The sequence below is a fragment of the Labilithrix sp. genome (assembly GCA_019637155.1).
Classification (GTDB): domain Bacteria; phylum Myxococcota_A; class Polyangia; order Polyangiales; family Polyangiaceae; genus Labilithrix.
This window is the reverse complement of sequence record JAHBWE010000010.1, coordinates 285,916-342,579: the sequence shown is the minus strand read 5'-3', so window position 1 is coordinate 342,579 and position 56,664 is coordinate 285,916. Positions and strand designations below refer to the sequence as shown.

At 71.1% G+C, this 56,664-nt stretch carries 50 protein-coding genes and 1 other RNA gene (2 of these 51 cut by a window edge); 27 read left to right on the top strand and 24 right to left on the bottom strand.

Features of this window, described 5'->3' with window-relative positions; genetic code table 11:
* Together metH and KF837_22950 are read left to right on the top strand one after the other, a co-directional pair.
* Positions 1-2,081 carry the 3' portion of a methionine synthase gene (gene metH, locus KF837_22955; protein ID MBX3230199.1) on the top strand. Its footprint begins 1,672 nt before the window's first position, so only the last 2,081 of its 3,753 coding nucleotides appear in the window; the start codon falls outside the window, past its left edge; its stop codon occupies positions 2,079-2,081.
* Between the two features lie 96 nt (positions 2,082-2,177).
* Positions 2,178-3,305 (top strand): hypothetical protein, encoded by a 1,128-nt coding sequence (locus KF837_22950; protein ID MBX3230198.1) that lies wholly within the window; start codon positions 2,178-2,180, stop codon positions 3,303-3,305.
* Between the two features lie 13 nt (positions 3,306-3,318).
* Here the strand turns inward: KF837_22950 and KF837_22945 are convergent, their stop codons facing one another.
* Together KF837_22945 and KF837_22940 are read right to left on the bottom strand one after the other, a co-directional pair.
* Positions 3,319-4,617, bottom strand: a complete 1,299-nt coding sequence (locus KF837_22945) for a radical SAM protein (protein ID MBX3230197.1) — start codon at positions 4,615-4,617, stop codon at positions 3,319-3,321.
* A 199-nt stretch (positions 4,618-4,816) separates the two neighbouring features.
* Positions 4,817-5,311 (bottom strand): hypothetical protein, encoded by a 495-nt coding sequence (locus KF837_22940; protein ID MBX3230196.1) that lies wholly within the window; start codon positions 5,309-5,311, stop codon positions 4,817-4,819.
* A 215-nt stretch (positions 5,312-5,526) separates the two neighbouring features.
* Here KF837_22940 and KF837_22935 point away from each other — a divergent pair, with 215 nt between their 5' ends.
* The 5 genes from KF837_22935 to KF837_22915 are packed head-to-tail and all read left to right on the top strand — an operon-like array spanning position 5,527 to position 9,933.
* A complete protein-coding gene (locus KF837_22935; GenBank protein ID MBX3230195.1) occupies positions 5,527-6,264 on the top strand; it encodes a hypothetical protein in 738 nt (245 codons plus the stop codon).
* A gap of 28 nt (positions 6,265-6,292) precedes the next feature.
* A complete protein-coding gene (locus KF837_22930) occupies positions 6,293-7,438 on the top strand; it encodes a hypothetical protein (GenBank protein MBX3230194.1) in 1,146 nt (381 codons plus the stop codon).
* 5 nt (positions 7,439-7,443) lie between these two features.
* Positions 7,444-8,031 carry an RNA polymerase sigma factor gene (locus KF837_22925; GenBank protein MBX3230193.1) on the top strand — a complete coding sequence of 196 codons (588 nt, stop codon included), beginning with the start codon at positions 7,444-7,446 and terminating at the stop codon, positions 8,029-8,031.
* The gene (locus KF837_22920; protein MBX3230192.1) at positions 8,028-8,846 is read left to right on the top strand and encodes a hypothetical protein; all 819 of its coding nucleotides are present in this window, start codon (positions 8,028-8,030) and stop codon (positions 8,844-8,846) included. The genes KF837_22925 and KF837_22920 overlap by 4 nt, the downstream gene beginning before the upstream one ends.
* Before the next feature lie 52 nt (positions 8,847-8,898).
* A complete protein-coding gene (locus KF837_22915; protein MBX3230191.1) occupies positions 8,899-9,933 on the top strand; it encodes a hypothetical protein in 1,035 nt (344 codons plus the stop codon).
* Here the strand turns inward: KF837_22915 and KF837_22910 are convergent.
* Both KF837_22910 and KF837_22905 read right to left on the bottom strand, forming a co-directional pair.
* Positions 9,921-10,997, bottom strand: a complete 1,077-nt coding sequence (locus KF837_22910) for a ferritin-like domain-containing protein (protein ID MBX3230190.1) — start codon at positions 10,995-10,997, stop codon at positions 9,921-9,923. The genes KF837_22915 and KF837_22910 overlap by 13 nt on opposite strands.
* A gap of 18 nt (positions 10,998-11,015) precedes the next feature.
* On the bottom strand, positions 11,016-12,899 hold the full coding sequence (locus KF837_22905) for an alpha amylase C-terminal domain-containing protein (GenBank protein ID MBX3230189.1): 1,884 nt from the start codon (positions 12,897-12,899) through the stop codon (positions 11,016-11,018).
* Positions 12,900-13,092: 193 nt separating this feature from the next.
* On the opposite strand from KF837_22905, the gene KF837_22900 reads away from it, so the two are divergent.
* Complete coding sequence (locus KF837_22900) at positions 13,093-14,439, top strand: hypothetical protein (protein MBX3230188.1); 1,347 nt, start codon at positions 13,093-13,095, stop codon at positions 14,437-14,439.
* 44 nt (positions 14,440-14,483) lie between these two features.
* Here the strand turns inward: KF837_22900 and rnpB are convergent.
* Positions 14,484-14,894, bottom strand: an RNA gene (gene rnpB / locus KF837_22895) — RNase P RNA component class A.
* An 11-nt stretch (positions 14,895-14,905) separates the two neighbouring features.
* Here rnpB and KF837_22890 point away from each other — a divergent pair.
* Complete coding sequence (locus KF837_22890) at positions 14,906-15,301, top strand: hypothetical protein (protein MBX3230187.1); 396 nt, start codon at positions 14,906-14,908, stop codon at positions 15,299-15,301.
* Between the two features lie 100 nt (positions 15,302-15,401).
* The gene (locus KF837_22885) at positions 15,402-15,998 is read left to right on the top strand and encodes a hypothetical protein (GenBank protein ID MBX3230186.1); all 597 of its coding nucleotides are present in this window, start codon (positions 15,402-15,404) and stop codon (positions 15,996-15,998) included.
* A 268-nt stretch (positions 15,999-16,266) separates the two neighbouring features.
* Here the strand turns inward: KF837_22885 and maf are convergent, their stop codons facing one another.
* Positions 16,267-16,947, bottom strand: a complete 681-nt coding sequence (maf, locus tag KF837_22880) for a septum formation protein Maf (protein MBX3230185.1) — start codon at positions 16,945-16,947, stop codon at positions 16,267-16,269.
* A gap of 61 nt (positions 16,948-17,008) precedes the next feature.
* On the opposite strand from maf, the gene KF837_22875 reads away from it, so the two are divergent.
* Both KF837_22875 and KF837_22870 read left to right on the top strand, forming a co-directional pair.
* Entirely contained in the window at positions 17,009-18,172 is a 1,164-nt protein-coding gene (locus KF837_22875; GenBank protein ID MBX3230184.1) for a hypothetical protein, read from the top strand.
* Positions 18,169-18,987: a hypothetical protein gene (locus KF837_22870; protein ID MBX3230183.1), complete on the top strand. Its 819-nt coding sequence runs from the start codon at positions 18,169-18,171 to the stop codon at positions 18,985-18,987. The genes KF837_22875 and KF837_22870 overlap by 4 nt, the downstream gene beginning before the upstream one ends.
* 164 nt (positions 18,988-19,151) lie before the next feature.
* On the opposite strand, the gene KF837_22865 is transcribed toward KF837_22870, so the two are convergent.
* The gene (locus KF837_22865; protein MBX3230182.1) at positions 19,152-19,970 is read right to left on the bottom strand and encodes a hypothetical protein; all 819 of its coding nucleotides are present in this window, start codon (positions 19,968-19,970) and stop codon (positions 19,152-19,154) included.
* 28 nt (positions 19,971-19,998) lie between these two features.
* On the opposite strand from KF837_22865, the gene KF837_22860 reads away from it, so the two are divergent.
* Genes KF837_22860 through KF837_22850 form a run of 3 tightly spaced genes read left to right on the top strand, consistent with a single transcriptional unit; the run spans position 19,999 to position 22,606 of the window.
* Positions 19,999-21,051, top strand: a complete 1,053-nt coding sequence (locus tag KF837_22860) for a sphingosine kinase (protein ID MBX3230181.1) — start codon at positions 19,999-20,001, stop codon at positions 21,049-21,051.
* A gap of 2 nt (positions 21,052-21,053) precedes the next feature.
* A complete protein-coding gene (locus KF837_22855) occupies positions 21,054-21,986 on the top strand; it encodes a hypothetical protein (GenBank protein MBX3230180.1) in 933 nt (310 codons plus the stop codon).
* The gene (locus tag KF837_22850) at positions 21,983-22,606 is read left to right on the top strand and encodes a hypothetical protein (protein MBX3230179.1); all 624 of its coding nucleotides are present in this window, start codon (positions 21,983-21,985) and stop codon (positions 22,604-22,606) included. Before KF837_22855 ends, KF837_22850 begins: the two co-directional genes overlap by 4 nt.
* A gap of 3 nt (positions 22,607-22,609) precedes the next feature.
* Here the strand turns inward: KF837_22850 and KF837_22845 are convergent, their stop codons facing one another.
* The 4 genes from KF837_22845 to KF837_22830 all read right to left on the bottom strand — a co-directional run bounded on the left by KF837_22845 (position 22,610) and on the right by KF837_22830 (position 26,298).
* Entirely contained in the window at positions 22,610-22,837 is a 228-nt protein-coding gene (locus KF837_22845; protein ID MBX3230178.1) for a (2Fe-2S)-binding protein, read from the bottom strand.
* Between the two features lie 142 nt (positions 22,838-22,979).
* Positions 22,980-23,450, bottom strand: a complete 471-nt coding sequence (bfr, locus tag KF837_22840; GenBank protein MBX3230177.1) for a bacterioferritin — start codon at positions 23,448-23,450, stop codon at positions 22,980-22,982.
* An 85-nt stretch (positions 23,451-23,535) separates the two neighbouring features.
* Positions 23,536-25,599, bottom strand: a complete 2,064-nt coding sequence (locus KF837_22835; GenBank protein ID MBX3230176.1) for a hypothetical protein — start codon at positions 25,597-25,599, stop codon at positions 23,536-23,538.
* 33 nt (positions 25,600-25,632) lie between these two features.
* On the bottom strand, positions 25,633-26,298 hold the full coding sequence (locus tag KF837_22830; GenBank protein ID MBX3230175.1) for a hypothetical protein: 666 nt from the start codon (positions 26,296-26,298) through the stop codon (positions 25,633-25,635).
* 117 nt (positions 26,299-26,415) lie between these two features.
* On the opposite strand from KF837_22830, the gene KF837_22825 reads away from it, so the two are divergent.
* Together KF837_22825 and KF837_22820 are read left to right on the top strand one after the other, a co-directional pair.
* Entirely contained in the window at positions 26,416-26,814 is a 399-nt protein-coding gene (locus tag KF837_22825) for a polymer-forming cytoskeletal protein (protein ID MBX3230174.1), read from the top strand.
* Between the two features lie 417 nt (positions 26,815-27,231).
* Positions 27,232-27,720, top strand: coding sequence for a hypothetical protein (locus KF837_22820; GenBank protein MBX3230173.1), 489 nt, complete (start codon positions 27,232-27,234; stop codon positions 27,718-27,720).
* A 136-nt stretch (positions 27,721-27,856) separates the two neighbouring features.
* Here the strand turns inward: KF837_22820 and KF837_22815 are convergent, their stop codons facing one another.
* Together KF837_22815 and KF837_22810 are read right to left on the bottom strand one after the other, a co-directional pair.
* Positions 27,857-28,429: a DNA-3-methyladenine glycosylase gene (locus tag KF837_22815; GenBank protein ID MBX3230172.1), complete on the bottom strand. Its 573-nt coding sequence runs from the start codon at positions 28,427-28,429 to the stop codon at positions 27,857-27,859.
* A 65-nt stretch (positions 28,430-28,494) separates the two neighbouring features.
* A complete protein-coding gene (locus tag KF837_22810) occupies positions 28,495-29,094 on the bottom strand; it encodes an OmpA family protein (GenBank protein ID MBX3230171.1) in 600 nt (199 codons plus the stop codon).
* Positions 29,095-29,159: 65 nt separating this feature from the next.
* Between KF837_22810 and KF837_22805 the strand changes: the two genes are divergently transcribed.
* The 4 genes from KF837_22805 (at position 29,160) to KF837_22790 (ending at position 32,230) form a co-directional block, all read left to right on the top strand.
* The gene (locus KF837_22805) at positions 29,160-29,738 is read left to right on the top strand and encodes a hypothetical protein (GenBank protein MBX3230170.1); all 579 of its coding nucleotides are present in this window, start codon (positions 29,160-29,162) and stop codon (positions 29,736-29,738) included.
* 13 nt (positions 29,739-29,751) lie between these two features.
* Complete coding sequence (locus KF837_22800) at positions 29,752-30,921, top strand: GNAT family N-acetyltransferase (GenBank protein ID MBX3230169.1); 1,170 nt, start codon at positions 29,752-29,754, stop codon at positions 30,919-30,921.
* A gap of 194 nt (positions 30,922-31,115) precedes the next feature.
* Complete coding sequence (locus KF837_22795; GenBank protein MBX3230168.1) at positions 31,116-31,736, top strand: hypothetical protein; 621 nt, start codon at positions 31,116-31,118, stop codon at positions 31,734-31,736.
* Positions 31,737-31,795: 59 nt separating this feature from the next.
* A complete protein-coding gene (locus KF837_22790; protein ID MBX3230167.1) occupies positions 31,796-32,230 on the top strand; it encodes a hypothetical protein in 435 nt (144 codons plus the stop codon).
* A gap of 79 nt (positions 32,231-32,309) precedes the next feature.
* On the opposite strand, the gene gloB is transcribed toward KF837_22790, so the two are convergent.
* Positions 32,310-33,176: a hydroxyacylglutathione hydrolase gene (gene gloB, locus KF837_22785; protein ID MBX3230166.1), complete on the bottom strand. Its 867-nt coding sequence runs from the start codon at positions 33,174-33,176 to the stop codon at positions 32,310-32,312.
* Between the two features lie 22 nt (positions 33,177-33,198).
* Positions 33,199-34,644 (bottom strand): sulfatase, encoded by a 1,446-nt coding sequence (locus tag KF837_22780; GenBank protein MBX3230165.1) that lies wholly within the window; start codon positions 34,642-34,644, stop codon positions 33,199-33,201.
* A 142-nt stretch (positions 34,645-34,786) separates the two neighbouring features.
* Here KF837_22780 and KF837_22775 point away from each other — a divergent pair, with 142 nt between their 5' ends.
* Positions 34,787-35,983 carry a hypothetical protein gene (locus tag KF837_22775; protein MBX3230164.1) on the top strand — a complete coding sequence of 399 codons (1,197 nt, stop codon included), beginning with the start codon at positions 34,787-34,789 and terminating at the stop codon, positions 35,981-35,983.
* Positions 35,984-36,090: 107 nt separating this feature from the next.
* Here KF837_22775 and KF837_22770 read toward each other — a convergent pair whose 3' ends face one another.
* The gene (locus KF837_22770) at positions 36,091-36,795 is read right to left on the bottom strand and encodes a hypothetical protein (protein MBX3230163.1); all 705 of its coding nucleotides are present in this window, start codon (positions 36,793-36,795) and stop codon (positions 36,091-36,093) included.
* A gap of 84 nt (positions 36,796-36,879) precedes the next feature.
* On the opposite strand from KF837_22770, the gene KF837_22765 reads away from it, so the two are divergent.
* Entirely contained in the window at positions 36,880-38,334 is a 1,455-nt protein-coding gene (locus KF837_22765; GenBank protein MBX3230162.1) for an outer membrane protein transport protein, read from the top strand.
* Positions 38,334-38,531: a hypothetical protein gene (locus KF837_22760; protein ID MBX3230161.1), complete on the top strand. Its 198-nt coding sequence runs from the start codon at positions 38,334-38,336 to the stop codon at positions 38,529-38,531. Before KF837_22765 ends, KF837_22760 begins: the two co-directional genes overlap by 1 nt.
* Positions 38,532-38,541: 10 nt before the next feature.
* On the opposite strand, the gene KF837_22755 is transcribed toward KF837_22760, so the two are convergent.
* From KF837_22755 to KF837_22745, 3 genes are all read right to left on the bottom strand, one after another.
* Positions 38,542-41,979, bottom strand: coding sequence for a PQQ-binding-like beta-propeller repeat protein (locus tag KF837_22755; GenBank protein MBX3230160.1), 3,438 nt, complete (start codon positions 41,977-41,979; stop codon positions 38,542-38,544).
* Positions 41,976-47,360, bottom strand: a complete 5,385-nt coding sequence (locus KF837_22750; protein ID MBX3230159.1) for a tetratricopeptide repeat protein — start codon at positions 47,358-47,360, stop codon at positions 41,976-41,978. Before KF837_22750 ends, KF837_22755 begins: the two co-directional genes overlap by 4 nt.
* Before the next feature lie 108 nt (positions 47,361-47,468).
* A complete protein-coding gene (locus tag KF837_22745; protein ID MBX3230158.1) occupies positions 47,469-47,939 on the bottom strand; it encodes a zf-TFIIB domain-containing protein in 471 nt (156 codons plus the stop codon).
* Positions 47,940-48,057: 118 nt separating this feature from the next.
* Here KF837_22745 and KF837_22740 point away from each other — a divergent pair, with 118 nt between their 5' ends.
* Together KF837_22740 and KF837_22735 are read left to right on the top strand one after the other, a co-directional pair.
* Positions 48,058-50,346, top strand: a complete 2,289-nt coding sequence (locus KF837_22740) for a hypothetical protein (GenBank protein ID MBX3230157.1) — start codon at positions 48,058-48,060, stop codon at positions 50,344-50,346.
* A gap of 3 nt (positions 50,347-50,349) precedes the next feature.
* Positions 50,350-51,465, top strand: a complete 1,116-nt coding sequence (locus KF837_22735; GenBank protein ID MBX3230156.1) for a VWA domain-containing protein — start codon at positions 50,350-50,352, stop codon at positions 51,463-51,465.
* Between the two features lie 7 nt (positions 51,466-51,472).
* Here KF837_22735 and KF837_22730 read toward each other — a convergent pair whose 3' ends face one another.
* Entirely contained in the window at positions 51,473-52,024 is a 552-nt protein-coding gene (locus KF837_22730) for a zf-TFIIB domain-containing protein (GenBank protein ID MBX3230155.1), read from the bottom strand.
* 11 nt (positions 52,025-52,035) lie between these two features.
* Positions 52,036-52,695 (bottom strand): NADH-quinone oxidoreductase subunit I, encoded by a 660-nt coding sequence (locus tag KF837_22725; GenBank protein MBX3230154.1) that lies wholly within the window; start codon positions 52,693-52,695, stop codon positions 52,036-52,038.
* 64 nt (positions 52,696-52,759) lie between these two features.
* On the opposite strand from KF837_22725, the gene KF837_22720 reads away from it, so the two are divergent.
* Positions 52,760-53,347 (top strand): hypothetical protein, encoded by a 588-nt coding sequence (locus tag KF837_22720; GenBank protein ID MBX3230153.1) that lies wholly within the window; start codon positions 52,760-52,762, stop codon positions 53,345-53,347.
* On the opposite strand, the gene KF837_22715 is transcribed toward KF837_22720, so the two are convergent.
* The 3 genes in view from KF837_22715 to KF837_22705 are tightly spaced (at most 47 nt apart) and all read right to left on the bottom strand, a layout consistent with a single transcriptional unit that may run on beyond the window.
* Positions 53,344-54,870 carry a trypsin-like peptidase domain-containing protein gene (locus KF837_22715; GenBank protein MBX3230152.1) on the bottom strand — a complete coding sequence of 509 codons (1,527 nt, stop codon included), beginning with the start codon at positions 54,868-54,870 and terminating at the stop codon, positions 53,344-53,346. The two genes, KF837_22720 and KF837_22715, sit on opposite strands and share 4 nt — an antisense overlap.
* Before the next feature lie 4 nt (positions 54,871-54,874).
* Entirely contained in the window at positions 54,875-56,251 is a 1,377-nt protein-coding gene (locus tag KF837_22710) for an NADH-quinone oxidoreductase subunit H (protein ID MBX3230151.1), read from the bottom strand.
* Positions 56,252-56,298: 47 nt separating this feature from the next.
* Positions 56,299-56,664 carry the 3' end of a (2Fe-2S)-binding protein gene (locus KF837_22705; protein MBX3230150.1) on the bottom strand. 1,236 nt of this gene lie beyond the right edge of the window, so only the last 366 of its 1,602 coding nucleotides appear in the window; the start codon falls outside the window, past its right edge; the stop codon is at positions 56,299-56,301.

The following is a 56,664-nucleotide window of genomic DNA, read 5'->3' as shown; positions in this document are numbered from 1 at the left end:
CCGGGATCGCGGAGCACGACAACTACGCCGTCGACTTCATCGAGGCGACGCGGTGGATCAAGCAGAACCTCCCCCACGCGAAGGTGTCGGGCGGCATCTCGAACGTCTCGTTCAGCTTCCGCGGCAACAACGTCGTGCGCGAGGCGATGCACTCCGCGTTCCTCTTCCACGCGATCGCGGCCGGCCTCGACATGGGGATCGTGAACGCGGGCATGCTCGAGGTCTACGAGGAGATCCAGGAGCCGCTGAAGACGCTGGTCGAGGACGTGCTCCTGAACCGCCGCCCCGACGCGACCGAGCGCCTCGTCGACCACGGAGAGAAGATCAAGGCGGCGGGTGAGGGCGGCGCCGCGACGAAGCGCGAAGAGGAGGAGTGGCGCAAGGGCACCGTCGAGGCGCGCCTCTCCCACGCGCTCGTCAAAGGGATCGACACGTACATCGACGCGGACACGGAGGAGGCGCGCGCGAAGCTCGGGCGTCCGCTCGCGGTGATCGAAGGGCCGCTCATGGACGGCATGAGCGTCGTCGGCGATCTCTTCGGCGCGGGCAAGATGTTCCTCCCCCAGGTCGTGAAGTCCGCGCGCGTGATGAAGAAGGCGGTCGCCTACCTCACGCCGTTCATGGAGGCGGAGAAGGAGGCCGCGGCGAAGGCGGGCGCGGCGGTGCGGACGCAAGGAAAGATCGTCCTCGCCACGGTGAAGGGCGACGTCCACGACATCGGCAAGAACATCGTTGGCGTCGTGCTCGCGTGCAACAACTACGAGGTCATCGACATGGGCGTCATGGTCCCGTGCGAGAAGATCCTGCAGAAGGCGCGCGACACCCAGGCCGACGTCATCGGCCTCTCCGGCCTCATCACGCCGTCGCTCGACGAGATGGTGCACGTCGCGCGCGAGATGGAGCGGCAGGGCATGGACCTCCCCCTCCTCATCGGCGGGGCGACGACGTCGCGCGCGCACACCGCGGTGAAGATCGCGCCGGCGTACAAGAACCCGGTCGTCCACGTGCTCGACGCGTCGCGCGCGGTGCCGGTGACGACGTCGCTCCTCTCCGCCGAGGGCAAGGCGGGCTTCGTCGCGGAGCTCGGCGCCGACTACGAGAAGCTGCGCCGCATCCACGCCGGTCCGAAGAAGGAGGTCGTCCCGCTCGCCGCCGCGCGCGCGAACCGGCCTCGCCTCGCCTACGGCGCGGCGGAGGTCCCGACCCCGAGCTTCACCGGCGTCCGCGTGTGGGGCGACGTCCCGCTCGCGACGCTGCGCGAGTACATCGACTGGACGCCGTTCTTCCACACGTGGGAGCTGAAGGGCGTCTTCCCGCGGATCCTCGAGCACGAGGTCTACGGCGAGCAGGCGCGGAAGGTCCACGCCGAGGCGAACGAGCTCCTCGATCGCGTCGTGAAGGAGAAGCTCCTCACCGCGAAGGCGGTCTACGGCTTGTTCCCCGCGTACGCGGAGGGCGACGACGTCGTGCTCGAAGGCGGCGCGCGCTTTCACTTCCTGCGCCAGCAGACCGAGCACAAGAACGGCGAGCCCCATCGCTGCCTCGCCGACTTCATCGGCCCGAGCGGCGATCACGTCGGCGCGTTCGCGGTGACGGCGGGCCTCGGCCTCGACGTGCTCAAGGACGGCTTCCGCAAGCAACACGACGACTACAACGCGATCATGGCGGAGGCGCTCGCGGACCGCCTCGCCGAGGCGGCGGCGGAGTACCTCCACGAGCGCGTGCGCGCGGAGTGGGGTCACGCCGACGCGCTCTCGAAGGTGGACCTCATCGCGGAGAAGTACCGCGGCATCCGTCCCGCCGCGGGCTACCCCGCGTGCCCCGACCACACCGAGAAGGCCACGCTGTGGAAGCTCCTCGACGTCGAGGCGAAGACGGGCATGAAGCTCACCGAGAGCTACGCGATGTGGCCGGGCGCGAGCGTGAGCGGCCTCTACTTCGCGCACCCGGAGTCGCGCTACTTCACGCTCGGCAAGATCGGGAAGGACCAGGCCGAGGACTACGCGAAGCGGAAGGGCATGACGCTGTCGCAGGTCGAGCGCTGGCTCGGTCCGAACCTCGGCTACGAACCGGCGAGCTGACGGCTCGCCAGAGTGTGACGTCGTCCCGAAGGGTGACGCACACGCTCGAAACTCCACCGCTTCGCAGGCGTCTGCAGCGGACAAGGAGTTTCGAACATGAACCGTCTTCGTACCTGTCTTGTCGTCCCTGCCCTCTTCGCTTCGCTCGTCGTCGGGTGTGCGAACGTCACTCCGAGCGACGCATCGCAGCCGCCGGAGCCCGTCACGCGCGCGTGGAGCGCGGAGGAGAGCAACGCCGCGCGCGCGGCGATGGCGCGCGCTTACGCGAACGATCCCGTGGAGTACTGGGCCGTCCACGGCCTCCCTGCCCTCGCGCGCGGCGCGGACCTCCGCGCGAACGACGGCGTCGCGAACCCGAACGCGGTGTTCGACGAGGTGATGAAGGGCTTCGAGCCCGACCGCTTCACGGCCGCGTGCGGGCGCGGCGAGGTGCACCCGATGATCTGCGGCCGGGCGACGGCGAACGGCGACGCCGCGCTCGGATTGCCCGACGCGATCGGCGAGTGGCTGCTCGAAGGCGGCGACCTCACGACGCGCGGCCTCCGCGAGCTCGTCACGACCTCGTTCACGATGTCGAAGCTTTCCGCGCTCGAGCCCGTGGCGTCGAAGGAGGCCGATGAGCTCCCGCCGGTCGAGAACGTCGTCTGCGTGACGCCGGACGCGCCGGAGGAGGCGACCGACGCGCTCACGTGGTCGAAGGTCGCGGGGACCGCGGAGCTCGCGGGCGACGGGCCCAACGGCAAGTGCGTGACGCAAGCGGTCGGCATCTGCTCGCAGCGGCTCGGACTCCACGGCGCGACGGTGACGCCGGAGGCGTGGCAGAAGCTCTCCACCGAGCTCGGCGTGACCGCCACCAGCGGCGGCTCGATCGCCGGCATGAAGACGTACTTCGAGGGCAAGGGCTACGCCTTCAGTGAGGCGTGGACCGGTCCGCGCGAGTCGGCGACGACGGAGGCGCAGCGCGCGCTCGCCCGCGGCTGCGACGTGTTCCTCTGGTACAACTCCGGCGACGCGGCGACGCACATCGAGGTCGTGAACGGCATCGACACGACGAACCGTCCCGACGGCGAGGCGCTCGTCACCACGAACTCGTGGGGCCGGACCGCGACGACGAAGGTGTCGAACGGCACCTACTCGGAGAAGAGCGACCGCGATCGCTACGGCGACACGTCACGCTTCGCCGCGTCGGAGAAGGCGACCTTCTATTACGCCTGCGCGAGGTAAGGGACGCGGCGGGCTAATCGCTGAGCCAGCCGTTCGCCGTCTTCACGATCTCTTCGGCGCGGACCTTCAGATCGTCGGGCCAGTCCTCGACCACGACCTCGAACTTGCCGTGGTCGAAGGGTTGCCCCGACGCCTCGCTCACCTTCACGATGCGCTCGCGCTTGCCCTCGCGCAAAAGCTCGAGCGCGCGATGGTGGCAGTAGGGGTTATTGCCAGGCTTGCCGAAGAGGACGTGCGTCGTCCACGAGCAACCCGCGCGGCACGTGTCGTTGTAGTAGCAGTCGCGGCAGAAGCCGAAGAGGTCCTCGACCGTGCGGTCGCGCGTGAAGCGGAGCGGCTTCGACTGCTCCCAGATCGTGCGCAGCGAGTAGTCGCGGATGTTGCCGCCGACGTAGTCCGCGGTCGGGAGCGAGGGGCAGCCCTTGATGTCGCCGTTCGCTTCGATGCCGAGGGTCGCGCGCCCGGCGCCGCACGACGCCATGTGCCCGCGCGGCATGTTCCCCTTGAGGAGCGTCTCGTACGGGCCGAAGTAACCGATGTTGTTGCCGGGCCAGAGGAGGATCTTGTTCGCGTCGGCCTTCGGCTTGAGGCGCGCGAGGACGGCCATGACCTCGATCACCTGGTACGGCTCGAGGAGGAGCGCGGGCTCGTCGACCGCGCGGCCCATCGCGACCGTGAGCTGCACCTGCCACGCGCGGATCTTCTTCTCGATGAGGAGATCGAAGAGCTCGGGGATCTCCTTCAGGCTCGCCTTGTTGAACTGCGTGTTGGAGCTGACGGCGATGCCGGCTTCACGGAGGTTCGTGATCGCGTTCATCGCGGACTCCCAGCTCCCCTGGAGGCCGCGCAGCTTGTCGTGGGTCTCGCGGAGCCCGTCGACGGAGACGGACACGGCGCGGATCCCCGCCTCGTAGGCGGCCTTCGCGCGCTCGGCGGTGAAGCCGCGGCCGCCGGTGGTGATGCCGCACTGCATGCCGTGCCCGACGATGCGCTTCGCGATCTCGGTCCAGTCGTCGCGGAGGTACGCCTCGCCGCCGATCATCGTGACCTCGCGGACGCCGAGCTCCGCCATCTGGTCGACGAGGTCGAAGCACTGCTCGGTCGTCAGCTCGTCGGGGCGCTCGCGTCCGGCGCGCGACCCGCAGTGACGGCACGCGAGATCGCACGCGAGCGTGATCTCCCAGACGGCGTAGACGGGCTTCCACTTCCGATCGACGTCGCGCGCGTCGCCGGCGAGCGGCAGGTTGCGACGCGCGGGGTTCGCAGTGGGGGCGATGGGGAGGAAGCGCGGACGCGGCCCAATATCGGACATCGCCCTCGATGCTACGGCACGAACCCCGACGGCGCGAATGCGAAGGATCCGCCTCCAACGCAGGGGCTTCGCTCGCAGCCGTCGGGCGCCTCCTCCTCCGTCCGTCGCCGCTCGCTTGAACGCGGGGACGTTCCCAAATGCGCGAAGGCGCCGGAGCTGGCAGCTCGGGCGCCTCGCGTCGTGCGGTTCGCTGTCGTGGTCAGTCGCGCGGGGCCGGCGGCATGCCGTACATCGCGTGGAAGCCGCCGCCGTCGAAGGTCGGAGGGGGCGGCGGCGCGCCGGCGTCTTCCGTCGGGCAGGGCGGCGGGAGCGACGGCGGGAAGGAGGGCATGCCGTAGAGGGCCGCGAAGCCGCCGTGATCCTCGTCATCGTTGTCGGTGGTGCACGGCGCCGGGCCGGCGTCTTCGGCCGGGGGCGGGCCGGCGTCGACCGGGGGCGGCGGCATGCCGTACATCGCGTGGATGCCGCCGATCTCCTGCTCCGACTTGTCCGTGTCGGACTCGTCACCCGCGACCGCGCAGCCGGTGACCGCGAGCGTGGCGGCGAACGTGAAGGCCGCGAGACGCTCGAGCCGGCGCTGGGCCGACGGGGTGCGCTTCATCATCGCGCCGGAGAGGGCGGAGCTGCAGAACGGGCAGGCCGACTCCGAGGACTTGACGTGACGGGCGCAGGAGGGACAGGGAACGAGTTGCATCGGAAGAGCTCCAGGAAGGTTGAGTTACTTTTGCCCACATCGCGCGACATGCAACCCAGAATCGACCTCGAGCCTCATTTTTCGGGTGGGGCTCCCCCACCCACCGCTGCTACGACCATGAATTCTCGAGCTTTCCGGACGGAGACCCATCGATGCTCACCCTGAAGCGACATGCGGCAAATTGGCACATTCTGGCCGTCACCGAAAAGCTGAGCTTGCGCGCGGGGCTTCCCGGCGCGTTCGCCTACGACGCGGTCGCGCGGGGGGTGGCTCGCGCGCGGGAGGCGGGGGTCGCGATGCAGGATCTCCTCGCGGGGGCGTTCTCGGCGAGCTGGCTCGTGAACGGCGGGACCCCTTCCCCGATCTTCCGGCGCTGGCTGACGCCGCCGCTCGTCGAGGTCTGGACCGAGATCGCCGAGACGCTCGCGAACGAGTCGTGGTCGTCGCTCGAGGCGGCGGACCGGACCACGATCGGCTCCGCCCTCGGCGCGCTCATGATCGAGGGACAGGGCGTGGGGCCGGTGAGCAAGGCGCTCGCGGTCCTCGCTCCCGCGGCGGTGCCGCTCATGCCCGACGCGGCGCTCTCGTTCGCGACCGCCGGCGCGACCCGCGTGCAGAACGCCGACGCCCAGACCGCCGGCGCCGCCGCGTTCGCGCCGATGATGGACTGGTTCTCCGCGCAGGTCGCGGCGGGAGAGAAGGAGCTCGCCGAGGTCGCGGCCGGCTCGCGGTCGCTCCTCCCCGCGCAGGTCCTCGATCGCGCGCTGTGGTTCGATAGTGCAGGATACATGTATTTCAAGGGTTGGTACTGGCTGAAGGACGGCGACCGCGAGGGTGTCGCGAAGATCGCCGCCGCGTACGAAGGCGCGACGCGGAGCAACGCGATCGACCTCGCGTCGGACGCGGTCCCCGCGGCGTTCCGCGACGAGGCCCTCCGCGCGCTGGACGGCTAGTCCCGCTTTCGGGCTATCGTGCGACGCGATGCGGTGGCAGCACACGGCGGCGACGGGCCCTGCCGCGGCGACGCTCGCGCTCATGCTCACGCTCGCGCCGGACGCACGAGCCCAGCCGGATGCGCGTGCCCAGCCGGATGCGGAGCCGCTCACGCTCGCGTACGAAGCGCCTGCGGGATGCCCGGATGCGACGGCGTTCTTCGGTCAGGTCACGGCGCGCACCACGCGCGTGCGCGCGCCGTCGCGCGGCGAGAGCGCGCGGGCCGTGCACGTGCGGGTCACGAAGAACAGCGGCGGCTTCCTCGGCCATCTCCACTTCGAGGCCGGCGGTCAGAAGAGCAGCCCACGCGCGGTCGAGGGAGCCACCTGCCACGAGGTCGTCGAGGCCCTCGGCCTCGTCGCGGCGCTCGCGGTCGATCCGTCGGCATCGACGGCGCCCGTCGCTCCGGCGTCGCCCTCCTCGCCGTCGAGCGAGCCCGCACCGGCCGAGCCCATTCCGACGCCGGAGCCCGCGTCCGTTCCGACGCCGGCGAAGTCGGCGGAGTCGGCGGAGTCGGTGGAGTCGGTGGAGTCGGTGGAGCGCGGGCCCGTTCCGGCGCCGGCGGGCGCTGCGCCGGCGCCGCGCGCACCGCAACGGGGCACCAGCGGAGCGACGCGGCTCGGCGTCGGGGTCGCGCTCGAAGGCTCCAGCCTCGCGGGCTTCGTGCCGGCGTGGCGCATTCACGGCGAGCTCGTCCTGTGGGACGGCGCGCTCCTGTCGCCGTCGTTTCGCGCGGCGGTCGGGAGGAGCTTCCTCGTCACGCGCGAAGCCGCGATCGGGAGCGCCGACATCGACTGGACGGTCGGCGCGGTCGAAGGTTGTCCCGTCCGGTTCGCGCTCACCTCCTCCGGCAGGCTCGAGCTTCGTCCGTGCGCGGCGTTCACGGTCGGCGCGATCCACGCCGAGCCGTTCGGCGTCGTCGCGCGGAGGGCCCGTTCGCGGGCATGGCTCGCCGCCGAAGCGCTCGCGCGCCTGGCGATCCGTCCCGTCCAGATCCTGTCGATCGAGCTCGACGCCGGGCTCTCGGTGCCGTTCACGCGCGAGACCTTCTTCTTCGAGCCCGGGATCGACGTGTACCAGGCTCCGTCCGCCGCGATTTTCGGGAGGCTCGGCGTAGGGGTACGTTTTCGGTGATCAGAATGGGCGCCGGCTCCCATCACGCACCGTTGGCTCCCGCTGCGATGATCTCCGGACCCGCGCTCGTGGCCTCGAGCCGCGACGAGCGCGTCCGCGCGATGCTCGCGCAGCACTTCGACTTCATCTGGCGCTCGCTCCGCCGGCTCGGCCTCAGCGCCGATCGCGCCGACGACGCCGCGCAGCAGGTCTTCCTCGTCGCGGCGGGCAGGATCGACGACGTCCCGCCCGCGAGCGAGCGGAGCTTCCTCTTCGGGACCGCGCTGCGCGTGGCGTCCGACATCCGCCGGAGCGCCGCGTATCGGCGCGAGATCCCCCACGCCGACGCCGGCGACGACCTCCCCGGCGGACCCCGCCCCGACGAGATCATCGAGCAGAAGGACGCCCGCGCCGTCCTCGACCGGATCCTCGACGCGATGGAGCTCGACCTCCGCACCGTGTTCGTCCTCTACGAGATCGAGGAGATGACGACGTCCGAGATCGCGACGCTGCTCGAGATCCCGAGCGGGACCGTCGCTTCGCGCCTCCGTCGAGCGCGCGAGGAGTTCAAGGCACGCCTCGAGAAGCTGCGCGCGAAAGGAGCCGTGACGTGACCGATCCGAAGCGCCTCTTCGAAGACGACGACCTCGCCGAGAAGCTCCTCGGCTCGGCGCGCGCCGACGCGCCGACGAAGCACTCCCGCGAGCGCACCGCCGCGGCGCTCGGCCTCGCGGTCGGCGCCGCCGCCGCGACGACCGCGGTCACCACGAAGGCCGCCGCGACGACGGCGAAGCTCGCCGGCGCGGGTCTCTGGACGAAGGTCGTCGCGGTGAGCGCGGTCACCGTCGCAGTAGCGGGCGGCGGCGCGATCGTCGCACAGCGCACGGCCTCACCGGAGGAGCCGGTGACGGAAACGGAAACGGTGATGGTACCCGTCACACCGTCCGCCGCCCCCGCCGTGCGCGCGGGCGGACCGACGGCGCGCCCCGTGGAGCCCGCCCCCGCCCCGACGGCGGCCGGCGCACGCGCCGGCGTAGGGCAGAGCGCGACCGCCCCGACAGCCGTCGTCACGACGGCGAGCCCGGCGTCTCGTCCCTCGCCGGCGCGTGCTGCGCCGTCGCCGACGCTCGCTGGCGCGGAGCCGACGCTCGCGGCGGCGACCGAGTCGCCGCTCGCGCGTGAGACGCGACTGATCGACGACGCGCGCCGCGCCCTCGGCGCCGGCGACACCGCGCTCGCGCTCTCGCTCCTCGATCGTCACGACGCGACGTTCGCGAACGGCCCCCTCCGCACCGAAGCGAGCGTCCTCCGTGTGGAGGCCCTCGTCGCGCGCGGAGACAAGCCCGCGGCGAAGAAGCTGGCGGACGAGCTCCTCGCCCGCGATCCGTCGGGACCGCACGCGAAGCGCCTCCGCTCGCTCACGGAGTGACGACGATTTCGTGATCGAACCGGGCCGGTAGCCCCATGACAGGACGGAGGCGATGACGATGCTTCGAAACATGCTTGGATTTGCCGCGTTCGCGTTCGTCGCGGCTTGCACCGGTGGCGTCAACCTCGGGGCCACGAGCGGAAACCTCGGCGCGGGCGCGGGGCAGGACGCCGGCGGGGGCGGCGGCAGCACGCCGACCGGGCCCTACGACATCGAGTGCACGTTCTATCACCGGCTCACCGCGAGCTCGGAGTTCGAGGAGCAGAAGGTCAAGGTCCGGAGCGACGGCACGGTCGCGCAGACCGTCGACTTCCCGAACGGCGAGTTCCCCTACAAGCTCGAGGTCGCGTTCGGGCCGGCGGCGGACGCGGCGAGCGATTCGCTCCTCACGATCACGACGCCGCAGAGCGACGTCGTCCAGCAGTACCGCGTCGCGAAGAACGAGCGGCCGAGCGCGCCGTTCTTCGGCGACCACGGCTTCACGGGGCTCGTCTATCTGCAGCAGGAGATGCAGTACACCTGCGGCGTGGCCGGCGCAGAGGCGCGGCCGTCCGGCGGGCAGGCGGTGCCCTTCGACGTCGCGTGTCAGGTCGAGCTCCGCACCACGCCCGGCGGCGCGATCGAGAAGAGCGCCATCCTCGAGGTGAAGTCGGGCGGCGTTCAGGCCTTCGAGGAAGGCGACTACAAGGTCATCGCGAACATGCTCGACGGCGAGTTCGAAGGCCGCGCGCTCGTCATGGACATCTTCCACGGCACGAAGAACCCGTCGCACCAGCTCCTTCAGCTCGATCGCAACAACACGATCGTGAACCAGCTCGCCGGCACGACCTTCACCGGCCGCTTCGCGTACGGCACCGGACCGAACAAGGAGCTCAGCTACGCGTGCAGCTCCCGCGACACCGGCGGGCTCGGTCCCGAGTGCGACGGGAACCGTCCCTGCGCGGAGGGCTACACGTGCGCCTTCATGCGGTCCCTCGAACCGTCGGGGCCGGCGCGCTGCTGGAGAGGCGACCTCTGCCAGAACGCGGGGTGCCCCTCGCAATGCAACATCGCCGAATCGTACCCGGTGCAGGTCTACTGCCCCTGAACGACGCGGTCGACGGCGGACGTCTGGACACGGGCCCGCGCGGCGCGCCACGCGCGCTCGTCGATGCGACCGTGCGCGGCGAGCGCGTCGCGAGCGGAGGCGGAGACCGCGGGCGCCTCCGCGCGGGCGGCGAGCGCTTGCTCGACCGCGGCGCGGAGCTCCTCGTCGCCCACGGCGAGGCACCACGCGAGGACGTCCCACGCGAAGTCGGCGTGTCGTTGCTCCTCGCGGGCGATGCGCGCGAGCACGTCGCGGACGACCGGATCGGTCGCGACCGCCGCCGCGGAGCGCGCGACCGCCGCCGCGGCGCCCTCGCCGACGCAGCCGTCGACCGCGGTCTCGATCGCCACGCGCCGCCGCCGCTCGCGCGCCGATTCGCGAGCGCGCGGCGCGACGACCTCCGGGAACGGCGCGGCGGTCAGCGACCTCCCCGCGTACGCGCTCGCGAGCGCGAAGCAGAGCCGCGCGTGCTCGATCTCGTCGATCGCGGCCTCGTGCGCGCGCCGCACGAGCGCCGGCGGCGCGCCGAGCGCGACGAGGTCCAGCGCGAGCGCGCCGAACGCCGCGACCGACGCGTGCTCGAGCGACGCGTCCGCGAGCCAGCCCTCCGCGAGCTCCGCGCGGACCTCGGGCGCGAGACCTTCCACGCGCGGCCGCGGACCGTCCGCCGACCACGCGTCGCCGCGCTCCGTCGGTGTGCGGAGCGCCTCCTTCCCCTTCCGGAACGGGCGACCGTGCACGCCGCTGCTCGCGAAGAGGAACGCGAAGCCCGCGGCGATGATGCCGGCGGGGATGCTGAGGACGTCGAGCGCGAGCGCGACGATCGGCATCGCCTTCCCTGCCCCGCGCGCGAGCGCGACGATCGCGAGGACGCCCGACACGAGGACCGCGACGGCGCCGAGGCCGATCGCGACGAAGCTCGCCGTGACGCCGGCGTCGCCGCGGAGGAAGAGCCCGCAGCCGACCGCGACGAGCGGGAACACGACGCAGCCCGCGATCGCGAGCAGCAGCGCGACGAGAGCGGTGGCCGGCGACCTCGGCGCCGGCGGGGACCCCACGTTCATCGGGCGAGGATACGCGCGTTACTGCGAGAAGATCGCGACCGAATACGGGCCGAGCTGGAAGCTCGCGCTGTTCGGCATGCCGTCCTGGCCGCCGCCGACGGCGTCGGTGTCGAGCGTCGGCGTGTTGCCGAAGTCGCTCGAGTAGCCGTTCCAGTCGCTGTTGAAGCGGACGCGCCACATGCCGAAGCGCGGGAAGCCGACGCGGTAGTCGGAGAGCCACTGCCCCGAGAAGTTCGCGACCACGACGACGTCGTCGCCCGGACCGCCCTGGTCCCAGCGGTGGTACGCGATGACCTTCTGGCCGTTGTTCACGTGGAACACGTTCACGTGATCGCCGCGGAGGCCGCGCGTGTTGTCGTGCCAGTTGCGACGGAGGTGCGCGAGGTCGCGATAGAGCTGCGTGATCGGGTGATAGTTGTGGGCCTTCGCCCAGTCGAGCGGGTCCTCGGCGCTGAACCAGCCGTCCTCGAGGAACTCCTGCCCCATGAACATGAGCGGGATGCCCGGGCTCGTGAACATGATCGCCGCGCCGAGCGTGGAGCGCTTGCGCGATGCCCAGCTGTTCGCGTTGCCCGGCCAGATGCGCTCCGGCAGACGCGCCTCGCCGTTCGCGACCTCGTCGTGGCTCTCGGTGTAGATGATGCGCTGCGTGGCCTGGCCGTTGAAGCTGTGCTCGATCGCACCCTTCACGCGGTACATGTCGCGCCAGCCGTCTTCCTGCTTGATGAGCGCTTCGCGCACGGGGTGCACGAACTCGCCGTCCCACTGCGAGTCGAAGCCGGCGCCGCCCCAGCTCGTCTGCTTCGTGAGCCAGTCGTGCCCGCCGAAGTCCTCCGCCGACTTGAGCTTCCACGGCTGCTGGCTCGCGACGCTCTCGTTGATCCACTTGAGCATGTCGAGGCCGGCGTTGCCGAGGTCGTCGGTGCCGTCGCCGCTCGCGGTGCGCATCCACTTCGTGCCGTCCCAGCGGAGGCCGTCCGCGTGGTACTCGTGGAGCCACATCTGGGCCATGTCCTTGATGTAGTCCCGGACCTGGGGGCGGCCGTAGTCGGGGCGGGTGTGGCCCCACGGGGTCTGGGCGCGCCAGTCGGTGTAGAAGTACGGGCCGCCGTTGCCGAGGCACTCGCCGCTGATGCACCACATCGGCAAGTCGTTCGGGCCCCAGTGGTTGGCGACGACGTCGATGATGACGCCCATCCCCTTCTGGTGCGCGGCGTCGACGAACGCCTTCATCTCCTCCGGCGTGCCGTACGCGCTCTCGGGCGCCATCGGGAACGACGGGTTGTAGCCCCACGATCGATCGCCCGGGAACTCGGCCACGGGCATGACCTGGATCATGTTCACGCCGAGCTCGGCGAGGTACTGGAGCTTCTCGGTCGCGCTCTTCCATCCGCCGACGCCGCCGAACGGCGAGGTGAACGTGCCGACGTGCATCTCGTAGATGATCTGGTCGCGGAAGCTCGGCGTGTGGAAGCCGCCGTCGTGCCACCAGTACGCGCCGGGGTCGTGGATGATGCTCGACCCGTTCGAGTTCTCGACGCGGCCCGCGCGCGGATCCGACTTCCAGAAGCGGGAGCCGTCGGGCCCCTCGATCACGTACTTGTACTTCTGCCAGCGGTGCGCGCCCGCCACGTCACCCGAGAAGTTCCCGTTGAACTCGTTGCCGAGCTCGTTCGCCTCCGGGTACCAGCCGTTGAAGTCGCCCACGACCCAGACGCGCCGCGCGTTCGGCGCCCAAAGCCGGAAGCTGACGCCGCCGTCGTAGATGCTCGCGCCCATGCCGGGCCGCTGGCTCGACCAGAGGTCCGCCTCGCTCGACCCGACCTTCTCGCCCTCCCCCGCGGAGCACGCGGCGACGGCCCCGATCATCAGAACGGCGGAGAGAGCGGTGAGGCGCGTCATCGGCGCGGGGTTCTTACGTCGCGGATCCTGAAAGCTCCCGTCTCAATTACTGAACAGCTCGTTTTGACGCAGGAGCGTTTTGCAACGTGAAAATCATTGCGAAATTCGGTGTCCGTTCCGCGAAAATCCGTGAGGACCCCAGTCAGTGGTTCCCACGCGATCCAGCCAAAGCCATGTGGTAGGGGAAATTTGGATGCGTGGATGGCTGCTCGCGCTCGCGATCGGTTTCGCCGGATTTGCCGGCTGCAAGTCGCCCGGCGCTTCGACGGGAGACGCTGGCCCCGCGGCGTCCAACAGCGGGCCGGCCTACTTCGCGACGGACGCGGGGATCGTCATCGTCCAGGACGGGACGCTGAAAGAGCTCCCGGTGAACGTCCACATCAAGTTGAAGCTGCAGCTCGCGCCGGACGGCACGCTCTACGGCGCGAGCGGCGTGCGCAAGCCCGGCGTGCGCGTGCGCGACGGCCACATGACGGAGCTCCCCGTAACGTGGAGCTCTGCTGCGGTCGCCCCCGACGGCAAGGTCTGGATGCTCGACGAGGGCCTTCAGATCCTCGACGGCGAGAAGGTGACGAAGCTGGAGAGCCCCGAGGCCAACGACGTCGGCGTCGCGCCGGACGGCACCGTCTTCCTCGCGCGCTGGCTCGACGAGCCCCGACGCGTCTACCGTCGTGAAGGCGACACGTGGAAGGTCGTCGAGGAGCTCACGGCTCTCCTGGCGAACGACCAGATCCGCGGCTTCGTGGCCGGACGAGGCGGCGAGTTCTATGTCGTGATGAGCGCCTCCGTCACCAGACGCGACGGAGGCGCGTGGCGGAAGGTCGAGCTCCCTCCGACCGCGTTCGTGCTCGCTGCTGGTGGTGTCTCCCCGAAGGGATCCCTGCCGCTCGTCACCCGTGACGCGATCGTCGTCGTCGACGCCGACGGCACCGTCGACGTCCTCGACACCTCGGTCCGACCGGAGGACGTAACGGCCATCGCGTTCGACGGACAGGAGCGCCTGTGGCTCGGGGGCGAAAGCGGCGTCTTCGTCCTTTCGCGAAAGGGCCAGGTGCTCCAGCGCTGGCCCGTCGGCGTGCTGCCCGCCGCGCCCTCGAGCATCGCCGTCCATCAAGGAGGGCCGGCCCTGCCCGACGTCCCGCCCGTGGGCGTCCGCGGGACGATTCGCGGGAAATTGATCGTCGACGGGAAGGCGGGCGCCCACACGAAGGTCGAGCTCTGCGCGTCCCAGGCGTACGAGCCGCGGCCTCGCTCCGGCGCGAAGGCCTCGGAGCGATTGGAGTGGACGATGAAGCGGGACACGAGAGGACCGAGCCCGCCTTGCGAGTTCGCTCCGCTCCGCTTCGCGACCGTCACGGACAGCGACGGCGCCTTCGAGCTCTTCGACGTCCCGCGGCAAGAGTACATCCTCACCACGAAGCCGAGCGAGCGCTGGGAGGTCAAGTCGTTGGCAGCGCGAGGGAGGCTCTGCTGCCGTGACCTCACGCAGGGCGAGACGCTCGAGCTCGGCGACGTACGCGTCCAAGCTCGGACCGAGTGACGAGCCGCCCGCACAAAGCGCGAGAGCCCCTCGCGGGGCCCTCGTGGTCGACGTCGTCCGTAAGCCGAGTTCTGTTCCGTGGCGGGGTCGCCCCCGCCGCGGCGGCGTATCATTCCTCTAGGGTCGTCATTGCTGCCGACCTCGAGCAGCCTACCCGCGGGCTCGAACGAGCCGTCCTCCACCCTCACCTTGCGGATCGGGCATGCCCGCCTACGTGGCCTTGCTCCCGATGGGGTCTGCCCTGCCGTCCCCGTTACCGTGGACGCGGTGGGCTCTTACCCCGCCGTTTCACCCTTACCCGACGTGCCGAAGCAGGCCGGGCGGTCTCTCTCTGTTGCACTTTCCTTGGCGTTCCCGCCACCGGGCGTTACCCGGCATCGCGCTCTGTGGAGCTCGGACTTTCCTCCCGTCCTCGGCCGTGAGGCTCCGGACCGGCGATCGCCTGTACGGCGTCGACCGCCCCAGCATGCGTCGGCCCCTCGCCCGCCGCAAGGTCTGCCTTGCGCACGAACGCGAGCGCCGTGACGAACGGCACGACCACGAGCCCGTAGCGCCCCGCCCCGAAGAAGACCGCGTGCGTCGCCGCGGTCGCGAGCAGCACCGCACCCGAATAAGGAAGCAGCAGCGGTCCGCGCCACCGCGCGAGCGCGAGCGCGCCGAGCACGAGGTACGCCGGCCACGCGTGCACGGTGAACGCCGACGCCGCGCCGAGGAGCGCGACGACCTGGACCGCCCGCGCCGGCGCGCGCCCGATCGCGCCGAGCCGCGCCATCGCGACGAGCGCGGCGACGAGGAGCACGCGCGACACGACCGTCTCGACCGTGCCGAGGCGCACCTTCGCGTCGTAGGTGAACTCGGATGAATTTGCAGTATGCAAGTACCACGGCGCCGCGCCGAAGTAGTCGAACGTCGCGTGGAGCTTCGCCGGCACGTGCGCGAGCCAGCGCCCCGGGGCCGCGACGATGGCGCGGCGCGCGGCGGCGCCGAAGCACTCGTCCTTCGCCGCCTCCTGGAAGACCTCCTTGCACTCGTCCGGCACGACGATCTCGCGCCACGCGCCGTCTTCGGTCTGCGTCCCGATCGCGAGGTTCCAGCCGCCGTTCACGCTGACGAGCGCGCACCGCTCCATCCGCGCGCAGTTCCGCGCCGTCCACGGCAAGCAGCACGCGAGCACGATCGACGAGACGAGCGCCGCGCTCACGAGCCGCTTCCGCCACGGCAGCTCCCACGCCGCGAGCGCGCCGAGCACCGGCGCGAACACGAGCGACTGCGGGCGCACGAGCACCGCGACGCCGAGGACGATCCCCGTCGGCACGAGCCGCCCCGACGCCGCGAGCGCGCCCGCGATGACGAGGAGCGCCGCGGTCGGCCCCTCCGTCATGACCGCCGGCGTGTACGGCACGAGCGCGGGGTGGAGCGCGACCGCGAGCCCGGCCGCGAGCGCGAGCCGCGCCGCCGTCGCCCGCCGCGCGAGGGACCACGCCGCGACGCCCGACCCCGCGCCGAGCAGCGCGTTGAGGACCATCGCGACGACCGGCTTCGCGCCGAAGAGGAAATAGCCGAGCGCGACGAGCGCGGGGTATCCGACCGGGTAGTGCGCGGCGTACGTCACGACGCCGTCGGGCCAGAGCCACGTGTAGCCGTGCCCCTCCGCGATGCGCGTCGCGACCTTGTCGTAGTACACGCCGTCCGCGGCGGCGGGGATGCGCGCCGCGGCCCACGCGACGACCGCGAGCCGGACCGCGAGCGCGACCACGAAGACGCGGAGCGCGTCGCGCCGCGCCCCCCGGTTTCCAGCGAAACGGGTTCGCTGGAGGACGGAGGGCATCAGATCCAGAGGCCGAGGCGCTCGAGCGCGACGACGACCTCGCAGGCGGGGAGGCCGACGACGTTGGAGTACGAGCCGTCGATGCGGGACACGAGCGCCGCGCCGCGCCCCTGCACCGCGTAGGCGCCGGCTTTGTCCTTCCCCTCGCCGCTCGCGACGTAGGCCCGGACCTGTTCCGATGAAAGCGCGCGAAACGTCACCTTCGTTTTTACCGTCTCTTCGTGGAGCGCGCGCGCAGGAGACTCCGGCGCCCCGATCGCGAAGCGCGTCCAGACCTCGTGCGTCTTCCCCGCGAGCCGCGCGATCATCGCCTCGGCCTCGGCGTCGTCGGCGGGCTTGCCGAGGATCGCGCCGTCGTCGATGACGGACGTGTCCGCGACGAGGACCGCGCCCGCCGCGGAGGCGATGTTCACCGCCTGGAGCGTGTCTCCGCGCTTCACCCCTCCGCCCTGCGCGAACGGCTTGCTCGCGGCCGCGAGCTTCGCGAGGACGATCCGGACGAGGTACGCGTCGGGCGACTCGCCCGCGCGCACGTCCTCGTCGACGTCGATCTTCGAGACGAGGGACGGGATCCCGATCTGGTTCATGATCTCGCGCCGCCGCGGCGACGCGCTCGCGAGGAGGAGCGGCTCGCCCTCGGAGAGGGGTGCACGGATCGCGGGGTCGGGAGGAGGCGCCATGGAAGGACGGTCTTTTCCCAATGAGGCCGCGGAGTCAACTCTGCTATGGTGCGCCCCGCTCATGCCGTCCTCCTTCTCGCGCGCCGCCGCGATCACAGGAGCGCTCTTCGTCGTGACGGAGGTCGTGAGCGAAAACGCGGCCTCTGCGCAGCAGTGCTCGAACCCCACGATGAGCACGTGCATCAACTCCGACACGCTATGGCCGCACGCCGGTCCGCAGCGCTTCGTCGCGGTGGGCGGCACCGAGACGGTCACGAGCGGACAGGTCGGCTTCGGCCTCGTCGCGACCTACCTCTCGCGCCCGATCCTCCTCAACGCGCCGACGCCCGGCGTCACCGGGGTCACGCCGGACGGCACGCTCCAGGTCGGCACGAGCCAGTACGCGGTCGACGACCAGGTCAACGCGAATTTCCTCTTCGCCTACGGCATCACCGACCAGCTCGAGCTCGACGTCGCCGCGCCGGTCACGCTCGTGCAGAACGGCGCCGGCACGAGCTCCATCACCGGCGGTCGTTCGCTCCGCGACACCGCCGTCCGCGACATGCGCTTCGGCCTCGCGTACGCGATCGTCCCGCGCGCGCGCGTCGCGCCGGACGTCGCGGTGGAGGAGGGCGGCAAGGGCCGGAGCTGGTCGCTCGCGGCGCGCATGATCATGACCGCGCCGATCGGCGACAACCGAGACTTCGCCGGCGAGCGCACCGTCGTGTACGCCCCGAGCATCTCCGCCGATTACCGCGTGTCGCGCCTGTTCTTCGGGACCGAGGTCGGCGCGCGCATCCGGCCGATCGCCGAGCTCGCGGGCGCGCGCGTCGGCACGCAGGTCACCGCCGCGCTCGGCGCCGGGGTCGACATCCTCCCGCAGGAGCTCCTCTCGTTCCTCGCGGAGGGCCGCGTCTACTCGAACCTCCCCGAGCAGCGCGCGACGAGCTTCACCCCGTCGCGCACGATCGCCCCCGCGGAGTGGCTCGCCGGCCTCCGGAGCGCGCCCTTCCTCGCGGGCGACATCTCCTTCTACGCCGGCGGCGGCGGGCCGATCCCGATCACGGACGATCCGATCACGGTGCCGCGCTTCCGCTTCGTCCTCGGCGTGTCGTACGCGCCGCTGCGCCGCGACAGCGATCGCGACACGATCCCCGACCGCAACGATCCCTGCCCGCGAACGAAAGGTGTGCCCGGCTACGAACGGCCTGGCTGCGCGCCGCTTCCCGGAGAATCGACGAAATGACGACGGTGACGACATCGAACGCCCGCCATCTCCTCTTCCGGCTCGAGGCCGGCGCCCGCCTCCCCGACGACCTCCTCGCGAAGCTGCGCGACGAGGTCGTCCTCGCGGGCTGGCTCCGCGCGAGCGCCGTCCTCGAGGACGTCGAGCTCCGCGCCGGCGCCGGCCCGGCGCGCAAGCTCACCGGCACGCTCCACGCGATCGCGATCGAAGGGAGCATCGGCCTCGCCGGCGGCGACGTCTCGTGCGCGCTCCGCGCGGTGCTCGCGCGCGAGACCGACAACGGCCTCGAGACGCTCGCGGGCGAGATCGTCTCCGCGCGCGTGAAGGCAGCGGACGGCCTCGCGATCGCGCTCGACGACGTGACCGCCACGCGCGAAGGCGGCTACCTCGGCTCGCTCGCCGTCAACGCGCCGTCGTCCCCCGCGCTCCCCGCCCCCGCCCCGTCCGCGCCGGCGCCCGTCGCCGCGCCGCCGCCTGTCGCTGCGCCGCCTCCGCCTCCTCCAGTGCCGCCGAGCGAGCCGGACGTCGCGAAGCCCAAGCCGTCGCCGACGTTCAGCGCGCCCGCGCTCCCGCTGAAGCCCGTTCGTCCGCCGGTCGAAGAGGACGAGCAGGTCTACCCCGACGCCGGAGACGTGGTGGAGCACTTCGCGTTCGGTCGCTGCGAGGTCGTGAAGAGCGACGGCGATCGCCTCCACATCCGCCTCGGCAAGGACGGACGCATCAAGGAAGTGGCCCTCGAGATGCTGAAGGTCACGCCCCTCGCACCGGTCGAAGGCGCCACCGGCAACCACTTCAGGCTCGACCGCAAGCTTTGAGGGTTCTCAACGTCAGGGGCTTCGCCCCCGACACCCCCACCCCAGACACGGCCCTCGCGCGGAGCGCTCGGGGCGCTTCGCGCCCGCATTCGCGGCCGCTTCTGGGGCCCGTTCTCGTTGGGGCGGAGTGGGCGCAGAGCTGCTGGGGCCTTCTCGGTGTTGGGTTATCCGCGGACGCGGGCGGGGTGGGGGCCTATCCGGAGCTCGGTGCCGGGTTTTGATTGGGACCATTTGACCATCGCGATGGCGACGGGCTTGCCGGAGGTGGGGCCGATGGCGGCGCTCTTGACGTCGCCGACGGCGGCGCCTTCCGGGGTCGTCACCGCGTCGCCCTTCGCGGGGAGGTCGCCTTCGATGTCGAGCGGCACGAGCTTCTTCTTCACGTGGCCGCGGTTCTCGAGCATGTAGACGACCTCCTGCCCGAGGTAACAGCCCTTGTCGAAGGAGACCGCGAGCTTCTCGAGCGAGGCCTCCTGCGGGTAGAGCGTGGTGTCGAACTCGACCCCGAAGCGCGGGAGGCCGTGCTCGATGCGCCGCGCGTCCCACGTCGCCTCGTCGTCGAGCGCGAGCTTCGCCGCGAGCGCGTCGGCCTCGGCGAAGGGCACCGCGAGCGCGCGGCCGGGCTGGCCGAGCACCTCGAGGCTCCCGGCGAACGGCGCGGCCGCGTCCGGCGCGCCTTGCACGAGGAACAGCGTGAGCTCCTCCGCGGTGAGCTCGACGTCTTCCATGATCAGGTAGTGATCGAGCGTCGTCATCAGCTCGTCGCGCAGCGCGGCCGGGACGAGGAGCGCGAGCGCGTCCGGGCCGGGCACGGCGTAGAAATCGGCCTGGATGCGGCCCTTCTTCTCGACGACGAGGCCGTAGGCGGCCTGATCGGGCGCGAGCTTCGCGAGGTCGCAGGTGACGAGGCCGTTGAGCCAGGCCACGCGGTCCTTGCCGCGTAGGACGATTCCCGTGCGATCCGTCGTTCTCACTCCGCTCATGGGTACGAGTCATAGGAGCGCCGTTCGCTTGACGGAAGCCCCACCGGCGGTCACCCTGGCGGCGGTGCCCGGAATCGGCGTCATCTTCAACCCCAAGAGCGGCCGGAACCTGCGCGATCCGCGGGCGGCGCGGCGGCTCGCGAAGACGCTCGGCGACCAGGGCGTCATCCGCGAAGCGGGCTCGATCGACGAGCTCTACCGCGTGGCGGAGGACTTCCGGAAGCTCGACATCGACGTCCTCGGCATCAGCGGGGGCGACGGCACGAACGGCACCACCATCACCGGGTTCCTCGACGTCTACGCGGGCAACGCGCTCCCGCGCATCGCGTTCCTCCGCGGCGGGACGATGAACACCGTCGCGAACGCGTGCGGCGTCCCGCGCGGAAAGCCGGAGGGGCTCCTCGAGCGCTTGTGCCGCGCCTACGTGCGCCGCGCGGCGGAGCCGCTCGCGGGGGTGGAGCGCCACGTGATGTGCCTCGAGGCCGAGCGCGGCACGAACCGCGGGAGCGATCGGCCGCCCGCCTCGATGCGCGCGCCCGCGCTCGCGAAGAAGTACGGCTTCAACTTCGGCACCGGCGTCGTCCCCGGCTACCTCGCGGAGTACTACGCGTACGGCAAGGGCCAGCCCCCGAACCCGCTCATCGCGGCGAAGACGCTCGCGCGCGGCATCGCGAGCGCGGCGGTCGGCGGCGAGATGATCAAGCGCATGGCCGCGCCCTTCGACGGGTGGGTCGAGCTCGAGGACGGCACGGTCTGGAGCGAGCGGAGCTACCTCGCGATCGCGGGCGGCACGATCGACCAGATCGGCCTGAATTTCCGGCCGTTCTACCGCTACGCCGAGACGCCGAACACGTTCCACGTCCTCGGCATCCACACGTCGCCGCTCGGCTTCGTGTCGCAGCTCCCGCGCATCTGGCGCGCCCAGCCCATGCGGCCGGGGCACACCTTCGAGGCCGTCACGAGCCACCTCGTCATCCGCTCGCGCACGCCGATCCGCTACATGGTCGACGGCGATCTGCACGCGTGCGACGGGGCGCTCCACGTCTCGATCGGTCCCCGCGTACGCATCGTTTTGACGTGAGCATGCTCGGACGCGTCTTCGCCATCGCGATGAACACCTACCGAGAGGCGGTGCGCGCGCGCGTCCTCTTCGGGCTCCTCGCCGCCGCGCTCGCGGTGAGCGCCTACTCGCTCGTCATCGCGACGATGTCGATCCGCGACGAGATGCGCATCGTCGCCGACCTCGGCGCGGCCGGGATCTCGGCGTTCTCCGTCCTCGTCGCGGTCATCCTCGGCGCGACCTCGCTCTACCGCGAGCTCGAGCTGAAGACGGTGTTCCCGATCCTCACGCGGCGCCTGCGCCGGCACGAGTACGTCGTCGGCAAGTACCTCGGCATCCTCTCCGTCCTCCTCGCGTTCGTCGCGATCGACGGCGCGTCGGTCCTCGGGATCCTCGCGGTGCAATCGGGCGCGCACGTCGGCGCGACGCTCGGCGCGGCGGGCGGCCTCCTCGTCCTCCTCGGCGTCGGCCTGTGGCGCGCGAAGCGGACGCGCGTGTACCTCGTCCTGCCCTGGGCGCTCGTGGCGTTCGTGGTGATGGCCTTCCTCGCGAGCGGAGCGGGCGGCGAGCGGCAGCTCCTCGTCGTCTCGTCGCTCCTCACCCTCGCGGAGGTCGTCATCGTCGCCGCGATCGCGACGCTGTTCTCGTCGTTCTCGTCGCCGTTCCTCACCGCGATCTTCACGGTGATGGTCTTCCTCATCGGCCGGAGCGCCGACACGCTCGGCAACTTGCCGGCGCGCGTCTTCGGCGAGACGGTGCGCGCGATCGGCATCGTCCTCGCGAAGGTCTTCCCCAACCTGAACCTCTACGTCCCGCCGCGGCCGGTCCTCCTCGGGCAGGTCCCCACGATCCATCTCCCGACCTACGTCGCGAGCGCCTGGCTCAACGCGGCGCTCTACGCGGTCGTGCTCCTCGTCCTCAGCGCGATCGTGTTCCGGCGCCGGGACTTCCAGTGACGCGTCCGCTCGCGACGGTGCTCGGTGCGCTCGTCCTCGCGCTCGTGGTCCTCGCGACGGCGTGGTGGAGCCGCGCGCGCGACGGCCGTCGCTCGCTCGCGGAGTCGAGCGCCGCGCTCGTCCGCGGCGATCGCGTCGAGGCGATCGTCCATGCCCGCGCCGCCGCCCAGGCGCGCTGCCCGTGGTGCGAGGCGCCGGAGCTCGGGTACGCGAAGCTCTACGCCATCGCGCGCGACGCGGAGTCGAAGGCGGACCCGGCCACCGCGGTCCTCGCGTGGCAAGCCGTTCGCGCCGCGACCCTCACCGCGGCGTGGCTCGACACGAACGACTCACGCCGCGAGCGCGCGGACCAGGAGATCGCGCGGCTCCAGCATCGCATCGACGCGATGAGCGCGGCGGCGGGCACGACCTCGCCGGCCGCGACGGAGGAGCGGCTGCGGAGCGTCCTCGCCCCGAGCCCGGTCCCGTCGACGACGTTCTTCGCCGTCGTCGCGACGGGCGCGCTCCTCTTCGCCCTCGGCGCCGCGCGCTCGATCCGCGCGAAGCTCCTCCGCGCGCAAGACGTCGCGCTCGCGCTCACGGGCGGGGCGCTCGCGGTCGTCGGGGTGCTGAGCTTCTGACGGTCAGGCCGCGCGGGTGCGGACGAGCGCGGTCTCGGGGAGGAGCTGCGCGTGGGCGACGAGCTGCGGGCCGGACGCGTCGGCGGCCTCGAGGTGGTCCTCGATCAGGTCTTCGATCATGCCGTGGCAGGCGCCGCAGTCACCGCCGGCGCCGCAGGCGCGCGTCACCGCGTGGCGCGTGTGGCAACCTTGTCCGATCGCTTCACGGACGGCAGTGTCGGAGACGGCCAAGCAAACGCAGACGTACATCGATAGGTGAGAAGCATAATGAAAGTCGTTTTCAAATCAAGGCCGGACGTGAGCGACGACGCGCAGGTGAGCCGTCGTCGCAAGCAATTTCAATAAGTTAGGCAGCGTCGCATAATGTGCGTTTTTAGGCGCGAATCTGCTGGGAGAGGTAGAGGGCCTCGCCGAGCTGCTTCACCTGATCGAGCTGCGCCTCGAGCCAGTCGACGTGCTCCTCCTCGCTGACGAGGATGCGCTTCAGGAGGTCCTCGCTCCCGTTGTCGCCGACCTGGCGGCACTGCTCGATGCCTTTGTTGAGGAGCGGGATCGCGACGCGCTCGATCGCGAGATCGTTGTTGAGCATCTCGACGACGGTCTGCCCGATGTTGAGCTTCCCGAGCTTCTGGAGGTTCGGGAGACCCTCGAGGAAGAGGATCCGCTCGATGAGCATGTCGGCGTGCTTCATCTCGTCGATCGACTCGTGTCGGATCTTCGCGTGGAGCCGCTCGTACCCCCAGTTCTGGCACATCTTCGCGTGCAAGAAGTACTGGTTGATCGCGGTGAGCTCGCCGAGCAGGACCTCGTTGAGCAGGTCGATGACCTTTTGATCGCCTTTCATCCTCTGTGAATCGCACCGTGACCAGGTGCCCGCAAGGACAAGACGTGAAGCCGAAAGTCGCTTGCAACAAAAGTTGTGAGCGCGACTACGGCGCCGCGAAATCGAGCGTGATCCACACGTCGACGCCGTCGCGTCCGACGCGGTGCGATCCGTTCGCGTGGAGGGTCACGCATCCGCAGCGATCGCGCAGATCGAAGCCGCCGCGCACGGCGACGAGCTCACGCGTCGTCGCGTCGGCGTCCGCGCCGATGGAGGTCGTGAGCGCGTGCATCCACGGGATCACCGCGGTCGCGCCGCCGGTGGTGCCGCGCCGCGCGAGGAAGCCCGCGGCAGGCTCGAGCGGCGCGTCGGTGAGAGCGCGAGCGAGGACGGGGTCGAGACCGGTTCGGGTCGCGACGTTCGCGACGAAGCGCACGCCGTCGGCGCGGCCGACGCGGGCGCGGCCGACCACCGCGCTGCCGTCGGTCGTGAGACCGCTCTCGGCGTCGATCCCGGCGTACGTGCTCGTCGCGGCGGCGCGCGCGCGGACGAGCGCGGTCGGGCGAGCGCCGTACGCGACGCCGCCGGACGCGCTGACGGTGAGCGCGTCGCGCGTCGCCCAGCGACCGAGAGAGGAAGAGATGCCGGCGTCGGTGATCGGCGCGGTGCCGCGGACGACGGCGCCGCCGCGACCCGGCCGCGTGCCGAGGAGCGCGGCGCCGCGCGCGTCGAGGACGGCGGCCTCGGCGAAGGGCTCGATGACGTGGAGCACCGGATCGTTCCGGTCGTGCGGATCGTGATCGGGCGGCGTGAAAGCGCGCGCGAACGGGACGCCGAAGCGAAGACGCGCGGAGGCGGTCCGGTCGCTCCCCGTGCGCGCGTTCTCCGCGACCACGTCGCCGGCCCCGCGCGCGGAGAGCGACGCCGCGATCGGTCCGAGCGTCTTCGCCACGAGCGCGCCGAGCTCCGCGCGCGCATAGCTCACGGTGTCGGGTGTGCTCGCGGCGGCGCCGGTGCTCGCGGCGGTGCTCGCGGTAGGGGCGGCGGGGCCGGTGCTCGCGGTGGGGTCGGCCGCGGCGCCGGCGACGCGGAGCGCGCCGCCTTCGACGGTGGCGTCCCACGCGATCGCGTCGAGCGCGGCGCCGCTGGAGCGGAGCGCCGCGAACGGCCCGACCGCCTCCACCGCGGTGAGGTCGCCGCCGCGGCGCGTGACGGCGCGCATGCCGCTCTCGACCGCGATCGCCGACGAACGCAGCGCCGCGGACGCGACCGCGCGGTCCCAGGGCTTCGCCGCGGTGTCGAGGTCCGTCGTCGCGACGACGCCGCGGCGACCGCGGAGGACGTCGGCGTCCCACGCCACCGTCGCGAGCTCGGAGGTGCTCGCGCCGCGGGAATCGACGACGAGGCCGTCGTCGGCGCGGCGGTCGCGGCTCGATCCGGGCACGTCGAGGACGGGGGCGTTCGCGCCGACGAGGCGATCCCAGCGCACCTTCGTGTGGCCGAGCGGCGTGCGCAGCCGGACGTCGACGACGACGCCGGGCCCGACGTTCCCGGGCACGTACGTGCCCGCGCGGAGATCGAGCGCCTCGCTCGCGCCGCCGCGCTCGCGCCACGGCAGGTGCACGCCGCCGCCGAGGAAGAGGCCGTCCTGTCCGCGGTAAGCGACGTCGGGCGGGAGGAGGCCGACCTTCTCGCTCCCGCGCATCCAGAACCACGGGAGGTACATCACGGGGACGCCGTAGACCTCGAGCTTGGGGCTCTTGAGGAACAGCTCGCCGGGCGGCGCGACGATCGCCTTCTCGAACTCGATCGTGAGCGGCGTCCCGAGGCAGGGACAGAACGCGAGCCGTCCGCGGCCGTCGGCCTCGATGCCCCATTTCGTGCGCGCGAGCCGGATGCGATCGCTGCGGAGGTGGAAGGGCGCGGCGTCGATGCGGACGTCGCCGTAGAGCTCGATGCTGCGCTCCTTCGCGTCGAAGCTGACGGACTCCGCGCGCGTGCGGACGAGGCCGTGGGTGCCGAACGCCTCCTGCTCGAGGTCGAGCTCGCTCGGCTCGGTCCCGTCGTGTGTCTCGTCTTCGCCGACCTTCGCGTCGCGCGCGAGGGCCGCGCGCGGAAGTGACGAGAGCGCAGAGATGACGAGGGTGAAGGCAAGCGCACGCGTGCGCACGGGCGCTCTTATAGGGCGCCCGTTACGTCGCGGTCACTTCTTCTTACGACCCGTCCGCACGGCCCTCTTCTCCGGCTCGATCGCGGGCGCGTTGAACCAGTCGCCCTTCGGGAACTCGATCGTGAGCTGGGCGCCTTTGTCCGCGGTCTCCGTCACCTTGTAGGTCGGCGACGCGGCGGCGCGGAGGTCGAGCACGAAGAGGAGGTCCTTGCCGGCGGGGACGAGCCGCGCGCGCGAGACGGGCGTGCTGAAGTGCACGGTGACGAGGGCGTTCGTGTTGTTGTAGACGCGCGGGCTCGCGCCCTTGAGCACGTACGTGACGCTGCCCTGCGCGCGTCGCTCCTCGACCGCCACGCTCTGGGAGAGCTGCACGAAGAAGCGGGACGCGCCGTCCGAGGTCTGCTCGAAGCCGGGCATCGCGACGGTGGGCCCGCTCGACTTGTACCGCACGCGCGGCGCGGCGCCGGCGGCTGGTTTGTCGCTGTAGCCGTAGCCGCCGACGTTGTTCGTCGACTTCGCGGGGGCCTCCGCTTTCTTCTCGGTGCCCTCGTCGGTCGCGGGTCCGTTGCCGCCGGTCTGGCCCTGGCTGTCGCCGGAGGGCAGCACGTCGGGCGTCGTCTGCTGCGCCGCGCCGGGCACCGTGAACGCGAGGATGCCGAGGACGCCGAGGATGGAGGGAACGACGAATCGCGGCTTCATACGGGGAGTAGAGCACGCGGCCCCAGCGGTCCACAAACCGACCGCGCGACTCGACCCGTACTTCGATAAGCGGACGTGGTTGCCAGCCAGGGGCGGCGCTGCTACGCGGAGCGGCGCATGGACGCTCTCCCCGCCACGGAAATCACGGCACTCCTCGGTCGCGGCACCCGCTTCGAGGGGAAGCTCTACTTCGAAGGCCGAGTCCGCATCGACGGCGCGTTCAAGGGCGAGATCAAGAGCGACGACACGCTCATCATCGGCGACGGCGCGGAGATCCACGCCGAGATCGACGTCGCGACGGTCATCATCCGCGGCGGCATCGTCCACGGCAACGTGCGCGCGAGCGAGTCGATCGAGATCCACGCGCCGGGCAAGCTGATCGGCAACATCCACTCGCCTTCCCTCTTCATCGAGCGCGGCGTCGAGTTCCAGGGCTCCTGCCGCATGGACGCCGAGCCCGCCGCCGCGGCCCCCGAGCCGCGCGCCACGCGCAGCGCCCCCCAACCCCGCGCGTGAGGCTCGCGGCGCCCCCCGACGCCGCAGCGCCCCCCGACGCCGCGGCCCCCGACGCCGCAGCGCCCCCCGACGCCGCAGCGCCCCCGACGCCGCGGCGCCCCAACGCCGCGGCGCCCCCGACGCCGCGGCGCTTCAACGCCGCAGCGCCCCCGACCGCAGCGCCCCCGACGCCGCGGCGCCCCCGACGCCGCGGCGCCCAGCGCCGCGGCGCCCACGGCGGCGTCGCCGCGCGTGCCGGCCCGCGCCTCCAGCGCCACCGCGCTCGGGCTCCGACTCGGGCTCGGGCCTGCGAAGAACACAACCAAGGTTGGGCAAAAGCACAACCTTGGTTGTGCTTTTGCGCGGTCGCGAGCGTTCGCGCTCGCTGCATTCGTCGTTCTCGTGGCCGCGTGCGCGCGGGCGCCTGCGCGGAGGCCGATGCCGGGGCCGGTCGCGCAGCCGTCCGTCCGCGTGGATGCGGGGGTCGTCGACATGACGCCGGCTCCAGGCGCCGACGTGCCGTCGCTCGACGAGCTCGCGGCGCGCGGCGCGACCGATGCGCCGCTCATGCGCGAGGCGAAGCGGATCGACGACGCGTCGACGCCGGTGGAGCTCGACACGTCCGCGGCGGACACGTGCTTCCGCGCGCTCGTCGCCTCGAGCCGCCCAGTGAAGGCGTGGTTCGCGGACGCGACCAACGCCCCACGCGGCGAAGTCGCCGACGCGGCCGGCCTCGTCCCCCCGCGCGGCCCCGCCTGCGCGAAGAAGGGCGAAGCTCTGCGCCTCGTCATCGACGCGACCACGCCGGGAACGCTCACGCGCGCCGTCGTCTGGCAAGGGTATTCTTCAACGTCGGGGGCGTTGCCCCCGACACCCCCACCCCAGACACGGCCCGGCGAAGACGCCGGGGCGCTTCGCGCCCGCTGAAGCGGCCGCTTCTGGGGCCCCTTCGCGGTGGGCCGAGGCCGATCGAGCGGGACAGGGACCGAGATGCCGGAGCGCCGGAGCGCCGGAGCGCTCAGACACGGCGATGGGCTCCTGGATGCGTGGCGCCTAGCCGCGCCTAGCCGAGGCCGATCGAGCGGGCGGGAGGGCGTGAGACGTGGGGGGTGTCGGCGTCGAGGAAGCGCCAGGGGCGGGTGGCCCATTCGCCGGCGTAGGCGACGCCGACGCGGGGCGTGATGCGGAGGCGCGGGCGCCGTGTCCGCGCGGCGATGTAGATGCGGGAGGTCGAGTCGGCGAGGTCCGCGGTGTCGTCCTTGCGCGTGATCCCCAGCGCGCGCGTCAGACGACCCGGGCCCGCGGTCGAGACGCCGGGCGGCATGCCCGTCACGGGCTCGACCGCGCGCACGAGGACCGCGTGGCCCCTCCCCTCCGCGTCGCCGACCACGTTGAAGCAGTCGTACATGCCGTAGATGAGGAACACGTACGCGTGGCCCGGTGGACCGAAGAGCGTCCGCGTCCGGCGCGTGAGGCCCGCGCGAGCGTGGCACGCCAGGTCCTTCGGGCCGCGGTAGGCCTCCGTCTCCGTGATGCGTGCAATCTGCACGTGATCCGCGGACCGCACGACGAGACGGGTGCCGATGAGCGCGCGCGCCAGCACCAGCGCGTCGCGCGCGAAGAAGGCGCGCGGCAACGGCTCGGGAACGAAGTCGGAGCCGGGGGTGGATTCAGCGTCGGAGGGGAGCACGCATCGCGACGTTACAGCGCGAGCTCGATGTCGACACGGCGGTCGTGCGCCCAGCCCTCCTCGTCGGTGCCGGTGGCGTCGATCTCGCCGCGGCTCGTCGCGCGGAGGCGGTCCTTGCCGACGCCGAGGTCGACGAGGTAGCGCTGCACCGCGCTCGCGCGCGAGTCGCCGAGGCCCATGTTGTACTCGGGCTCGCCGCGCGCGTCGGTCCGGCCGATGAGCGCGACGTTCTTGTCCTTCAGCGCGCCCTCGGTCAGGCACTTCGCCACCTCCGCGAGCATGTCGCGATCCGCCGGCGCGAGCGCGGTCGAGTCGAAGTCGAAGGTCGGCACCGTTTGGTTCGAGGCCTCGCGCGGCTGGATCCCGCACTCGCGCGCCACGACGTCCGAGACCGAGAGGCCCGGCGAGAACACCGTCGGCGTCTGCACGGCCGGCAACGCCGCGGCGGGCTTCGCCATCGTCGCGCCCGTGAGCTGGGTCGTGCCGACCGGGCCGGACTTCGCGACCGCGTTCGGCGCCTTGGCGTTCTTCGATGTGAGGCCCGGCGCATCGCAGCCCGCGAGAGCGGCGAGCGACACGGCGGCGACGAGGAGCATTCGCGGGTAGGTCATGGTGCGCATCGAAGCAACCACCTTCGTGTCCGGCCAAGTTTGCTGGTAGTGATCGCGCGCGAGCCATGGACGTCCAAAAGTTCCTCGAGCCGACCGTCAACGTGGAGCGCCTCGTCGAGATCCTCGACGGCCTCGGACACGAAGGCCGCATCCACACGACGCGCACGTGGTCGAAGAAGGAGATGTCCCGCATCTTCGACGCGGTGAAAGGCCACCGCCCCATCGACGTCGACTACGTCGTGCCGATCTCGGAGCCGCTCGTCGAGGTCCAGCACGACCTCCACAACGCGCTCGGGCTCCCCGGGAAGTTCCAGAAGCGCTTCGCGAAGATCGCCGGCGATCCCTCCGTCGTCGTCGGCTTCAACGTGCAGCCGTACACCGCGTTCGCCGGCCCCGGCTACTTCACCGCGTCGAAGGGCGAAGGCGAGCACGAGGGCGAGCTCGTCATCGAATACACGAAGATCCCGAAGGAGAAGCCGGAGGGCTGGCCGAAGATCGTGGAGAACGCCGGCCTCATCCCCGGCATCGTCTACGGAGGAATGACCGACTACCTGCGCGGGATCTCCACCCACGTCTCGATCGGCAAGGCCTTCAAAGGCGGCAAGCCGCGCGGCGAATGGTTCGCGCTCGTCCGGCGCGACTGACGCGCCGTTCGTCGTGAGCCGCAGCGAGCTGATGAGAGAGCTCCGCATCGTCGACAAGATCGCCGACGTGCCCGCGGCGGCGTGGGACGCGCTCGTGCGCGACGACGCTTCGCCGTTCGTCGAGCACGCGTGGCTCGCCGCGCTCGAGGAGGCGGGGTGCGTGGGCGAGCGCGCCGGCTGGATCCCCTACCACCTGGTCCTCTACGAGGGCGGCGACCTCGTCGCCGCCGCGCCCGCGTACATCAAGACCAACAGCGAGGGCGAGTTCGTCTTCGACTGGAGCTGGGCCGATCTCGCGAGCCGCATGGGCCTCTCCTACTACCCGAAGCTGATCCTCGCGGTCCCCTTCACCCCGGCGAGCGGCCACCGCGTGCTGTGGCATCCGTCGAAGGACCGCGCGGAGATGGTCGCCGTCTTCGCCCACGCGCTCCGCACCATCACGAAGGAGCTCGAGCTCTCGAGCGCGCACGTCCTCTTCCCCGAGCCCGCCGAAGCCGAGCTCTGGGAGCAGGCCGGGATGATGATGCGCTGCGGGGTCCAGTACCACTGGTCCAACCGCGCCGGCGCGCCCTTCGCCGACTACGAGGACTTCCTCAAGACGCTCCCGCAGAAGAAGCGGACGCAGATCCGCCGCGAGCGGAAACAGCCCTCACTGGATGGAATGACGATCCAGACGATCCGGGCAGAAGAGCTCCGCGGCGCGGGCGGCGCCGCCATCGCGGCGACGATGTACGACCTCTACACCTCGACCGTCGACAAGTACTTCTACGGCCGCCGCTACCTCAATCGGCGCTTCTTCGAGCTCGTGCGACAGCGCTTCGCCGAGCGACTCGCGTGGACCGTCGCGCGCGACGCCGACGGCGACATCGTCGCGGGCGCCTTCAACGTGAAGAAGGCCGGCGTCCTCTATGGCCGCTACTGGGGGACGAAGGTCGACCGCCCCTTCCTCCACTTCAACGTCTGCTACTACCACGGCGTCGACGAGGCGATCCGCGAGCGGCTCACCACGTTCAACCCCGGCGCGGGCGGCGAGCACAAACGGGTGCGCGGCTTCGTCCCCACCGTCACGTGGTCGGCGCATCACGTCGAAGACGCGCGCTTCCGCAACGTTCTCTCCGCGCACCTCGCGCGCGAACGCGCCGCGATCGAAGCCTACGTCAGCGCCGGCGGCGACGACGAGTAGGCGCGCCTGCGCATGATGCTCACATGTCGGGATCGCGCTGGAATTCCCGCCTCTTGCACCATGCTCTGAAATGCATGGAGCCAGATCATCCCTCGGTTTTCCTGCGTTTTTCGAGGTTCCGGCCTGCGCGCGGCTTGGTTCGGGAGCTGCAGTAAGTCCCCGTGAGTCGAGCGAAGTCCCAAAGGAGCCCTCAGATGAAGATCGCGACCGTCCTCTCCCTCTCCGCCGTGTTTGCCCTCACGACCCTCGTCGCGTCCGTCGGTTGTTCGGCTCCTCCCCCCGACGGCAAGGACGGCAAGTCCTCGGCGCAGCAGAAGGAAGGCGACGACGACAACGACGACGGCGACAGCGCCGACAAGAAGCAGAGCCCGGCGAGCACGACCACGAAGCCGAGCAACGGCGAGACGCCCTCGGCGACCGGCAGCGAGGAGGCGTGCGACACCTGCCTCGCGGGCACGCCGAAGATGGGCCTCGTCCTCCAGTGCGAGAAGGACGCGAAGGACGACGCGGCGGCGGAGAAGTGCTTCACCGACGTCTGCGGCACCGACGAGGAGACCAGCGTCTGCAACGCCGACTTCGACACGTGCAAGGCGCAGTGCGCGGGCGTCGACGGCGAGGACGGCGACGACGGCGAGCTCACGCCCGATGAGGAGGCGGCGCTCGTCGCGTGCCTCGCCAAGATCCCGAAGGCGAAGGCCGCCGACGAGTGCGAGCAGAAGTGCAACAACGAAGCGTGCGCCGACAAGTGCTGGGAGGCCTGCGACAACGACCAGGCGTGCAGCGACGCCGCCGACAAGTGCTTCGGCGACGACTGAGGTCCCGAGACGATCACGATCCACCCGGCGCTGGCGCGCGAGGTGCAGGACCGACCGGCATGACCCGCGCGTGCCTCCTGGTGTCGATGGTCCTCGCCCTTGCGGCCGCGGTCGGGTGCAGCACCCCCGACGTGGAGTCGTTCGAGGGCGCCGCGAAGTCCACGAAGGACAAGAACAAGGGCGGCGACGACGACGCGGACCCGGCCGAGAAGCCGACGAAGTCGAAGTCGACGCCGGTGACGGAGACGGACCCGGAGACCGAGACCGAGACCGAGACGACGCCGACCGAGACGACGCCGGCGACGCCGAAGGAGACGCCGCAGCAGTGCTTCACGAAGTGCGTCGCGCCGAACCCGAGCGCGGCCGCGGTCGACACCTGCTCGAACGCGTGCGCCGACGGCGACGCCAACTGCCTCGGCGACTGCGCGCTCGACTGCGACGACGCGTGCGTCGCGCTCATCAATCAGTGCAGCGGGCAGTGCCCCGGCGGCTGACCGAGCATCGAACACCGATCGAACACCGATCAGCGTGCATCGGCGAGCAGCGGAGGATGCGCGCGTCTTCGCGCGCGTCCTACGGCTGCGAGCGGGGTGCAGGGGCCGCAGGCCCCTGCGTTGAAGCGTCCTTCGCCGCGCGGATGGCGCCGAGCGCGTCGGCGGCCGAGGCGCTCGCGGCGATCCCGAGCACGCTCCGGATCTCGCCCGAGTCCGTGCGGAGGAACGGGTTGTACGTGAGCTCCTCCGCGATCGTCGCGCCCATCGTCGGCCGCCCCTCCTTGCGGAGCTGAGCGGCGCGCGCCTTCGCCTGCGCGACGGCGGCGTTCGAGGGCTCTACGTGCGCGGCGAAGCGGAGGTTCGCCTCCGTGTACTCGTGTCCGCAGAAGACGCGCGTGCGCGGGTCGAGCGCGGCGAGCTTCGAGAGCGACGCGTGCATCATCGGCGGATCGCCCTCGAAGAGGCGACCGCAGCCGCCGACGAAGAGCGTGTCGCCGGTGAAGACGACGGGGTCCTCGGGCTCCTTCGTCACGACGTACGCGACGGCGCCGCGCGTGTGACCCGGGATGTGGAGCGCGCGCACGGAGAGGCGGCCGATCTCGAACGTGTCCCCTTCCTGCAGGTACTGCGTCTGACCGGGGATGCGTCCGCGATCGCTCGTGTGTCCGTAGACGCGATCGATCCCGAGCTTCGAGCGCACCTCTTCGTTGCCGCCGACGTGATCGTGATGATGGTGCGTGCTCAGGATCGCGACGATGCGGACGTCCTCGCGCGTCGCCACCGAGCTCACGTCCTTGCGCGAGTCCTGCGTGCCCGCGCCGCGATCGATCGCGTCGAGCACCGGCCCCGCCTCCGAGACGTCGACGATCGCAGCCTCCTTCGTCTCGCGGCAGACGAGCAGGTACGCGTAGTTGTCGGAGAGGCACGGGATCGGGACGATGCGCATCGCGGGCGCGAAGCATACCCCGCTACTTCTTCTTCGTCGCGTAGGCCCGGTTGAGGCAGCCGACGTTGCACTGGTACGGCGGCACCTCTTTGATCGTCTTCGCGATTTCGCGGTAACGCTTCGCCATCGTGTCGAAGGTCTCACCCTTCGTGATCGGCTTCTTCTCCTCGGGATCGGCCGCGACGTCATAGAGCCGCAGCGCCGCCTGCTCGCCGAACGCGATGATCTTGTCCTTGCCGCGGACGAGGGCGCGACGCTTGTCGCTGTCGCTCGTCATCGGGAGATCGAGGATCACGTCGCGCTCGGTGGCCTCCTCTTTCCCGGTCATCTCGCCGACGAGGCTCTTGCCTTCGAGGCTCAGCTCCGCGGGCGCGGAGACGCCGAGGAGCTCGAGGATCGTGGGCGCGAGGTCGATCGCGCTTCGCGGGGTGTCGATGCGCTTCGGCGCCACGCCGGGCACGACGAGGAACATCGGGACGCGGACGAGGTTCTCCCAGAGCTCGAAGCCGTGCGACGTCTGCCCGTGCTCGCCGAAGGCTTCGCCGTGATCGGCGGTGACGATGATCGCGGTGCGCTTGCCCCACGGCTTTCCGTCGATGAAGTCGAGGAGCTTGCCGAGGTAGCGATCGGTGTAGAGCACCTCGGCGTCGTAGCGATCGCGCAGCGTCTTGCCGAACGGCGGGATGCCGTCCGCTTCGTGCGACAAGTACTGATCGTGCGGATCGAGGAAGTGGTACCAGGCGAAGAAGCGCTTGCCGTCGAGGGCGGGATCGCCGAGCTGCTTCTCCGCGATCGCCTCGTGCTGCGGGCTCGTGACGTTTCGATCGGTCGTGTTGTCGAAGCTGATGCCGGCGACGACCTCGTACGCGTCGAAGCCCTGATCGAACCCCGCGCCGTTGAAGTAGCCGTGCGCGTGCCCCGCCATCGTGCGGACGCCGGCGCTCTGGAGCACCTCGGGGAACATGAGGTTGTCCTGCGAGTACTTCCCGAAGAAGTAGCCGCTCCGCTTCATGCCGCTCGGGAGCTTTCCGCCGAGGAGGCCGCCGAGGCTCATCGAGGTGTACGACGAGATCGCGTACGCGTGGGTGTACGAGACGGCGCGCTTCTCGAGCGCGGTGAGGCGCGGCGCGATCGGGCGCGGGTAACCGTTCCACGGCATGTCGGCGCGCAGGCTGTCGACGGAGAGGACGATGACGTTGAGGTCCTTCGGGATGCCGGCCGCCGACGCCACGGCCACGGCGGCGTCGCCGGCTCCGCCTCCGGCGTCGCTCGCGGCGGGAGCCGCGACGCTCGCGGAGGGCGTCGCGACCGGCGCGGGCGCGCTATCGATCGCTTGGGCCGTCGGCCGCACGCCACCTCTGTCGCAGGCGACGACGAACGCGAGCGTAGCGACGGCGCACGCGACACCGCGCCTATGACATTCGAGTCGTGGTGCGATACAGCGTTTGCGTAGGCCAGATATCCGCATTGTCTTTCCTCGTTCTGTGCTTGCGAGAAGGGGCCGACTTCTCTAAGTTTCCGAGCTGGTTCGGGCTTATTTCCTGGCCTGACTTCGCCTCAAGGAGACACGGATGCGCAACAGTCAATGGCTTCGTTATGGTCTGGCGTCTATGACGATCTTCGGCGCTGGTCTCAGCGCCTTCGTCGTCGCTTGCGGCGACGACGATTCGCCGCCGCCGGGCAGCAGCACGTCCTCGACGTCGAGCAGCACGTCGTCGTCGTCGACCTCGACGTCGTCGAGCTCGTCGAGCACCGGCGGCACCGATCAGGACGCAGAGCCGGATCCGATCCCGGCGAAGCTGCAGCTCGTGAACGCGATCACCGACCTTGGTCCGGGGGCGGCGAACGCGAGCGGGGCGCTCCGCATCTGCTACCAGATCACGAGCGGAGCAACGAAGATCTTCGCGCCGGGTCTGCCGCCTCTCCCGAACCGCGTTCGGGGCGCGCAGCCGTTCCCCGGCCTCTTCCTCGGCACGGGCGGTCCGGTCGACACGACGGGCGCCGACCTCTCCACCCTCGAGGTCACGCCGTACATCATCAGCGCCGGCAAGCTCGAAGCGATCGGCCTCGGCAAAGACGTCAAGGCGAACCAGGACAAGACCTGCGCGGACATCTTCAACGACGACGCGGGCGGCACGCTCGAGCCGAACGTGGACTACTGGGTGCTCCCGCCCGTCCCCGCCGGCCAGCTCGAGCAGAAGAAGAGCTACCTTCTCATCCTCACCGGCTGCCCCGGCGACTCGACCCTCGGCGACAAGTGCGGAGCCGGCTTCACGGCGGGCACCCCCGGCCTCGGCAACCTGAAGATCACGAAGCTCGAGCTCGACAACACGACCGCGGTCGCGGCGAACAGCATCGGCGTTCAGTTCGCGCACGCTTCGCCGAACGGCTCGGCGGTCATCCAGAACATCGTCGGCGAAGGCGTTCGTCCGGCGATCGTCTCGGAGGACGCGGACGCGGCCTCGGCCAAGCCGCTCGGCGCCGACGCCAACACCAACCTCGACTTCCAGGCCATCACCGCGCTCAAGCAGGTCGAGGGCGTGGCGTTCGCGACGGACAAGCTCACGGCGAACCCGAAGGCGCCGAACCTCGCGGTCGGCTTCGGCCAGATCGAGTCGCTCACCACCGGCGCGGTGCCGCCGACGGGCAACCTCTACGCGAACGGCAAGGCGTACACGTTCATCGCGCTCGGCGATCCGACGGCCTCACCGACCGCGGGCGATCCGCCCTCCTTCAACTTCCGCTTCTTCCACTACCTCGGCCTGCCGAACGATCCGACGATCTCGAAGTTCGACCCGGACAAGTGATCCCGACCTGATCGGGCCGGCTCCTCGCGGGCCGGCTCGACGGGCCCACAACGCAAACGGCGCCTCCTCTCGCGAGGGGCGCCGTTCGTCTTTGTGCGCTCAGCTCGTCAGAGCGGGCAGTTCGCGGGGGTGAACTCTTCCCGCGTGACCGTGGGGGCCGGGTCGCCCTCGGTGATCTTGTTGAAGATGCAGAAGTTCTGGTCCGGGTTCAGGTTGCGGCGTGCGGCGGCGGGCTGGTTGATGCGGCCGGTGAGGCGCGCGCAGAACTTCTCCTCGACGTAGCGTCCGGAGAGGCCGACCTGGACGCCGTTTCCCGTGATCAGCTCGACGTCGCTGCCCGAGATCGGGTTCGCCGCGCCGGGGAAGGTCGCCTTCTGTCCCTCCGCGAGCGTCGCGACGAAGCTGCCCTCCGCGTTGGTGTTCCCCGTGATCTCGGGGAGCGGCGCGCCGACGATGCCGCTGCGCGCCGAGCTCGTCGGCGGCTTCCCGTCGACGAGCGCCAGCGCCTCGAGCGTGATCTTGAGCTCGCCGCCGGAGTCGTTCGGGGTGAAGGACGTCGCCACGAGGAAGCTGAACGCCTTGTTCACGTTGGAGCGATCGAGCTCGGTGAGGCACGTTGCGAAATACGTCCCCTCGACCGCCTCCGTCGGCGGCGGGCCGGTCTCGATGGGCGGGCCCGAGTCCACGACCTCTTCCTGCTGGAAGGGCACGATCCGCTTCTGGTAATCCTCGAAGTCCGTCTCGGGATGGGGGATGCACGCCGCTGCGATCCCGAGCGCGGCCAAGGATCCGAAGAGGAAGCGAACACGCATCCCCTTGTCTTACCGGCCGGTAGAGACGGCTGCAAGCGCGTTCCGGTGCGAGACGCGCACGCGCCGTCATGGTACTCGTAGGCGATGAACCGCTCGCGCTCGAGCCGCGCTGCAGCACTTGGATTCCTCGCCTCCGTCGCCGTCTTCGCGTTCCCGAAGGACGCCGAAGCCGGCGGTTATCTCGTCGCGAGGTACGGAGCCGATCACGGAACGCCGGCGATGCCGAACGCGTTCGCGATCTACTTCAACCCGGCCGCGCTCGGGGCGACGGAGGGGACGACGATCACGGGCGACCTCTCGACCGTCCTCCGCTTCGTCCGCTACACGCGCACGACCGACGCGCTCTCGCCCTCCGATCCGGCGCTCCTCCAGGACCCGCGCTACGTCGAGGCGAACACCGGCACCGCGAACCTCACGAACCTCCTCGCGCTCCCGTTCCTCGGGGTCAACACCGACTTTGGCGGCTCGAAGTACTTCCACGCCGGCTACGCCGCGTACATTCCGTTCGGCGGCATGGCCACGTGGACGCGGCGTCAGGGCGTTCCCGGCGTGCCCGGCACCACCGACGGTCCGCAGCGCTGGCACAACATCAGCGGCCAGATCCTCTCCATCTACAACACCTTCGCGGCCTCGGTGACGATCCCGTCGACGCGGCTCTCGTTCGGCGCGAGCTTCAGCCCGATCTTCCACACGGTCGCGACCGCGCGCGCGCGCAACGCGAACGGCAGCGACGACACGGTCACGAACGGCACCCTCATCGAAGGCCGCTCGTTCATCCACGCGTCCGGCCTGAACTTCGGCTTCTCCGGCGGCCTCTACTGGGAGCCGACCGACGAGCTCCACCTCGGCCTCTCGTACGTCTCGCAGCCGGGCCTCGGCGAGTCGCGCCTCAGCGGCCAGCTCCGCACCCAGCTCGGCGCCGGCGTCGAGTCGAAGGCGGACATCGACTTCCTGCAGACGCTCCCGGACATCATCCGCTTCGGCGCGACGTACCGCGCGACGGAGAAGCTGGAGCTCCGCGGCGACTTCGAGTTCCAGCGCTGGAGCGTGTTCGAGCGGCAATGCGTCGTCGAGAAGGGCGCGAGCTGCGCCGTCGACAAGACCGGCCGCCGCGCCGCCGGCGACGCCGGCAACCTCGTGCAGCTCAACGTGCCGCGAAACTGGCGCGACTCGATCGCCGTCCGCGTCGGTCCGGGCTTCTTCGTCACCAACGAGCTCGAGGCGTTCGGCTCCGTCGCGGTCGCGACGGCCGCGGTGCCGAAGGAGACGATCGACGTCGCGACGATCGACTCGACGCAGCTCTTCGCCACCGCCGGCGTCCGCTACGTGCTCAGCAAGCACCTCGCGCTCGCCGGAAGCTACAACCACATCTACTTCGTGCCGGTGAACACCGCGGGAAGGAACACCCAAAACCTCCGGGACAACCCGGCGTCGGGGCCCGACGGCGGCGAATACAACGTGTCGCGCTCCCCGAGCGCCGACGGCAAGTACCGATCGCAGATCGGCTTCGTCAACATCAACGTCGCCTACACGTTCTGATGCGACTGTTCGCGTTCACGTTCGTCATGGTCACCGCTTGCGGAGGGCAGGAGCCTGCGGCGCCCTCGACGCCGAGTGAGAGCGCGAAGCCCGTCGAGTGTCCGGAGAAGGTGCCGGATGGTGGGACGTGCCCGGAGGGGTGCACCACCGTCGAGGACCGCTGCCTCACGCAGAAGGGCATCATCGCCCCGCACTGAGCCGCGTCGATCACGGCGGCAGGAGCTCGGGCAGCGCCTTTCCGGCCAGCGCCGCGAGCGCGCGGTCGCAGCGCGCGAGCACGGCGGGGAGCGCGTGTCCGGCGCGACATACCACGAGGCGAGGGCGGCCGGTGTCGTCGGGCTGCGCGGCCACGACGCCGGCTTCGATCGCGTGCGCGACGCGTGGATCGCGCGCGACGAAGCGCGCGCCCTCCCATTCGAGCATGAGCTTCTCCTTCGTCGCGGAGGCCTCGAGGCTCCTCCGCGCCGCGGCGAGGAGGTCCTTCTCCGTGGAGGTGGAGCGCTCCGAGGGACCGAACGTCAGGAGCGAGAGGTGGCCGCAGCTGTAGCCGTCGCCGTCCCGGTCCTTCCGGCAGGTGTCCTCCGGCGTCGCGGCGGGGCGCGGCGCGTTCGGGGTGAGGTCGAAGTCGGCGTCGAGGTTCTCGCGGCGCGTGGTCGGCGTCTGATGGCCCGCGGTCAGGTCGAGGACCGCCTTCGTCACGTAGGCCCGCAGCGCCGAGACGCGGATCGGTCCCGCGCCGTCCGGATCCGCCTCGCGATCGCGGAGGCCGGTCAGGAACGCATGCGTGAAGATGCTGTTCTGGAAGGTCGCGTCCTCGAGCGAATATTCGACGCCGCTCGACGACGCGAGCACGTGCGTCCCCGTCCCGCGCCGCAGGTCGGCGAAGAGGTCGCGCGTCGCCTTCGCGCGCGCCGACGCGAGGCCGAGCCTCCCGCTCGGCGCGGCCGCCCTCACCTTCCCTCCCGCCGCGATCGCGCGAGCCTCGTCCGGATCGAGCTCCCCCGCGTGACACGTGTCCATCACGAGGAGCTTGTGCCGCGCGGGGATCCCGTCGAGCAGGCCCTCGAGCTCGGCGTACGGGATGCCCGTCCGCTCGAGGTCGCGCGCGTCGATGTCGTGCGGCGCGAACAGGTAGCCGCCGCGTCGATCGAGCACGCCGTGCCCCGACACGTAGACGATCGCGGTGTCCTCGACGTTGGTGCGCGCGAGCGGGCCGCGCCACGCCGCGATCGCGCTCCTCGTCGCCTGCGCGTCGACGAGGACGTTCGGCGCGCACTGCCCGTCCGCGCACAGCGCCGCGCCGACGTCGCGCGCGTCCTTCGCCGGGAACGCGAGGTCGAGCGAGCGGTCGCGGTAGCGCGAGACGCCCGCCGCGAAGACGTGGACCTTCGGCCGCGGCGCGGGACCTATGTACGTCGTCACCGCCGTCGCCTCGAGCGAGAGGATCCCGTCCTCGTTCTCGACCGCCGCCTGCAGCTTGTTCGGGCCCGGCGCGAGCTCGACCTCGACCTCCGTCTCGATCCGCGCGCTCGGCGCGAGCTCCTTGCCGCGCTCGCCGAAGACGGGGACGCCGTTCGCGAAGACGTGGAGCCGTCGCAGGCGGCGCGCGGGGTCGGCGCCGACCACGTGGAGCGTGACGCGCTTCGCGTTCGACACCGGCGGGACGTCGGGGAGCCCGATCGTCGGCACCGCGCCGCCGCGCGTCGCCGCGGCGGTGACGAGCCCGAGCCGCTCGAGCCGGCGCGCGCGCGCGGCCGCGAACGCGTCGATCGCCGCCGGCGCCGCGGACCCCAGCGCCCGGAGCGCGGTCGCGGGATCATTGTAAACTGCATCGAATTGCTCGAACGGGTACGCGCGATCGCCCCAGCGGAACGCGAACGCGCCGGAGGCGTCGCGCGGCGCGAGGTACTCGCCGCCGGGCGCGACGGCGACGATCGCCCCGCTCGTCGCCGCGGCGAAGGTGGAGACCGCGCCGGTCGCGAGGTCGACCGCGCGGCCGGAGCCGTCCTTGCCGCTCCACACCAGCGTGCGCCCCGCGACGACGAGCCCGGCCGGCGCGCCGGCGTGGAGGTCGATGCGACGCCGCACCTTCCACGCGCGATCGAGCAGCACGAGCGCGCCGGTCGCGTCGGCGAGCGCCGCGCCGTCTGGCAGCGCCGCGACGCGGGCGGCGCCGCGCACGCCCTCGAGCCGCGCCACCACCTTCCCGCTCGTGACGTCGGCGACGAGCATCGCGCCCTCGGCGATCCCCGTCACCGCGACGAGCCGACGATCGACGAACGCGATCGAGGCGCGCTCGCGGAGCTCCTCGGAGCCAGGGATCGACATGACGCGCCGCCCGGTCTGCGCGTCGAGGACCTCGACGTGCCCGCCGCCGCGGCCGATCGCGATCGCCGCGAGCGCGCCGTCGGGGCTCACCGCGAGCGCGGCGGGGAAGCCGAGCTCCTTCGGCGTCGCCCAGCGCTCGGTCCCCGTCCGCGCGTCGAACGCCCGCAGCGCGTGGTCCTCCGGCAGCGACGCGATGTGGCCGGAGCCGTACGCGAGGAAGGTGTCTTCCGAGACGAACGCGACGTGCTCGAAGTGGACCTTCCGGACCTGCGTGCGCCAGACCTCCTTACCGCCGCGCGTCCCGACCAGCGTGTCGAAGCGCGAGGCGACGCGGAGCTCTCCGTCGGGGGAGAACGCGACCGCGTCGGGCGCCTCCTCGATCGCGCGCGGCGCCGCCCCGCCGTCGCGGAGGTCCCAGACCGTCTCGTGCACCGCGTCGATCTTCCCGCCCGCGGCGACGTAGACGCGCGGCGCGCGCGGATCCGCCGCCAGGGTGAGGATCGGAGACGTGCGCGTCCGCAGCGTGCGAACGCGCTCCCACGAACGCGTGTCCCACAGTTCGATCTCGCCGATCGCGTTGCCGGTCGCGAGGAGCGAGCCGTCGGCGTTGAACGCCGCCGATCGCGCGAGCCGCGCCTCGAGCCGGCGCGCCGCGCCGGTGTCGGCCTCGTAGGCCCAGAGCCCCGCCGTCCCGGCCGCGACGAGGAGCGGCTTCGTCGGATGGAAGACGAGATCGGTCACGAACGCGGCCGTCTCGTACGGCCGTGGATGATGGACGGTGTGTTTGTCCGTCGCGCGATCGACGACGACCACCGCGCCGTCGCCCGTGCACGCGAGGAGCCCGCCGTCCGACGACAGCGCGATCGCGCCGAGCGCCCGCGCGAGACAGCGGACCTCGCCGCGCGGCTCCGCGTCCGACCAGAGATGGACGCGCCCGAAGTCCTCCTCCGGGATCTGGTACTTCTTCATCGACCGCGTCGTCCGCGCGCCCGCGACGAGACCCGCCGCCGCGACGTACTCGACCGTGTCGCGCGCCGCCCAGTGCGTCCGCGGCTCGAACGGCCCCGCCTCGCCCTTCTTGGCGCGCGCCGTCAGCGTGCCGGTGACGACGTCGAAGAACAGCGTCTCGTCCTCGAGCGGCGCGGCGAGCATGGTGCCGGTCGCGTCGAAGGCGAGCGCGCGGATCTCGGCCTCCGGCCAGCCCTGGATGAGGACCTCCGGCGCGGGGCCGACCGCCGCGCGGGCCGCGGGGCCGGCCGGACGCGCCGGCCTCGCGCATCCGGCGAGGAGGACGAGCGCGACGAAGAGCCGTCTCACCCGCCGACGGTGACGCCGAGCCGCTCGCGAAGCTGGAAGTACTCGTCGCTCACCGAGAAGAGCACGACGTCCTTCATCCGCTCCTTCACCGGGACGCTGCCCGCGTCGTCGCCGGAGCGGATGACCTCGGTCGCGACCTGGAGATCGTGCGCGAGGAGGAGGCCGACGCGATCGCCGGTGAGGTCGATCGAAGCGACCCACTTCTTGAGGTCGAGCGCGCCGCCGCCCTGGAGCAGCTTCGAGACGGCGCTCGCGAGCCGCTCCTTGTCCGCGCCGCTGAAGTCGCCCGCCATCGTCTGCATCGCCTCCGCGACCTGGCCCTGGAGATCGGGCGAGACCGGGAACTGCGGGACGCAGAGCTTGATCGCGGCGAAGAGCCAGGCCTTGAGGCCGGTGCCGGTCGGCACGAGGTGACGCACGTAGAAGCCGGGGCGGAACGAGGTGAGGTGCCGCCCGGCGAGGAACGCGAGCGCCTGGTTCGAGACGCCGGTGTCGAACGCGGCCGCGCCGAGCACGATCGCGGGCGTCCGCGCGTGGACGATGCCGAGCCCGCCCGGATCGTTCTGGTTCTGGAAGACGAGCGGCGGCGCCATCCCGAGGACGCCCTGCGTGTAATAGAGCGTCTGCGAGACGGGGTACGGGTGCTTCGACGTGTCGACCGCGTAACGCGGATCGTAGCCGAGCGACTCGATCGGCTGCGTGCGCGCCTTGATGATCGTCGGCTGGATGATCGCGAAGATGCGCGTCAGGAGCGGATCGAGGTCCCAGTGCTGGAGGAGCGCCCAGCCGTCGTCGTCGAGGGTCGCCTGCGCCGGCGCCGCGTTCTCGGAGCGGTGCTTCCTGTAGAAGCGCTCCTCCTCCGGCTCCGCGAGCTTGAGGAGCGAGAGCGCCTGGCAGAGGCACCACGCCGGGTCGGCCTTCTTCTCGCTCGTGTAGAGCGCGCGGAGCAGCTTGTAGCTCTCGACCCGGTACGGGTTCTTGCGGAGGATCTGCGCCTGCGCAAGGACGGCCTTGTCGAGGTACTGCTTGGGATCGGCGGCGTAGATCTCGGCGAGCTTCTCCGCGCGCGCGCGGTCCTCGGGATCGAAGGCCTGCGCCGCTTCGAAGGCGTCGACCGCGAGGTCGGGCTCGTTCAGGAAGCGCTGGTAGAGATCGCCGAGGCGATCGAGGACGCGGACGATGCGGTCGCGGTCCTGCGCGACCTTCGCCTCGTCGAGCTGCGCCTTCAGGATGTCCTCGACCTCGTCGTTGCGCCCGCGCTGGCGGAGGAGCTCCACCACCTCGTTGAGCGCCTTCTCGTTCGACGGATCGAACATGAGCGCGCGCTGGTAGAAGTCGATCGCGGTGTCGGGATCGCCGGTGTGCTTCGCCGCGATCGTGGCCGCGGTGTGCATGTACTTCGCACGTTGCCGGCGGTCCTCGACCCCGTCGGAGAGGCGGAGGACGACGTCGAGGAGCTTCCCCCAGTCCTGCGTCTCGGAGTAGAGCTGCATCAGCTTCGTGAGGAGCTTGCGATCGTCGGGGCGCTCCTGGAGCGCCTCGGTGTAAGCGCGCGAGGCGCCGCTCCGATCGTCCTGCTTCGCGAAGAGGACGTCGCCGAGATCGAGCAGGAGCTCGAACCGCTCCGCGCCGGTCGCGACCTGGAGGCGCGAGCGACGCACCGCGATCCCCTGATTCCACTCGCCGCGCTCGTCGTAGACGCGGGCGAGCGCGCGGTAGGGCCGCGGGTTCGACGGATCGATGTGCATCGACTCGCGCAGCGGTTGGACCGCGGCGTCGAGCTCGCCCGAGCGGCGCGCGCTCTCGCCGAGGTGGTAGAGCGCCTCCGCCCGCTCCGCCCCCGCGAGCTGGTTGCCGTACTTCTTGAAGAGGTCCTGGTGCATGCGGTACGCGCTCTGCGGATCGCCGAACTCGAAGAGCGCGTTCGCCGCGCGCGCGAGGGCGTCGACGTCCTGCGGCGCGAGCTGCATGAGCGCCTCGACCGCCTGCGCGACCTTCGGGTTCGTCACCGGCGGCGGCGGCACGCTCCCCGCGCTCGAGGGCACGACCGAGATGCGCCCCTGGCTCTGCGGGCCGACCGACCAGCTCGCCGACGTCGGCGCGCCGAGGTCGCTCGAGGAGAGCGGACCGGACGGGACCGCGGCGGGGACCGGCCGCGGCTGCGCCTTGCCGAACGCCTCGAGGAAGCGGACGAGCACGCGCACGCCGTCCTCCTTCCCGAGCGCGCCGGCGCGGCCGATCAGGTTCTCGTAGAGGCGCGCGGCGTCCGGCATGCGGCCGGCCTCGAACGCGAGGTCGCCGAGCACCATGAACGCCTCCGCGTTCGACGCGTCGCACTCGAGCGCGCGCTTCGCCGCGGCGTCGGCCTTGTCCTTGTCGACGAGCTCGCCGTGGTAGACCTTCGCGAGCTCGGCGTAGAGCCGCGCCGCCGCGAGCGGCGTCTCCGCGATGCTGAGCTCGCGCTCGACGAGGCCGACGACGCCGAGCCAGTCGCCGCGCGAAGAGAGCGCCTTCCGGAGCGCCGCGGCCGCGGCCGTGTCGCGCGGGTGCGCGTCGAGGGCGAGCTTGTAGCGCTCGATCGCGCTGTCGCGATCGCCCTTCTGCTCGAGGAGGCGGCCGGCGCGCATCCACTGCTCGGCGCGGGCCTCCGGCGTCGGCGCCTTCAGCGCGAGCGCCTCGATCGCGGAGAGCGCGGCGTGCGCGTCGCCGCTCGACTCGCGGAGGAGCGCGAGCGCCTCGAGCGCGCCGGGGTGGTTCGGGTGGAGGGCGAGGATCTGCTCGTACGTCTTCGTCGCGCGCTCGGGGGAGCCGATCTGATCGGAGAGCACGCGCGCGCGCTGGAGCAGGATGTCGATCCGGCGCGTCGCGTCGGCGGTGACGCCCGCGTGGCGATCGTAGACCTCGGCCGCCATCTCCCAGCGCTCGAGCGCGCGGTAGTGACGCGCGAGGGCGGTGAGCGCGCCGTCGTGCGCGCCGTCGAGCTCGAGCACCTTCTCGAGCGCCTCGATCGCGGCATTGTGATCGAGGAACTCCTCGTCGTGGAGCGCCGCGACGCGCTCGTAGAGGTTGATCTTCTGCCGCGGCGTCGCGGCGACCTGGATCTGGCGGTGGAGGACGTCGAGGAGCTCGCGGTACTTCCCGGTGCGGTTGAAGATGCGGTCGAGGCCCTTCAGCGCGTTGAGGTTCGAGGGATCGATCGCGAACACTGCCTCGTAGCGGCGCGTCGCCTCGCCGAGGTCGTTCAGGTGGTCCTCGTAGACCTCGGCGACGCGCGCGAGCGCCTCCGCCTTCTCGATCCCGCGGCGCGCGTCGGCGCGGCGCTCGAGGATCTGGGCGAGGGCCTGGAAGTCGCCGGTGCGCTCCGCGATGCGCGCGAGGCCGTCGGTCGCGCGCGCGTGCCCCGGATCGTCGGCGATGATCGTGCTCCACAGATCGCGCGCGCGGCTCACGTCGTTGAGGCGCGTCTCGAGGATCTCCGCCGCCTCGGCGCGGAAGTCGCGCGCACGCGGGGCGGACGTCGCGACGTCGGCGCGCGCGAGGAGGATCGTCGCGAGCTCCGGCCACTGCTGCGCCTGCCGGTAGATGCGCGTCATGCCCTCCGCCGCGCTCTCGTCGGCGGGGTTGCCGGCCAGGATCGTCTGCCACGCCGAGAGCGCCATGTCGGCGCGGCCGAGCTTCTGCTCGTACCAGCGCGCGGCGCGGGCGAGGAGCGCGAGGTAGTCGGTCTGGCCGAGCGTCTGCGCGCGCAGCGTCTCGTCGATCGACGCGAGGGTCTCGGTCCACGTCTGCTGCTTCGTCCCGCAGAGCCGCTCGACCTCGTTCGCGTACTCCTCGTTCGTGGGGTCCTCGCAGAGCGCCTGCGTGAACGCGACGACGGCCTGCTCCTTGTCGTCGAGCTCGTGCGCGTAGAGACGGCCGATCTCGGCGAACGCGCGCGCCTTCTCGCCTTCGCGCGTGCTCTCCGTCCGCGCGAGGAGCATCTCGATGACCTCCTCGTATTTGCCGAGCGCCTTGCGGACGTCCTCGAGCGCGACGAGCGCGATGTCGTCGCTCGGATCGAGGTTCACGATCGCGGCGAACATGCTCTCCGCGCGCGCCTTGTCCTTGCCCGCGCCGTCGAAGATGCGGGCCGCGCGGAAGAGGAGCGTCTTCCGCGTCTCCTGCGCCTGCGCCTGCCCGGCCGCGTCCTGGCTCGGTCCGATCACGCGCGTCGACGCCGCCGCGAACGCCTCGCCGACGCGGATCGGATCGGCGCCCTGATCGACCGCGTGCTCGAGGTTGAGCGCGGTCTCGAGGTCGCTCGGGTTGTGGAGCAGCTCCTGGATCATGTAGTGCACGCGCTCGGGCGTGACGGTGGGGCCGGCCCCGCCTTGCGTCGCGGTGCGCCCGATCGACTCGAGCGCGGCGAGGACGGCGCCGGCGTCGGTGAATCGCGCGGCGGGGTCCTTCTGCAGGAGCGAGAGCACGAACGCGTCGAGCTCCGCGTTGACCCAGCCCTTCGGCGCGCGCGCCGACGGCGGCTCCGGCTCGCGCGTGAGGTGCGCGAACGCGACGTCGGTCGGGTTGTCGCTCTCGAACACCGGCTTGCCGGTGAGGAGCTCGTACATGACGCAGCCGAAGGCGTAGACGTCGCTCTTCGCGTCGGCCGCCTTGCCGCGGACGATCTCCGGCGCGACGGACCCGACGCCGCGGAAGCGGAGGCGGTCGGAGCCGAAGTCGACGAGGTGAACCGCGGGATCCGCGGTCTTCGTCGAAACCAGGATGCTCTCCGTCTTCAGGTCGCCGTGGACGAGGTGCGCTTTGTGGATCGCCGCGAGCGGCTCGAGGATGCCGCGGAGGATCGAGCGGAGCTCCGCGTACGCGACGGGGCCGGTCCGCGCGAGGCGCACCGAGAGCGGCTGCGCGTCGACGTACTGGTACGCGACGTAGAAGGTGCCGGGGACGAGCTCGCCCGCCTCGAGCGAGCGCGGGAGGCCCTCGCTCTCCACCGTGCCGACGAGGCGGTTCGCGGTGAGGAAGCGCTGGACCGCGCGGCGATCGCGCGCCGCCTCGCGGCGCAGGACGCGGAGGCCGTAGGCGACCTTCGCCGCGCCGTCCGCGCGGAACGCGTGGTAGACGATGCCGAGGTCGCTCTCGCCGATCTTCCGCTCGATCGTGAAATCGCCGATCTCCGCGCCGGCCGCGAGCTCGTCGCTGCCGAGCAGCTGGCCGACGTCGCGGACGCGCGGGTCGACGTCCTTCTTCGAGTGGAGGATCACGTCGACGAGGGCGTCGATGCGATCGCCGTCGAAGCAGCGCTCGGTCAAGGCGAGGGCGAAGCTCCCCTTCGCGCTCGCGCCTCCCACCTCCTGCGGCGAAAGGCCGAGCAGGCGCTCGCTCATGCGCGTCATCTCGTCGAGGGTGAAAAGCCGCTCGAGCTCACCGCGGAGTAGTTCGATCGTCGGGTTCAAAGCGGCCGCAGCTTAGCGAAATCGCGAGCGAAAATGCTGCTAAATCCGCCGTCGGACGAGCCGCTGCAGGAGCTCGACGATCGCCTCCCAGAGGCCGACCGTCCGCGGGCTCTGCGCGCGGTCCAGGATGAGATGGGAAGACGATCGGGATACGAAGCTCCCCGCGCACTCCTCGCAGCGCAGGAGGTCCACGTGCGCGACGAGCTCGCCCGGCTGCGCGTCCGGGAAGCGGTACACGTCCGGCGCGAGCGCGCGACCGCAGCGCGGACAGGCACCTCGCGTCGCCGTCGCGTCCGGAGGCACCGGCGTCCCGCGCTCGACGCGCGCCGCCTCCGCCTCCGCGGCGAGGGTCGGGACGTCGCCGTCGAACCAGTCGATCCAGAGACCGCCGCACGCGTCACAGACGTCGACCTCGGCGGAGGGCACGTTCTCGGCGCGCATCACCTCTCCGCAGCCCGGGCACCGCATCGTGGTGCGGCGATAGGCCGATCCTCCTTCGCCGAGCGTCACTCCGCCATGATGCGTCCGTGTGCAGGGGCCTCCTACCGAAATCGCGCCGGCGTGCAGATCGCGCTCGTACACCTCGCCCGAACCTGTACCGTTTCGCCCCCCTTTCGAGAGGTGATCGATGAGCGCTCGCACGTCGTCGTCCCGTTTCCTCGTCGTGATCGCGTCCATTTTCTTCACGGGCGCAGGCCTCGTGGCCGCATGCGGAAGTGACGCCGACGACGGCGCCACGAACGGCGTCGACGGCGGCGACGGCGCGCCGGGCACGAGCAGCGGCGATCCGCCCGTCAACGACGGCGGGCTCCCGCCCGTCAACGAGGGCGGCGTTCCGAGCGAGTGCGAGGGGATCGATCCCGATCGCGAGGTCGACTGCAGCGGCAAGTGCGGGCCGGTCCGCGACATCTGCACCGGCAAGGTCCGCGCGTGCGGCGGATGCCCGAACCTCGAGGGGCCGGACGGGGGAGACGGCGGCGTCCAGGCCTGCGATCTCGCGACGAACACGTGCACGCCCCCGAAGCGGACGTGCGCCGACCTCGGCGCCGAGTGCGGCACCGCGAAGAACACGTGCGGCGAGTACCTCGACTGCCCCGACGGCCCGACGAAGGGCTGCGCCGACGGCAAGGAGTGCGATCCCGACACGAACAAGTGCCGCGACTGCCAGGCGGTGACGTGCAAGGACCTCGGCTACGAGTGCGGCTCCGCGTGGCTCGGCTGCGGCGAGGACAAGCCGTCGAATTACGAGGACTGCGGGTCCTGCGGGCCCGCCGCCGACGGCGGCGCGCGCGTCTGCAACACGCAGTTTCACACCTGCGAGCCGAAGTGCACGCCGCGACCGGCGAAGGAGCTGTGCGACGAGGCGAAGGCGCGAAAGGGCCTCGAGTGCGGCGTCATTTCGAACGGCTGCGGCGGCACCGTGAACTGCGACGCGGTCTCGGGCTACGGCTGCAAGAGCGGCGAGAGCTGCGGCGTGCGCGGCATCGCGAACCGCTGCGACCCCGCCGCGCAGCCCGACGAGTGCAAGGCCCTCGGCCGGACCTGCGGTGAGATCACGAGCGCGTGCAACGGCAAGAAGATCAGCTGCGGCTCGTGCCCCAGCGGCGAGGTCTGCAACGCCAACGGCGTCTGCGGCGCGCCGTGCACGCCGAAGTCCTGCGACGACTTCGAGGGCTTCGAGTGCGGTCGCTTCGACGACGGCTGCGGCGGCACGCTCACGTGCGGGACGTGCCCGGGCGGCGTCTGCAACAACGCGACGAACAGCTGCTGCACGACGAACACGTGCTCGACCTACACCGGCAAGTGCGGCCTCGATCTGCCGAACGGCTGCGGCCAGAACACGGTCGACTGCGCGTGCACCAGCGGCGGCCGCTGCACGCGCGACGGCGGCGTCGCCTCCGCGCCCGCGACGAGCACGACCGGCATCTGCTGCTCGCCGCGCACGGTGGCCTCGTACCGGAGCCAGGGCCAGTGCGGCACGCGCCTCTCCGACGGCTGCGGCGCCACGATCGACGTGAGCTGCCTGAACGGCGGCACCTGCGTGAACAGCCCGAGCGGCCAGCCCGCGAGCGCCCCGCCGAACGGCACGCCCGGCACCTGCTGCGCGCCCACGCACACGTGCAGCGGTCAGGACGCGGGGGCGTGCGCGGCGGTGCAGGACAGCTGCCGTCCGCCCGGCACGATGGTGCAGTGCAGCGGCAACTGCGGGGGCACGCAGAGCTGCATCGGAGGAGCCTGCTGCCAGCCCGCGACGTGCAACGGCAACGGCGGCGAGGGCGGCGAGTGCAACGTCACCAAGGACGCGAACGGCTGCGGCGACGACCAGACGTGCAACTGCGCCGGCGGCCGGACCTGCTGGTGCGGCGATCACCAGTGCGGCGCCGGCGACGGCGCGGGACAGTGCAAGGCCGCGCTCACGTGCTCGAGCGCGCCCTACACCGGCAAGTGCGGAACGCAGCTCGACAACGGCATCGGCCAGAAGATCAACTGCAACTGCACCGGCGGCCGCGTCTGCAGCGAGACGGCGGCGGGCCAGACCGGCACGTGCGAGTGTCCGGCCGGGACGCCGTTCGAGTGCTCCGACGTCCTCAAGAACGGCGACGAGTGCGGCTCGTTCGCGAACGGCTGCGGCGGGACGGTGAGCTGCGGCTGCACCGGCGGCAAGGTCTGCAACACGTCGGCGAGCCCGAAGAAGTGCTGCACCGCCAAGGTCTGCCCGACGCGGGCGGAGGGTAGCGAGTGCGGGACGATCTCGAACCAGTGCGGCGGCACGATCTCCTGCGGCTGCCCGAGCGGCGCCGCGAACGCGAACTTCAAGTGCACGTCCGGCAGGTGCACGTGCGTGAAGGACACCTGTCGCGGCCGAACGGGTCCCCAGCCCGATCTCTGCGGCGGCACCCTGCAGTGTGGAGGCTGAGCCATGCGTCATGCATTCATCACCGCGTTCCTCGGCATCGGCCTCGTCGTCGTCGCGTGCGGCGGCGACAGCGGCGACAACGACGACGGCGCGTCGAGCGGCGCGCAGTCGAGCGGCACGAGCGGCTTCAACACGTCCTCCTCCGGCGCGAGCGGCGACGGCGGGACGACGTCGAGCTCCGGCGCGTCGGGCACGAGCGGGGGCGGCTGCGCGACGACGTCGAAGAAGGCGGAGAAGCAGCCGCTCGACATGGTCATCGGGCTCGACACGAGCTTCTCGATGGACTTCGACGACAAGTGGATCAACGTCCGCGACGCGCTGAAGTCCTTCGTCGCGAACCCCGCCTACGCGGAGCTCGGCGTCGGCCTCCAGTTCTTCCCGCTGCGCAAGCAGTGCTCGGTCCCCGACTACGAGGCGCTCGCGGTCGACCTCGCGCTCCAGCCGGTGGCGCGCGGTCCGCTCAACGAGGCGCTCTCCTCGCAGAGGATGGCGGGCGGGACGCCGATGGTCCCGCTCCTTCAAGGGCTCAGCGCCTACCTCGCGAAGAACGCGCGGCCGGGCCGCAAGCCGGTCATCGTCCTCGCGACCGACGGCTTCCCGGACGACACCTGTCTCTCGAGCGACGACGGCGCGAAGCCGAACACGCTCGAGAACGCGGTCGCGATCGCGGGGGCCGCGTTCGAGGGCACGCCGCCGGTCGCGACCTTCGTCATCGGCGTCGGCAGCGAGCTCACGTCCCTCAACGCGATCGCGGCCGCCGGCGGCACGACGAAGGCGACGCTGGTCGACACGAGCGCGAACGCGCAGGCGCTCTTCCTCGCCGCGCTCGAGGACATCCGGCGCACCGCGATCCCGTGCGACTTCGACATCCCCGCGGGCGACCTCAACCCGAAGGAGACGAACGTCACGTACACGACCCCGAGCGGCACGCGGCAGATGCTCTACACCGCGAACGAGGCGGGCTGCGCGAAGGCCCCGCAAGGCGAAGGCTGGTACTTCGACAATGAGGCGGCGCCGAAGAAGGTCATCCTGTGCAAAGCGGTCTGCGACGTCGTGAAGGCCGACGACACCGGCAGCGTCGACCTCGTCTTCGGCTGCCCTCGCACCGACGTGAAGTGAACGAGAGCTACTTCGCGTCGAGGCCGAGGAAGCCCTTCAGCACGCGGAGGAAGCGGTCCCATGGGAGCGGCTTGGCCGAGGTCGGAGGCACGCTCATGCTCGGCGGCGGCGCGTCCGCGCCGCTCCGCCACGCGAGGACCTCGGCGCTCGCGCGCGTGACGAACGCGCCCATGCAGTCCTCGCAGCGGAGCAGCTGCGCCTCCTCTTCGCGTTGCACTTCATCTTCGCGCGCGGCGCGGTCGTCGATCGTGACGCCGTAGCGCTCGGGGACGAGCTGCTTCGAGCAGCGCGGGCACGCGCCGATCGCGACGGGATCGTTGCTCCGCCGGTCCGTCTCCGGCGCGAGGTCGGGGGTGTCGACGCGCAACGTCTCGGTCGCGATGGTGCGGACCTCGCCGTCGAACCAGTCGACCCAGAGGCCGCCGCAGGCGCGGCAGACGTCGACCTCGGCCTTCGCCTCCTCGAGGTCGAGCGCGGACATCGACGCACCGCAGCCCGGACAGCGCAGCGCGATGTTGCGATGCGCGCTCGTGCGGCCGGTGATGTCCGTGTCGGACACGCCGCCCCTCCTCAGTGATGGACGTGATCGCGCGTGAGGCCCGGATGGGTCGGATCGCCCGGCTCGTGGCGCGGGTTCGCCGTCTGCTTCTGACCGTCGCGCGCGGCGAGGCCCATCAGGATGTCCTTCGGGTAAATGAACTGATCGCGCGAGTCGTACGGCACCGCGTGGATGCCGGTGTCCATGCGGATCGCGTCGCAGGGGCACGCCTCGACGCAGAAGCCGCAGAAGATGCAGCGCAGCTCGTCGATGACGAACTTCACCGGATAGCGCTCGTAGCCGCGACGCTTGTCGCCCTCGGGGTACTCGCCGGCCTCGATGAAGATGCACTGCGCCGGGCACGCGGTGGAGCAGCAGAGGCACGCGACGCAGCGCGGGCTGTCGTCGTCGCGGAGCGTGAGGCGGTGCACGCCGCGGAAGCGCTCCGGGTAGGGGCGCTTCTGCTCCGGGTAGCTGATCGTCGTCACGCCGTCGGCCCAGCGCTCCGTCACCGGATCGGGGCGGATGCCGCGCACCATGTCGCGCGTGTTCTTGAAGAAGTGGCGCATCGACGCGCCGATCCCCTTGAAGATCTCGGGCAGGTACGACTGCACGGTGGCCGTCTTCTCGGCGTGCTGCACGGGCGTCACGTTGAGCGGAGCGGCGGGCTTCTTCGGAAATGCGCGGGGCATCGCGGGGCGACCATACCGCCGAACCGACGCTGGATGAAGCAAATTTCCCAGCTAGACTGAACGCATGAGCGCGCCGAACGAGGGGGAGATCGCAGCACTCAAGAAACAGGCCGAGGGGCTCCAGCGGTCCCTGTCGGCGGTGCAGGAGCGGCTGGAGGTGCTCTCGCGGCAGGAGCCCACCGTCCAGATCCCGCGCCCGGGCGCGCGCGCGAGCTTCCTCCCGCTGCTCGCCGTCGGCGCCGGGTCGTCGGTCGCGACCGCGCTCGTCGTCGGCGTCCTGTTCATGCAGAGCCGCCGCTCCGAGATCCCGGATCCGCCGCCGCCCCTGGAGTACTACCCGGCGGAACCGCCGCCCTGTCAGCCCGCCGCCGTGACGCCGCCGCCGGCGCCGCTTCCCCCCGTGCACGTCGTCCCCAGCAGCGGGACGGGAGCGCTCACCGTCGTGTGCTTGCCGATCAAGTGCGACCAGGTCATCGACAACGGCCAGGCGCTCGGCCCCGGCCACGTCTTCAATCGCCCCGTGTCGGCCGGGCGGCACCACCTCGTCCTCTCCGCGCCGAACGGCGTGAGGAAGTCGATCATCGTGGAGGTCCTCCCCGATCGGCTGAAGGACGTGCGCGTGGCGATGGACGAGTCGCCGAAGCTCCTCTAACGCTTCTTCTTCAGCGCGCTGCCGGCGCCGCCTTCCTTGCTCGCGGGCTTGAAGAGCAGGATCTCGTAGGAGACCTGCCGCTCGATGTCCTCCTCGTAGTCGCTGAACGTCAGCGGGAAGTCGGAGGGTCGCGTCTTCTCCGCGGCCGCGGTCGGCCAGCCCACCATCCGCCAGCCGTCGGGCTTCTTCGTGAGGTAGAGCGCCTGCCGGTACTCGCTCGCGTCGGTGTTCCGGCCCGTGATCGCGACCCACGCGTGCGCGTCGTCGACCTGGTGCGAGCGCTCGATGCGGATCCCCATCTTGAGGACGTCGAGCCGCTGGCGCGCGTTCTTGCGGTCGATCTTGATCCCGGTCCGCATGTAGACCGCCTCGTCGAGCTCGCGCGCCGCCCGCGCCACTCCGCCGTCCGGCGACTCGAGCGCGTCGCGCATCGAGACCGCGTCCTTCTTCCGCGCGAACGTCTTCTTGTAGCTCTCCGCCGCGCCGTCGAGCAGCGGCTGCGCCTCGAGCTTGTCGTTGAGCGCGCGCGCCGGCGCGGCCGGGTCCTCTCCGCGCAGCATCGCGAGCTGAGACGCGCGCATCGTCCCGATCACCTCCTCCTTCGAGACACCCATGATCCGCTGCTCGAAGTCCGCCTTCGCCGCGCCGGTGAGGTTCAGGCGCTTCAGCTTCCGCCGCAGCTTGTCCATGATCGCTTCGTAGAACGCGTCCTCGTCGTTGCACTCGAGCAAGGTCTCCGACCCCTGCTCCATCGCGTGCATGCACGTCCGCACCGTCGCCTCGGGGCTCGTGCGATCGAGCGTCACCTGCTTCGCCTGCCCCGCGATGATCGGCTGCGCGAGCTCGCCCGGGCGCGCGAAGCCGATGCCGTGCATGTCGCCGATGAGCTTCGACGTGTTGATCCCCACCACCTTCCCGTCGCCGTCCACGAGCGGGCCGCCCGAGTTGCCGCGGTTGATCGCGGCGTCGGTCTGGATCATCCCCTGATGGAGCGAGCTCACGACGCCGGACGTGAACGACCACACCGTCTCGCCGGGGTGCCCGACCGCCATCACGCGCTCGCCTTGCTTCACCGCCGTGGCGCGGAACCCGAGCTTCACGCCCTTCGTGCTCGTCCTCAGCTTCACGAGCGCGAGGTCGAGCACGGGATCGCCGCGCACGAGCCGCGCCGGCACGACCGCGGAGTCGTTCTCGAAGAGGTAGCGCGCGAGCCCGCCGTCCTGCGGGATGTAGCTCACGCGCTTCGGATCGTAGAGCAAGCCGCCGAGCGACTCGCCGTCCGCGACGACGTGCAGGTTCGTGAGGACGAGCCCGTCGTCGTCGACCACGATCCCGGAGCCGAACCCGATCGCGCCGTCGGCGTGACGGTTCACGAGCAGGACGACGCCGGGCAGCACCGTCGCGAGGACCTCCTCCGTCGTCTTCGCGGCCGCGGCGTCGGCGGGCTCCGCGGACGAGCGCTGCTGCCGGCAGCCGGACGTCGTGGCGAGGACCACGCACGCGGCTGCCAGCGCCCCCCTCATGCGATCACGCGCTGATCGGCGCTTCCTTCGCGCCGCCGGCGGCGGAGGCGAGCTTCGCGCTCGAACCGATGATCTGCTCGTTGCGCGACGGCGTCTTGAGGAAGCCGAGGATGCCCCAGCCGACGAGGCCGATGATCACGACCGCGGTGAAGCCCTGGACGAGATCGGCCGCCGTCTTGAGGCCGGGCTGGATGCCCGGGCCCGCGCTCTGGAGCGCGAGCCAGACGATGCCGGTCGCGAAGATGTTCGCGAGCGACGCCGGGAGGAGGACCGTCCAGCCGAGCTTCATGAGCTGGTCGTAGCGGAAGCGCGGGAGGCTCCAGCGGATGAACGCCTGGATCCAGCAGATGAAGATGGTCTTCCCGAAGAACGTCAGCACACCGAAGATGATGACCCAGATGTGGGGCATGCGCGTGTGCCAGAGCTCGTCGGTGCCGAACGCGATCGTGATGCCGTCGCGGTGGAGGAACGGCATGTGCCAGCCGCCGAGGAAGACGAGGACGAGGAGCATCGAGCTCGTCGCCACTTCCATGTACTCGGAGAAGTAGAACATGCCGAACTTCATGCCCGAGTACTCGGTGAAGTAGCCGGACACGAGCTCGGACTCCGCCTCGGGGAGGTCGAACGGGATGCGCTTCGTCTCCGCGATCGCCGCGGCGAAGAAGAGGAAGAACGCGAGCGGCTGGACGAAGATGCCCCAGCAGTTCTGGTCCTGCCAGAGCACCATGTCTTCGAGGCGCACCGAGCCGTAGACCATGAACGCGCCGACGAGGGTGAGGCCGAGCGTGACCTCGTAGCTGACCATCTGGCTCGCCGCGCGGAGCGCGCCCATGAGCGAGAACTTGTTGTCGCTCGCCCAGCCCGCGATCGCGGCGCCGACGATTCCCTGCCCCGCGATCGCGAAGACGTAGAGGATGCCGACGTTGAGCGGCGCGATCTGGAGGCGGATCGCGGTCCCGAGGTTGCTCAGGCCTTCGCGCGAGACCGCGGGCCACACGCGCTCGGCGTTGAAGCCCTCCGGGCACGCGCCGTTGACCATCGCCTTGAACTCGGTGCCGTGCTTGCACACCGTGCGCGTGATCGACTCCGGCACGATCGTGTCGCCGAACGGGATCACCGCGCAAAGCGCGACGACCGGGAAAAGCGAGATGATCGGCGCGAGGCTGAAGAGGAGCTTGTCGGCCTTCGGCGGGAGGAAGTCCTTCTTCGTGAAGAACTTGAGGCCGTCGGCCGCGGTGTGGAGCAGGCCCGCGATGCGGAGCTCGACGCCGAAGATCTTGAAGCCGGCGCGGTTCGGACCGATGCGGTCCTGCATCATCGCGCCGCCGCGGCGGTCGTACCAGGTCAGGAGCGCGCCGATGTTCACGACGAACCCGACCATGACGAGGATTTTGACCGCGGTCGCGATCAGCTGAATCGTGTCGTTGCTCACGGAGAGACCTCGGGGAGCGAGGGCGAGCTCTCGACGCCGGCGGCGGCGGTCGTGAGCTTCGCGCGGATGTCTTTGAGCTTGGCCCAGCCCGGCTCGACGCCGAGCGCGATCGCGAGCGCGCGGATGTGGTCCCACGCCGGCTTGGAGGCGCCCTGCGGGAGGAGCGCCTTGTCGGCGACCTGCCGGAAGCCCTGCCGGTTCACGTACGTGCCGGAGTGCTCCGCCCAGCTCGTCGCGGGGAGCACGACGTGCGCCGCCTCCGTGAGCGCCCCCTCGTGCGCGGCGACGACGACGAGCGTGCTCACCATCCCGAGCGCGGTCGCGTCCTCGGGATCGTTCCGCGGGGTGACGCCGCCGAGCGC

Bases quoted from the DNA above. Each gene is read 5' to 3' on its own strand.
- KF837_22950 (MBX3230198.1), top strand. From the start codon at position 2,178: ATGAACCGTCTTCGTACCTGTCTTGTCGTCCCTGCCCTCTTCGCTTCG.
- KF837_22945 (MBX3230197.1), bottom strand. From the start codon at position 4,617: ATGTCCGATATTGGGCCGCGTCCGCGCTTCCTCCCCATCGCCCCCACT.
- KF837_22940 (MBX3230196.1), bottom strand. From the start codon at position 5,311: ATGCAACTCGTTCCCTGTCCCTCCTGCGCCCGTCACGTCAAGTCCTCG.
- KF837_22930 (MBX3230194.1), top strand. From the start codon at position 6,293: ATGCGGTGGCAGCACACGGCGGCGACGGGCCCTGCCGCGGCGACGCTC.
- KF837_22925 (MBX3230193.1), top strand. From the start codon at position 7,444: ATGGGCGCCGGCTCCCATCACGCACCGTTGGCTCCCGCTGCGATGATC.
- KF837_22915 (MBX3230191.1), top strand. From the start codon at position 8,899: ATGACGATGCTTCGAAACATGCTTGGATTTGCCGCGTTCGCGTTCGTC.
- KF837_22910 (MBX3230190.1), bottom strand. From the start codon at position 10,997: ATGAACGTGGGGTCCCCGCCGGCGCCGAGGTCGCCGGCCACCGCTCTC.
- KF837_22905 (MBX3230189.1), bottom strand. From the start codon at position 12,899: ATGACGCGCCTCACCGCTCTCTCCGCCGTTCTGATGATCGGGGCCGTC.
- KF837_22900 (MBX3230188.1), top strand. From the start codon at position 13,093: ATGCGTGGATGGCTGCTCGCGCTCGCGATCGGTTTCGCCGGATTTGCC.
- KF837_22890 (MBX3230187.1), top strand. From the start codon at position 14,906: ATGCGTCGGCCCCTCGCCCGCCGCAAGGTCTGCCTTGCGCACGAACGC.
- KF837_22885 (MBX3230186.1), top strand. From the start codon at position 15,402: ATGGCGCGGCGCGCGGCGGCGCCGAAGCACTCGTCCTTCGCCGCCTCC.
- maf (MBX3230185.1), bottom strand. From the start codon at position 16,947: ATGGCGCCTCCTCCCGACCCCGCGATCCGTGCACCCCTCTCCGAGGGC.
- KF837_22875 (MBX3230184.1), top strand. From the start codon at position 17,009: ATGCCGTCCTCCTTCTCGCGCGCCGCCGCGATCACAGGAGCGCTCTTC.
- KF837_22870 (MBX3230183.1), top strand. From the start codon at position 18,169: ATGACGACGGTGACGACATCGAACGCCCGCCATCTCCTCTTCCGGCTC.
- KF837_22865 (MBX3230182.1), bottom strand. From the start codon at position 19,970: ATGAGCGGAGTGAGAACGACGGATCGCACGGGAATCGTCCTACGCGGC.
- KF837_22855 (MBX3230180.1), top strand. From the start codon at position 21,054: ATGCTCGGACGCGTCTTCGCCATCGCGATGAACACCTACCGAGAGGCG.
- bfr (MBX3230177.1), bottom strand. From the start codon at position 23,450: ATGAAAGGCGATCAAAAGGTCATCGACCTGCTCAACGAGGTCCTGCTC.
- KF837_22830 (MBX3230175.1), bottom strand. From the start codon at position 26,298: ATGAAGCCGCGATTCGTCGTTCCCTCCATCCTCGGCGTCCTCGGCATC.
- KF837_22825 (MBX3230174.1), top strand. From the start codon at position 26,416: ATGGACGCTCTCCCCGCCACGGAAATCACGGCACTCCTCGGTCGCGGC.
- KF837_22820 (MBX3230173.1), top strand. From the start codon at position 27,232: ATGCCGGGGCCGGTCGCGCAGCCGTCCGTCCGCGTGGATGCGGGGGTC.
- KF837_22810 (MBX3230171.1), bottom strand. From the start codon at position 29,094: ATGACCTACCCGCGAATGCTCCTCGTCGCCGCCGTGTCGCTCGCCGCT.
- KF837_22805 (MBX3230170.1), top strand. From the start codon at position 29,160: ATGGACGTCCAAAAGTTCCTCGAGCCGACCGTCAACGTGGAGCGCCTC.
- KF837_22795 (MBX3230168.1), top strand. From the start codon at position 31,116: ATGAAGATCGCGACCGTCCTCTCCCTCTCCGCCGTGTTTGCCCTCACG.
- KF837_22790 (MBX3230167.1), top strand. From the start codon at position 31,796: ATGACCCGCGCGTGCCTCCTGGTGTCGATGGTCCTCGCCCTTGCGGCC.
- gloB (MBX3230166.1), bottom strand. From the start codon at position 33,176: ATGCGCATCGTCCCGATCCCGTGCCTCTCCGACAACTACGCGTACCTG.
- KF837_22780 (MBX3230165.1), bottom strand. From the start codon at position 34,644: ATGCGGATATCTGGCCTACGCAAACGCTGTATCGCACCACGACTCGAA.
- KF837_22775 (MBX3230164.1), top strand. From the start codon at position 34,787: ATGACGATCTTCGGCGCTGGTCTCAGCGCCTTCGTCGTCGCTTGCGGC.
- KF837_22770 (MBX3230163.1), bottom strand. From the start codon at position 36,795: ATGCGTGTTCGCTTCCTCTTCGGATCCTTGGCCGCGCTCGGGATCGCA.
- KF837_22765 (MBX3230162.1), top strand. From the start codon at position 36,880: ATGAACCGCTCGCGCTCGAGCCGCGCTGCAGCACTTGGATTCCTCGCC.
- KF837_22760 (MBX3230161.1), top strand. From the start codon at position 38,334: ATGCGACTGTTCGCGTTCACGTTCGTCATGGTCACCGCTTGCGGAGGG.
- KF837_22750 (MBX3230159.1), bottom strand. From the start codon at position 47,360: ATGAGCGAGCGCCTGCTCGGCCTTTCGCCGCAGGAGGTGGGAGGCGCG.
- KF837_22740 (MBX3230157.1), top strand. From the start codon at position 48,058: ATGAGCGCTCGCACGTCGTCGTCCCGTTTCCTCGTCGTGATCGCGTCC.
- KF837_22735 (MBX3230156.1), top strand. From the start codon at position 50,350: ATGCGTCATGCATTCATCACCGCGTTCCTCGGCATCGGCCTCGTCGTC.
- KF837_22725 (MBX3230154.1), bottom strand. From the start codon at position 52,695: ATGCCCCGCGCATTTCCGAAGAAGCCCGCCGCTCCGCTCAACGTGACG.
- KF837_22720 (MBX3230153.1), top strand. From the start codon at position 52,760: ATGAGCGCGCCGAACGAGGGGGAGATCGCAGCACTCAAGAAACAGGCC.
- KF837_22715 (MBX3230152.1), bottom strand. From the start codon at position 54,870: ATGAGGGGGGCGCTGGCAGCCGCGTGCGTGGTCCTCGCCACGACGTCC.
- KF837_22710 (MBX3230151.1), bottom strand. From the start codon at position 56,251: ATGGTCGGGTTCGTCGTGAACATCGGCGCGCTCCTGACCTGGTACGAC.